Origin of the sequence: Blattabacterium sp. (Cryptocercus punctulatus) str. Cpu, from assembly GCF_000236405.1 — a bacterium.
GTDB lineage: Bacteria > Bacteroidota > Bacteroidia > Flavobacteriales > Blattabacteriaceae > Blattabacterium > Blattabacterium punctulatus.
In genome coordinates this window covers 515,685-573,355 of record NC_016621.1, presented here as the reverse complement: position 1 = coordinate 573,355, position 57,671 = coordinate 515,685, and the positions used below count along the sequence as shown (strand labels likewise).

The window sequence follows — 57,671 nt, the reverse complement described above, 5'->3', positions numbered from 1 at the left end:
GCTATGGATTTTTTTTAACAGGATCCTTTTTAGGATTTTTAGTTCTTATTTTATATATTCTTTTAAAATATAATTCTAACAAAAAATATAAGAAAAAAATTAAAATTCATATCAATAAATTAACTATTATTAATGAAATGAGCCTTACTATAGGACTTTTTCTATTAACTATAGGAACTTTTTTAGGATCTATTTGGGCTAATAGTAGTTGGGGCCGTTATTGGAGTTGGGATCCAAAAGAAACTTGGGCATTCATTAGTATAATGATATATGCTTTTGTATTACATATTCGTCTAATACCAGGAATTAAAGGATTATTTTTTTTTAATTTTTCCAGTATATTATCCATAAGTTCTATTATTATGACTTATTTTGGAGTAAATTATTATCTTTCTGGATTACATTCTTATGCTAGAGGAGAACCTATTTCTATTCCTTATTGGATTTATTATAGTTTACTAATTTTAGGTTTTATTTCTCTTTTATCATATTATTCATATTATTCGGAGAATTTTAATGAAAAAATAACGGAAAAAAAATAGATAAGTAATATTCCTAATTTTATATATTTTTTGTATAAAAAAAAAAAAAAATTGAAAAAAAAGGAGGGTACTCTATTTAGAGATGCGTTTGGAAATTTTCATTTCGTAAAACGTTTTTTAATTTTCACCTTTGGTTGTATTTCTTACAATCGTTATAATGGATTTAATCAATTAAAATTAAAAGGTACAGAATATATTAAAGATCTTCCTGATAAAAGAGTTCTTTTTGTATCTAATCATCAAACATATTTTGCAGATGTTTTTGCTATGTTTCATGTTTTTTGTAGTGTAAAAAATGGATTTATAAATACGATAAAAAATCCTATTTACCTTTTAAATCCAAAAATTAATCTATACTATCTAGCTGCTAAAGAAACAATAAATAAAGGAATACTTACAAAATTATTTACTTATTCAGGAGCTATTACTGTAAAAAGAACATGGAGAGAGGGTAAAAAAAAAGTAAACAGATCAGTAGATCTATCTGAAATTACTCGTATGGGAATTGCTTTAAATGATGGATGGTTAATTACTTTTCCTCAAGGAACTACTAAAGAATTTGCTCCTGGACGTAGAGGGATTGTTCATGTTATAAGAAAATTTAATCCTATTGTAGTTCCTATTGTTATAGATGGATTTCAAAAAGCCTATGATAAAAAAGGAATTAAAATTAAAAAAAAAGGAGTTTTACAAAAAATGATTTTTAAAAAACCTATTAAATTGGATTTAAATAACGATACTACAAATATAATTATGGAAAAAATTATGGATTCTATAGAACAATCTCCTAAATATTACAAAAGAACAAAAAATTAAATTATGAAATATCAATATATAAGAGATATTTTCCTTGATTTTTTTCAAAAAAAAAAACACAAAATAATTCCTTCTTTTCCTATTTATTTAAGAGATGATCCTACTCTTTTTTTTATTAATGCTGGCATGAATCCTTTCAAGGATTATTTTTTAGGATATAAAAAACCGGAATTTCAAAGAATCGTTAATATTCAAAGATGTCTTAGAGTTTCAGGTAAACATAACGATTTAGAAAATGTAGGATATGATAATTATCATCATACTATGTTTGAAATGTTAGGAAATTGGTCTTTTGGAGATTATTCTAGAAAAGAAACTATAGAATGGGCTTGGGAATTATTAATCCAAAAATATAACATTCCAAAAAAAAATATTTATATATCCATTTTTATTGGAGATGAAAAAGATGGATTATCCATGGATAAAGAAACATATCAATATTGGAAATCATTAACAAGTAAAAATAATATCCTTTTTTTTGGAAAAAAAGAAAATTTTTGGGAGATGGGTACTACAGGACCTTGTGGTCCTTGTTCTGAAATTCATATTGATTTTCGTAATGAAGAAGAAAAAAATAGATTACCAGGAAAATATCTGATTAATAAAGGACATCCTAAGATGATAGAAATTTGGAATTTAGTTTTTATAGAATTTTTTCGAAAATTAGATGGATCCTTAGATAGATTATCTACAAAACATGTAGATGCAGGGATGGGATTAGAAAGATTATGTATGGTTTTACAGGGAAAATTATCTAGTTATGATACGGATATATTTTTTCCAATCATTAGAGATATAAAAGATTCTTTAGGAAAGATTTATAAAGAAGAATTTTATCAAGATGTATCTATACGGATTATAGCAGATCACTTAAGAGCTCTAGTTGTTTCTATTTACGATGGTCAATTACCATCAAATACTGGATCTGGTTATGTTATAAGAAGAATTTTAAGAAGATCCATTATTTATGCCACCCGATTTTTATATAAAAAAAAGCCTTTTCTTTACCAAATTGTGGAATCTTTAGTAAGAGAAATGAAAATATTTTTTCCTGAATTGGAAAATAGAAAAGAATACATTAAACATGTAATTGAAGAAGAAGAGACCTCTTTTTTTAGAGTAATTGAAAAAGGATATGAACGATTTCATCACTTAATCATAAAAACTAAAGAAAAAAATAAAAAAATTATTGATGGAAAAAGTATTTTTCAATTGTATGATACTTATGGATTCCCCATAAAATTATCTAGAATATTGGCTAAAAAAAATGATTTTTCTATAGATGAAAAATCATTTCAAAAAGAATTATTAAAACAAAAAGAAAAATCTAAAAAAGATAATAATACACTCATTAAAAGTGATTGGATAAAAATTAATAATAATCAATTTAAATACGAAAATGAAAATTTTATAGGATATGATTTTTTAAAATCTGAAATTATGATTTTAAAATATCGAAAGGTAGAAAATCAATCAGTAAAAAAAAGAAAAGATTTTTATTACGAATTAGTTTTTTCCAAAACTCCTTTTTATCCTGAAGGAGGTGGACAATTAGGGGATAATGGTTTTATAAAAAATAAAATAGATAAAATTTTTATTGAAAATACAATAAAAGAAAATTATGTTATTTTACATATTGTTCGAAAACTTCCTTTAAATATTGATTCCTTTTTTCAAGCAATAGTAAATAAAAATAGAAGAATAGAAATTGAAAAAAATCACACAGCTACTCATTTATTACATTTTGCATTAAAAAAAGTTTTTGGGGAACATATTCAACAAAAAGGATCTTCTATTAGAGAAGATTATTTACGTTTTGATTTTTCACATTATAAAAAAATAACTACAGAAGAATTAAATAAAATAGAAAAATTGGTTCAAGAATTAATTTTTTCTAATCTTATTTTAGAAGAAAAAAGATCTTTTCCATTAAAAGAAGCAATAAAAAAAGGTTGTTTAGGAATATTTCATGAAAAATATAAAGAAAAAGTACGTGTAATAACGTTTGGAGATTCTTCTGAATTATGTCTTGGAACACATGTAAAATGTACTGGATTAATTCAAGTTTTTGAAATTTTATCAGAATCTTCTATATCGTATGGAATACGTAGGATAAAGGCTATAACTTCAAAAAAAGCTATTCAATATTTAAAATCTATTCATTTTCAATATAAATCATTAAAAAAAATTCTGAAATATCCAGAATCTCCGATAAAAAGTTTTCTTAGTTTAAAAATAGAAAATAAAAAATTAAAACAAAAAATTGAAAAAAACTATTTACAGAAAATTAAAATTTTAAAAAAAGAGTTTTTATTAAAAGCTATCCAATTACCTTTTATCACATATATATGCGATATTTCTAATGAAAATAGAACATTAAAAATCCACCTTGTTAAGAAAATTGTTTTAGATTTACGAAATGAAGTATCGAATTTATTTATGGTAATAAGTTTTATACAAAATAATAAAATTATTATTTTTATCTCTATTTCTGATTCTGTTATCAAAAATAAAAATATTCATGCTCATAAAATTATCCGTAAAATGTCGGATTATATCCATGGAAAATATTGGGGTAAATCTTTTTTTTCTATGGCAATAGGTCTAAATATAGACGGATTAAGTTTAGTTTTGAAAGAAACGAAAGAATATTTAAAATTTTTAAAAAATGAGGATTAAATTTATTTTTGAGAGATTTTTTTAATTTGTTTAAATTTGATAAATTTTTTTAGATAAAAATTTTCATATGAATGATAATCAATATTCTTTTCTAAACGATATCCATAACATCGAATTTCTTTATAAAAAATATAAAGAAAATCCTAATTCAGTAGAACCTAGTTGGTGTGCTTTTTTTTATGGATTTGATTTTCATGAAACAATGAATAAACTATCTACTAATAATAAAGCTCTAAATGTTCCAGTTATTAATACATCTAATATAGAATTTTTAGTTTATAACTTGATTCAATCTTATCGAAAGATTGGTCATTTATTTACTAAAACAAATCCTATACAAAAAAGGAAAAACCATTTACCATCTTTAGATTTAAAAAATTTTGGATTATCTGAACAAGAACTTGATATTTCGTTTGAAGCAGGGAAATTAATTGGTATTGGAAAAAATACTTTAAAAAACATTATTCAACATCTAAAAAGTATTTATTGTAATTCTATAGGGATAGAATATATGTACATATCGGATACTAAAAAAATAGAATGGATTGAAAATTGGTTTCGAAAAGAAAAATTTGAATTTTCCAAAAAAAAGAAAAAATTTTTTTTAAAAAAATTAAATGAAGCAGTTACTTTTGAAAATTTTATTCATACTAAATTCGTAGGAAAAAAAAGATTTTCTATAGAAGGAAATGAATCTATATTACCTGCATTAGAAGAAATGATAGATTATACTTCCAATAAATATATGACCGAATATTTTATCGTAGGTATGTCTCATAGAGGCCGTTTAAACATTCTTTCTAATTTTTTTAAAAAAAAATATTCTCATATTTTCAGTGAATTTCAAGAAAAAGAATATAAAGAAAAATACTTTTCCGGTGATGTTAAATATCATTTGGGTTTTACAAAAATTAGAAAAACTTACAGTGGTAAATATATAAAAATAAGTCTTGTTCCAAATCCATCTCATTTAGAATCAGTAAATTCTATTGTTGAGGGACTAACTCGTTCTAAAATAGATATTGATTATAATCAAAATAGTAATTCAGAAAAAATAGTTCCCATTCTTATTCATGGAGATGCCTCTTTATCCGGCCAAGGAATTGTATACGAAGTGATACAATTATCTAAATTAAAAGGTTATAAAACAGGAGGTACAATTCACATTGTAATTAATAATCAAATTGGATTTACTACCAATATTACAGAAGGACGTTCTAGCCACTATTGCACAGATATAGCAAAAGTAATTCTTTCTCCAGTATTACATATTAATGCGGATGATATAGAATCTGTTATTCGAGCAATTCATTTTGCGGTAGATTTTAGAATGCATTATCATGAAGATATTTTCATAGATTTACTTGGATATAGAAAATATGGACATAATGAAGGCGATGAACCTCGTTTTACTCAACCTTCTTTATATAAAGTTATTTCCAAACATATAAACTCATATAATTTATATAAAGAAAAATTAGAAAAAGAAGGAGTCATTAATTCAATTGAAATCCAAAAAATGGAAAAAAAATATGAAAAAATTCTCAATATAGGATTTGATGAATCAAAAACTATTAAATGGAATATTCTAAATTCATTTTTAGAAGAAGAATGGAAAAATTTTCCTTCTAAAACTAATGAAATTTTTAAGAAAGTAAATACTCAATTTTCCATTGAAAGACTTATAGATATTTCTAATAAAATTTTTACTCTTCCTACGGATAAAATTTTTTTTAAAAAAACGAAATTTATCTTTCAACAAAGATTAGAAATGATTAAAAAAAAATTAGTAGATTGGAGTATGGCAGAGTTACTATCCTATGGGACACTTTTAGATGAAGGATTTAATATTCGTCTATCAGGAGAAGATGTTATCAGAGGTACTTTTTCTCAAAGACATACCATTGTAAAAACTGAAAATGAAGAGGATATTTTTTTGCTTAATCATATTCGAATAGGACAAGGAAAAATGCAAGTTTACAATTCTCCACTTTCCGAATATGGAGTTTTAGGTTTTGAATATGGATATGCTATGTTATCTCCTTATACTTTAACTTTATGGGAAGCTCAATTTGGTGATTTTGGAAATGGAGGACAAATTATTATAGATCAGTATATCTCCTCTGGAGAGGATAAATGGAAAATTAAAAATGGAATTGTAATGCTACTTCCTCATGGATACGAAGGCCAAGGGCCAGAACATTCATCTGCACGTATTGAACGTTATTTACAACTTTGTGCTAACAATAATTTATTTTTAGTTAACTGTACTACTCCGGCTAATTTTTATCATCTTTTGAGAAGACAAATGAAACTAAGTTTTCGAAAACCACTTGTAATTTTTACTCCTAAAAGTTTACTTCGTCATCCAAAATGTATATCAAAAATGGATGAACTTTCTGAAGGAAAATTTCAAGAAATTTTGGACGATACTTCAGTTATAGATATTAATAAAGTAACAAGATTAATTTTTTGTTCTGGAAAAATATATTATGATTTACTAAAGAAAAAAGAATCTATTAAGGATGAAATAACATCTATAATTCGTATAGAACAAATTTATCCTTTAAAAAATAAAAAAATTATAGAATTATTTAATAAATACAAAAATAAAAAAAAAGTCTTTTGGATACAAGAAGAACCAGAAAATATGGGATTGTGGAGTTTTATTTTTAGAAAAATAGGAAATAGTCTTTCATTTAATTTAATAGCACCATCGGAAAATTCTAGTACATCTACAGGATCTTATATAGATTTTTTAAACATTCAAAATAAAATATTAGAAAAGGCATTTCTATAATTTTAAAATTATAAAATAATACTTAAAATTTAAATTATCTATGATAATAAAAGTAAAGACACCTTCACCAGGAGAATCAATTACAGAATTAGAAGTTACCTCATGGCTAGTTAAAGATGGAGATTATGTATCCAAAAATCAGTTAATAGCTGAATTAGATTCAGATAAAGCAACTTTAGAAGTTTCTGCAGAGGAAAATGGTATAATTACCTTGATTGGAAAAAAAGGAAAAAAAATAAAAGTTGGGGATATTCTCTGTACTATAGATACTTCTAAAAAAAAAGAAACTTATGAGAAAAAATATAAACAACTATATCCTGAAAAAAAAATAGATAAGATTAATAAAAATAAAAAAAAGGAAATAATTTCTGATAATAAAAACTGGCCTTCTCCAGCATCAAAAAAAATATTGAAAGAAAAAAATATTCCTATAGAATCTATTAAAGGAACGGGAAAAAATGGAAGAATTACAAAAAAAGATTGTATTGATACTAATACTAATGATGATATAAATTACCATTCTTTTATAGAAAAAAAACCTACTCCAATATATCGTTCAACAAGAGTGACTCCTCTTTCTTCTCTTAGAAGAAAACTATCTGAAAGATTGGTTTCTGTAAAAAATAAAACGGCCATGCTAACTACTTTTAATGAAGTTAATATGCAGGAAGTTTTTTTAATAAGAAAAAAATACAAAAGTATTTTTAAGGAAAAACATGGAGTTAATTTAGGATTTATGTCTTTTTTTACTATTTCTTGTATTAGAGGAATACATATATACCCAGATATTAATGCCATAATAAATGGAGAACAAAAAATTAATTTTGAATATTGTGATATTAGTATTGCTATATCAGGACCAAAAGGATTGATGGTACCTGTAATTAGAAATGCAGAACATTTATCTTTTCGTGGTATAGAACAAGAAATTAGTAGATTATCTACACGTGTTCGAAATGGAAAAATATCTATAGATGAAATGGAAGGAGGAACTTTTACTATTACTAATGGTGGTATATTTGGATCTATGCTCTCTACTCCAATAATAAATCCACCACAAAGCGCTATTTTAGGAATGCATAAAATAGTAGAAAGGCCAGTAGTTATTAATAAATCTATCGAAATCCGTCCAATAATGTATTTATCTTTATCTTATGATCATAGAATAATTGATGGGAAGGAAGCTGTTGGATTTTTAGTATCTGTCAAAGAATCAATAGAAAATCCAATAAAATTTTTAATGGGAAAAAATGAAAAAAATATTCCTAAAATATTGGAGTTATAATTATTATAATAAAAACAATATTTTTTCTATGAAAAAAAAGTTTCAGATAGAAGAATTTATAAAATTATTAGATATAATTTTATTCAAAATAATAAAGGATAATTGATTGGTTTAATATAAATAATTATGGTTTTTATATATTTATTTTAAATAATTTTTTCTAATATAAGGATTTTGTTTATCTCCTAGATTCATTTTTTTCATTTGTATTTTTATTATTTGAATTTGATCATGCAATAATCCTCTTATATCCATTTTTTTTGCTTCTGACAACAATAGTTCAGCTTTTTTTTTATTTCCTATTGATAAAGAATATATTGCTAAGTTTAATTTAGCTATTGCTATATTTTGCTTAAATTTTAATCCAAAATCTATAGCTTTTTGCATATAATTTTCCGATTTATGAATATTGGATTCTGAATATAAAATTCCAAGAAGAAAATAATAATAGCCCATTTGATTTTTTGTCAATTGTAATTTTGGATTTTTTATACAGTCTAATGACTTCTTTAATCCTTTCATATTTTTTTTTTTTATTTTAAAAAAGGCTAATAATAAAAATTCATTCCTGAAATAAAAAAAAATAGGAAATAAGCCAAAAATAATTAGTATAATTCCCAATAAATAATTTTTATTCCAAAAAAAATAAATAGATCCTATAAAAATAAATAAGGAGAAAAGTATTTTCGTGGATTTTTGCATCAAATTTTTATTAAAAAGATTGATTTTTTTTTATCCAATTAATGATATCTTGATAATTATAACTGTTTAAAGAATGGCCAGAATCGTATTCTTTATATTGTAAAGAAAGTATTTTTTTATTTTTAAGAAAATTAATTCCTTTTTTTACTAAATTTATAGGACAAATAGTATCATATTTTCCATGAGAAATAAAAAATTTTAAATCTATATAAGAAGAATTCATATTTTTTGGTAAAAGTTTTTTTTCTAAATATCCACTTAAAGCAATAACTTTTTTTACTTTTTCAGGTTTTTTGAAAGCAATACCATAACTAAGAATAGCTCCTTGGCTAAATCCACATAACCATACTTGACTTTGATTTAATTTATATTCTTTAATAGCTTCATCTATAAAAAAAGATATTTTTTCAATAGTTTTTTTAGCCTGGTCAATATTAATAAATCGATCTTTATTAGAAAAATCGATATCATACCATGAATATTTATCTGAACCAAAAGAATAACATCCTTGAATACTAATTATAAAAAAATTTTCTGGAATATCTTTTTGAAAAGAAAAAAGATCATTTTCATTACTTCCATATCCATGAATCATTAAAAAAAGAGGAGCTGGATATTTATTCAATATTCTTGGTTTTTTGATAATATGTTTAATAGAAAGTTTATTTAAAAGCATTTTTTTTAATTTATTACTATTCCATTTTCTATTTTTAATTTTTCATCTGCCATATCTGCTAATTTTAGATTATGTGTTACAATTAAAAAAGTTTGTTTAAATTCTTCTTTTAGAGAAAAAAAAAAATTGTGTAATTTATTAGCATTTTTTATATCCAAGTTTCCTGAAGGTTCATCCGCAAAAATTATTTTCGGATCATTAATTAATGCTCTTGCAATACATATCCTTTGTTTTTGACCTCCAGATAATTCTTCAGGTTTTGAGTTCTCATATTGAGAAATATTCAATTTATTCAATAATTTTTTTGCTTTTTTTTTACATTTTTTTTGATTCCTTATTTTTATCAAAATTGGCAAAAAAACATTTTCTAATGCTGTAAATTCAGGAAAAAGTTGGGGGGTTTGAAATATAAATCCAATTTTTTCATTTCTAATAATGGATAATTTTTTTTCCGTAATAGACAATACGTTTTCTCCATCTATTTTTAAAACCGTTTTTTTATTTTTTTTAAAAGTAGGATTTTCTAAAGTTCCCAGGATATGTAATAAAGTACTTTTTCCAGATCCAGATTCACCTAATATACATACTATATTTCCGGTTTTAACTCTAAGATTTACTCCTTTCAAAATTTCTCTTTTTCCAAATAATTTATAAATATTTTTAGATTGAACCATAAAGTTTTATGTAAATTTAATCATATTATTATTAATAAACTATACAAAACTTTTCAAAAAAAAACTAATTTTAGTTTAAATTTACTTTTAAAAAATATTCTAAATGAATTTACATGAATTTCAAGGAAAAGAAATATTAAATTCTTTTTCAGTTCATGTCCCGTATGGGATTATTGCTACTTCTCCAGAAGAAGCTGTAAAAGCTGCAAAAATTGTTTTTAAAAAAACTAATAAAAAATCTTTAGTTATTAAAGCACAAGTACATGCAGGAGGACGTGGAAAAGGTGGAGGAATAAAAATTGTACGTTCTTTGGAAGAAGTGTATAAAAAATCCAAAGAAATTTTAGGAAATTATTTAATCACTCCACAAACTTCAAAAAAAGGTAAATTAGTTCATAAAGTTTTAATTTCTGAAGATGTTTATTTCTCTACTCATCTTCCTAAAGAATATTATTTATCAATAATGCTAAATCGTGATTTAGAAAAAAATGTAATTATTTATTCTAAAGAAGGAGGAATGGATATTGAATATATATCAAAAAAATATCCAGATAAAATATATATAGAAGAAATAGATCCATCATGGGGATTACATCTATTTCAAACTAGAAAAATTGGATTTAATTTAGGAATACAAAACTTAAGTTCTTTTTTAATTTCTCTTTACAATGCTTATTTATCTTGTGATGCTACATTGTTAGAAATAAATCCTTTAATTTATACTGTTGATAATAAAATTATAGCAGTAGACACAAAAATAATTATAGATGATAATGCCTTATTTCGTCAAAAAAAATATGCTAATTTATTTGATAGAGAAGAAAAGAATTCTATGGAAATAGAAGCGTTTGAATATAAATTGAATTTTCTAAAATTAGAAGGTAATGTAGGTTGTATGGTAAATGGAGCTGGATTAGCTATGGCTACGATGGATATGATAAAATCTTGTGGAGGGGATCCAGCTAATTTTCTAGATATAGGAGGAGATGCTGATAAAAAACGTGTAGAAAAAGCCTTTCTTCTTATATGGAAAGATCCATCGGTACAAGTTATATTAATAAATATTTTTGGAGGAATTGTTCGTTGTGATACTGTTGCAGAAGGAATTATTAATTCCTATCATCATATTGATCATGATATTAAAATACCCGTTGTAGTTCGTTTACAAGGAACAAATGAAATAATAGCTAAAAAAAAACTTGATACTAGTAAATTACCAATTTATTCTACTTATACTTTAAAAGAAGCTTCTGATAAAATTAAAGAAATTTTATCGGATTAGTAAATTATAATAATGGATAATAAGGTTTTTTCATATAAAACTGTATTAACTAGAAAATATAGGCCTATAAAATGGAATGATCTCATTGGTCAAAATGAAGTTATAATCATTTTAAAAAATGCCATAAAAAATAGTTTTTTATCTCAAGTTTTATTATTTTTTGGACCCAAAGGAGTTGGAAAAAATACCTGTGCGAAAATTTTATCCAATGAATTAAATTCTTTTTCAGAAGGAGGATACTTGAATGTTTTTGAAATTAGTGGAATTTTTAATCATCCAATAGAATTTATTTTTGAAAAAATAAGAAAAATTTTTGTATATCCAAAAAAAGGAAAGTATAAAATACTTATCATAAATGATATTCATTTATTTTCTCAAGAATCTTTGAACTTACTTTTAAAAAGTATTGAAAAACTTCCTTCACATGTATTATTAATTTTCTGTTGTTCAGAAAATAATGAAATTATTGATTCCATTATTTTACATAGTCAAGTTTATAACTTTAAACAAATTTCTTTAAAAGAAATTTATTTTTTTTTGAAAAAAATTTCGGAAAAAGAATGTATTCAAATAGAAAAGGAAGCTTTATTTCTCATTTCTCAATATGGAAATGGTTCAATTAGTAAAGCTCTTTCTACTTTTGATCGACTTACTTTTTATGAAAAAAAAAAAATTTCTAAACAATTAGTAATGGAAAAACTAGGTATTTTGGATATAGATTACTATTTTAATATGATTGATTATCTATTAAATGAAAAAATATCTAAAATATTAATATTATTAAATCAAATTTTCAAAAATGGAGTATCAGTCACCATTTTTATAAGTGGATTAACCAATCATTTTAGAAATTTATTATTATCTAAAAATACTGATACCATATTTCTTTTAAAATATAAAAATAAAACTATTATACAATCTTATATAAAACAATCAAAAAAATTATCTTCTTCTTTTTTAATTAAAGCTTTAATGATTTGTCATAATATGGAAAAGGAATCGATTTTGAGTAAAAATTCTAGATTAATAATAGAAATCTATTTAATACAATTAGTTAATGGTTTTTATTTTTATAAATGGAATTTCAATCGGTATACTTCTGAATTAAAAAATAAAAAAATTCAATTTTTAAAAGAAAATTGGAAAATTTTTATACAAAAAATTTCCGAAAAAATAAATCCAATTTATTTAAATTTATTAAAAAATAAAATACAATTCCAAATTTTTGAAAGTAGAATAATTTTAATAATTCCTTCAAAATTAGAAAATAGGGAGTTTTTTTTAATCCAAGCATATTTTATAAAATATTTACGGAAAAAATTAAATAACCCTCATTTAAAATTTAAAACTTTAACAAAAAAATTAAACAATTTTCCAAAAGAACAATATAATTTTCTATCTAAAAAAAATAAATATGTAGATAAATTGATAGAAAAATTAAATTTAAAATTTTCATCTTCTATACCAAAAATACCAATATAATAATGAAAAAAACAAAAAAAATATAATTTATCTTCCTCGAAACATTTTTATTTATGAATCATTATAGATTTTTTTTTTATTCTACTTATTATTTAGATGAAAATATTGAAAATGATATTTCCTCTTCTTATTATGGAGGATTTGGAGGAATTAGAACGGGATCTGGTTATTACAACAACAATAACAATAATAGAGGAACTTCTTCTATAAAAATAAATACTCCAATATTGGATAATTTTGGAATTGATCTAAATTCTATTGCTATTAATGGTAAATTAGATCCAGTAGTAGGAAGAGAAAAGGAAATTGAACGAGTATCTCAAATATTGAGCAGGAGAAAAAAAAATAATCCTCTACTTATAGGAGAACCCGGTGTAGGAAAATCTTCTATTGCCGAGGGCTTAGCTTTACGTATTGTACAAAAAAAAATTTCCAGAGTATTATATAATAAAAGAGTAGTTGTTTTAGACTTAGCAATTTTAGTTTCTGGAACTAAATATAGAGGTCAATTTGAAGAAAGAATGAAAACTATTATAAATGAGTCAGAAAAAGATACAAATTTAATTCTTTTTATAGATGAAATTCATACAATGATTGGAGCAGGAGGAACAACTGGTTCATTAGATGCTTCTAATATATTTAAACCAGCTTTAGCTAGAGGATCTATTCAATGTATTGGAGCAACTACATTAAATGAATATAGACAATATATAGAAAAAGATGGAGCATTAGAACGTAGATTTCAAAAAATTATAGTACCACCTTCTTCTGAAGAAGAAACTATTGAAATTTTAAAAAAAATAAAAGAAAAATATGAAAATCATCATAATGTAATTTATACAGAAGAATCTATAAAAGCTTGTGTAAATTTAACTGTACGATATATTGTAGATCGTTATTTACCAGATAAAGCTATTGATGCACTTGATGAAGCTGGATCTCGTGTCCATATTAAAAATATTAAAGTTCCCCAAGAAATAATTTTTTTGGAAAAGGAATTGGAAAATATTCGGAAAAAAAAATTGAAAGTAGTTAAGTGCCAAAAATATGAAGAAGCAGCGCATTTACGTGATATGGAAAAACGTATAGAAAAACAATTGATAAAAGCACAACAATCATGGGAAAATTTATCCAAAGAAAATAAAGAAATAGTTTCTGAAGAAAACGTAGAAGAAGTAGTTTCCATGATGAGTGGAGTTCCAGTAAATAGGATAGCTCAAGCGGAAATGAAAAAATTGAATAAAATGACAAGTATTCTAAAAGAAAAAATAATAGGACAAGATGAAGCTATAGAAAAAATAGTGAAAGCAGTTAAAAGAAATAGAACAGGATTAAAAGATCCTAATTGCCCTATAGGATCTTTTATTTTTTTTGGAAAAACAGGTGTTGGAAAAACTTATTTGGCAAAAATATTTGCAAAAGAACTTTTTGATTCAGAGGAATCATTAGTACGTATCGATATGAGTGAATATATGGAAAAATTTTCTATTTCTAGATTAATAGGAGCTCCTCCTGGTTATGTAGGATACGAAGAAGGAGGGCAGTTAACAGAAATTATTCGTCGTAAACCTTATTCTGTTATTTTATTAGATGAAATAGAAAAAGCTCATCATGAAGTATTTAATGTTTTATTACAAATACTTGATTATGGATGTATAACTGATAGTTTTGGAAGAAAAGTAAATTTTAAAAATTCTGTAATTATTTTTACCTCAAATACGGATACTCAAAAATTAAGAGAATTTGGTCAAGAAATAGGTTTTTATACTAAATCAAAAAAATCAAATGATTATAAAAATATTTTAGAAAAAACTTTGAAACGTATTTTTTCTACAGAATTTATAAATAGAATAGATGATATTATCATTTTTAATACTCTTAACCAAGAAGATATATATAAAATAACTCATATAGAATTAGAAAAAATAAGTATTCATATGTCTTATTTAGGATATAAATTAATTTTATTTCCAGAAGTAAAAGATTTTATTCAGAAAAAGGGATTTAACCAAGAATATGGAGTCCGTTCATTAAAAAGAATAATAGAAAAATTTATAAAAAATCCTATATCGGAATGTATTATTAGTGAAACCTTAAAAAAAGGAGATCAAATAACACTTCAAATGAACGATAAAATGAATGAGATTAACATCTCTATTCAAAAGCAATAAAATAACTTAATTCAATATTAAAAACAAAAAAAAATAAAAATTATCATAGATACCTTAGATTTTATTTATCCTAATCCAATCAGTTCATTATATTATATTAATGAATTTACTTTACTTTTAGCTATACTTTTAACTTCCAGGAGTAAGGAAGAAAAAGTTAACGAATTGACAAAACATTTTTTTAAAAAAATTAAAAATCCTCAAGATATTATTCAACTTACTATAAATGGGATTAAAAATTCAATAAAAAATATTGGACTTTATAATAAAAAATCTAGTAATATTTATAATTTATCGAATATTTTAATAAATAAATATCATGGAATTATTCCAAATAATATTTTAGAATTAGAATCTTTACCTGGAATTGGTCATAAAAGTGCTTCTGTTTTCTTATTTCATAGATCAAAAATACCGGTTTTTCCTGTAGATACCCATATTCATAGAATGATGTTCAGATGGAAATTAAGTAACGGAAAAAATGTAAAACAAACGGAACAAGATGCTAAACGGATATTTTCAAAAAAAAAATGGAAAAAATTACATCTTCAAATTATTTTTTATGGAAAAAAATATTCTCCATCTAGAAAATGGAATCCTAAAAAAGATATTATTTATCAAAAATTAGTCCATAATCATCTTTTATAAAAATAAGATAAAATCAAAAAGGTAAATCATCAAAATCATCAGAAGATAAAGATGGAGATATAGTAGATGTTTTTTTTGAAGATCCTAAAGACCGTTGGATCTCCTCAATTTTCCATCCTTGTATAGAATTAAAATATTTTATAATTCCTTCTGGGTTAGTCCATTCTCTTCCACGAATATTAATAAAAACTTTTATTTTATCTTTTAGTCTTATAGAATTCAATAATTCCACTTTATCTTGAATAAATTCCAGTAATATGTTTTGAGGATATGGCTCTTCTGTAGTGATCACCATTTCCCTTTTTTGAAATCCACTATCAAATTTTTGAATATCAAATAATTTTTTTACTATTCCTATTATTTCCATGGAATTTTATAATTTTATCATTTATTTTTTTTACTATTTTTACTCTCATTTTTCTTTTTTATAGATTCTCCAATTTGATTAGATATATTGAATGAAGTTATCATATTATTCAACATATCATTAGCTGCACCTGGAGAATTAGGTAATAAAATTAAATTTGTATTTGAACTTTCGCCCATAGATTGAAGAGTATCATAATGTTGCGTTACTACAATTAAAGCAGATGCTTCTTGTGAATTAATTCCAACATTATTTAACACTTCAACAGATTCTAAAATTCCTCTGGCAATTTCTCTACGTTGATCCGCTGTTCCTTTTCCCTGTAATTTTTTACTTTCAGCTTCTGCTTTAGCTTTAGCTACAATTTGTATTCTTTCAGATTCGGCTTTATATTCCGCAGCAACTTTTTCTCTCTCAGCAGTATTAATACGATTCATGGCTTGTTTTACCTGATCATCAGGATCTAAATCTGTAACTAATGCTTTAATAATAGAATATCCATAATCTAACATAGATTCTTCTAATTCTCTTTTTACAGCAATAGCAATATAATCTTTTCGTTCAAAAACATCATCTAAACGCATTTTTGGTACCTCTGCTCTTACTACATCAAAAATATAGGATGTAATTTGTGTATTAGAATTATCTAATTTATAAAAAGCTTCATATACTTTATTTTCGATAACTTTAAATTGTACAGAAATTTTTACTTTCACAAAAACATTATCTTTAGTTTTTGTATCTACCAAAATATCTAATTGTTGAATTTTTAACGTAAGTTTTCCAACTATATTATCTATAATAGGAATTTTAAAATGAAGTCCAGCCTGACGGATATTATGAAATTTTCCAAGTCTTTCAATAACAGATGCAGTTTCCTGATGAACTATAAAAATAAAACTAGAAAAAAAAGATAAAATCAAAAGAATTAATAATCCATAAAATAGTAAACTAAAAAGGCTCATATTTATCTTAATATTAAAATTTATAACATTCCAAGTTCTAAACGAGCTTCTTCACTCATAAATCCTCTATCCCAAGGTGGCTCAAACGTCAAAATTACATTTACATTATTAATTTCTTTAATAGATTGAATTTTTTCTTTTACTTCTATAGGTAAAATATCGGCTACTGGACAATTAGACGTTGTTAGAGTCATCAAAATTTTCACTTCTTTTTTTCTAGAAATTTGAATATCATAAATAAGACCAAGTTCATAAATATCTACTGGTATTTCTGGGTCATATATCTTTTTTAATACAGAAATAATACGATTTTCTAAAGATAAATCTTCATTCATTATTTCATTCATTTTAATATTTTTCCAAATTTATCAAAAAAACGAATAGGATAACCAAATTTTTTAAGATTAGGTAAAATATCATTAATTTTTCCAATAATTAAAATTCTTCCAGTTTTTACAGAAAAAAATTTTTTACATGAAGAATGTATATTATATATAGTTACAGACTGTATATTTTTCAAATAATTTTTGTAAAAATTACTTGGAAGATTATTTTTTAATTCACTAATAAAAAGATCACTAATTCTATTAGGATCTTCTAAATTCATGATAAATTGACCACATATTTCTTCTTTTTTAATTTTTAATTCTTCCAAAGAAACTTTATTTTTTGTTATTTCTATAATTTCTTTTAAAATATCTTCTATAGCCTTATCAGTAACTCCATTTCTTACTTGAGTATAAATGGAAAAATAACCTATATTTTTATCCGGTTTTAAAATAGAATAAGCTCCATATGTATAAGCTTTTTTTTCTCTAAGATTTAAAAATAAACGACTTTGAGGTCCTCCTCCTAGAATTCCATTTGCTAAAATAGAAGAAAAATATACAGGATCATTTTTTTTTAACAAAATAGGACCTCCAAAACAAATTGTAGATTGGGTAAGAGTTGGAATATCAACTAAATCTATTTCTAGATTCGTAGATTTTATCAGTTCGGCTCTATTTTTTTTTTCATGAAACAAAGATCCTTTTTTCCATTTATGGAAATAACGTTTACATAATTTTTTTGCTTCTTTTGGATAAATATCTCCTATAAAAGAAAGATAGGAAATATTCGGAATATAATATTTATGATACAATTTTTGTAAATCGTTAAGAGTGATATTTTTTATAGTATCGTAAGTTTCATATTCTCCATAAGGATGATTTTTTCCAAAATATAAAACATTTCGTACACGTTGTAAAATTGCATTTGGATCTTTTTCTGATAGATTGATATCTATAATTTTTTGTTTAATTATTTTCTCTAATTCTTTAGAATTATCAAATTTACTATTCAACAAAATATCACTCATAATAGAAATTGATTTTTCCAAATTTTTTTTTAAAGTAGAAATAGATATACCTGAGAAAGAAGTATATAAAGTTGTTCCTATATAATCAATAACTTCATCTAATTTTTCTTTAGAATAATTTTTGGTTCCAGAACGAAGCATTTTTCCAAAAATTTTTTTGATACCAGCTTTATCTTTTTCTAAGAAGGGTTTATAATCTAATTCTAATCCAATTCTAACTAAAGGAAGTTTATGATTTTCTACAATTAAAACTTTTAATCCATTTTTCATTTTAAAAAAAACTGGTTTTTTAATATTAATGAATATCTTCTTTTTTAAAGATTTAGGTGGTAAATTTCGATCAAATTTTTGAGAAAACATATTAGTTTGAAAAAAAAGGTTAATTATTATGATAAAAATAATATTTTTTAAAAAATTAACTAATTGGAACATTATATAAACGTACTCTACAATTTTTATTTAAATATTTATTAGCAACAATCTTAATATCTTCTACAGATATTTTACGATATTTTTCTATATCTGTATTAATTAAATTTGTATTTTTATAATATAAAAAATAGTGGGATAAATTTGATGCTATTCCACTCATAGAATAATTATCAAAAAGAAATTTTTTTTCAAAAAAATTTTTTTGTTTATTTAATTCATACTGTGTAATCCCTTTTTTTTTCAAATTTTCTATTTCCTCATCTATAACTTTAGTTAATTGATCTAAAGTTATTTTTGGATTGATTAATCCATATATAATAAAAATACCATAATCTTCCATAGAATCTAAAAAAGATCCAGCATAAGAAGCTAATTGTTTTTTATTGATTACATTTTTCATTATACGTGAACTTTCTCCAGAAGAAAGAACATGATCTATAATTTTTAATACGTAAGTATCTTTATCAATCATTTTTGGCAATCTATATGATAAAAAAACTCCAGGAACTTTAGTATTTTTATCTACATATGTAAAAAAAATCTCTTTTTTAATGGGCTCTTCTTCTATTTTTTTCATATTAAAATCTATTTTTCCTTTAGGAATAGAAGAAAAATATCTATGAACAAGATTCCTTGCTTCATTCATTTCAAAATCCCCAGTAACAACCAACGTAGCATTATTTGGAACATAATAAGTTTCATAAAATTTTTTGTAATCTTTTTTTGTTGCCGTATTTAAATCTTTTTCAAAACCAATAATAGGATATTTATAGGGGTGTTTTTTAAATAATAAAGAAGGTATAATTTCGGAAATAGCTTTAGCATATGGTTGATTTTCGATTTGCATTTTTTTTTCTTCTTTTACTACTTCTCTTTGAATATTAATACTTTCCTCATCTATTTTTGCATGAAGCATCCTTTCAGATTCCAACCATAAAGCTAATGGTAAACGATCTGAGGGTAGAATTTCGTAATAACAAGTTTCATCATGATTGGTATAAGCATTATTTTTTCCACCATTAGAAGCTATATATTTAAAAAAATCTCCTTTTTTAATATTTTTAGATCCCTCAAACATAAGATGTTCAAAAAAATGAGCAAATCCAGATTTTCCAGGAAATTCATTTTTAGTCCCTACATGATATAAAACTGAAACAGAAACCAATGGATTTGTATTATCTTGGTGGAAGATTATATGTAGTCCATTTATCAGTGTTTCTTCAAAAAATCTAATTTTCGTAGCTTCGTGATTTGCTTTCAAAGGATTAGAATTGAACATTATTATTATGATTAGTAATATTAAAAAATAAAATTTATTCATGTTCTGTTCTTATGAATAAAAAATAAAAAATTTATTCTTTTTTTTAAAAAAGGAATTTACGAATTTTTTTCTTTTATTCTATTTTTGTTGATTAAAAATGTTATGAATTGATTCATCAATTATGAAAAATTTTTTATTTTCTATTTTTTTTTCATTTTCTACTTTTATATTTATAATTGAAGCAAAAAATATAGAAGGAGATTTCGAAAATGGGAAAAAAATTTTTAAACAAAATTGCACATCCTGTCATTCCTTAGATTTAGAAAAAAAAATGATAGGACCAGCTTTATATGGTGTAACAGAAAAAAGAAATAGAGAATGGCTACATAAATGGATAATTGACAACAAATCATTAAGGAATAGTGGAGATATAGATGCTATTTCTATTTATAAAGAATATGGGAACGTAGAAATGAACTCATTTAATCAATTATCTGAACAACAAATAGACGATATATTATACTTTATTAAAAAATCAAAAAAACAAGAAAATCAACAAAAAAAAGAAAATCAACAAGAATTTTATAATAATCTAGAACTAGAAAAAAATCAATTTCTAATAAAAATTATTTTTTTTGGTCTTTTTATTTTCTCTATAATTTTACTTTGGATTCTATATAAAATTTATATTTTAACTCATTTACTAAGTAATGATTTTCTTTTTACAAAAAAAAATAAAAAAAATTTTTGGATATTAACCTATTTATTTTTATATAGATTTTTAGGAGATAAAAAAAAAAATTGGTATTTTCTTTCTTCGTTTATAGGATTTTTTTTTATATTAGGAATATATGGAATATGGACTTTTTTAATGCAAATAGATGTTAATAAAGGATATAAACCTGACCAACCCATTTACTTTTCTCATAAAATTCATTCTGGAATAAATGGAATTGATTGTCAATATTGTCATAACTCCGCAAAATATAGCAAAGTATCTGGTATCCCTTCGGCTAATATTTGTATGAATTGTCATATTACTATCAACGAATATAAAGGAGATTATATAGAAAAAGGAAAAAGTAGAGAAGAATACAATAAAGAAATACAAAAAATATATCATTCAGTAGGTTGGGATCCAGAAGTAAGAAAATATTCTAAAAAGACTCATCCAATTCAATGGATACGTATACACAATATGCCTGATTTTGTATATTTCGATCATTCTCAACATATAATTACCGGGGAAAAAATGATAAAAAAATCAAAAAAAGTAGATTTATCATGTAATGCATGTCATGGAAAAGTTCAAAATATGGATCAAGTAGAAATGGCCAATAATTTTACGATGGAATGGTGTATTTCATGTCATAAAAAAACAGAAATAGATACTGAAAATCAATATTATAAAGAATATTTTCCCGATTTTATAAAACAAAAAAAAGAAAAAAAAATAACAGTAGATATGATTGGTGGGTTAGAATGTGCTAAATGTCATTATTGAAAAAACTTACTACTGATATTATAATTCATTTTCTATTAAAATAAATATTTATTCATGATGGAATCAAATAATAAAAAAAAAAGTATGGGTTCTTCTCATTTTGAAAAAAATACTTTAGTTCAAGTATTTGTCAAAAAAAATAAAACGTCCAGACGAGATTTTCTTAAATGGATAGGATTTAGTACAGCTTCAGTAACTTTAGCAGCATGTAAAGGACCAGTTATAAAATCTATACCATACATTGTAAAACCAGATAGTATAACTCCTGGAATTCCAACTTATTATGCTTCTACGATGATGGATTCTTTTGATATTGGAAGTGTATTGGTAAAAACAAGAGAAGGACGTCCCATAAAAATAGAACCTAATTTAACTTCAAAATATTTCAATACAACATCAGTTAGAATACAATCTTCTTTATTATCTCTTTATGATGAAGAAAGGTTAAAAAATCCTTTTATTAATGGAAATAAATGTTCTTGGAAGGTAATCGATAATTATGTAATAACCCATTTAAAAAAAATATCCAAAATAAAAAAGGATATTGTGATTTTTTCCTCTTCTTATCCAAGTTATTCTACAAAAAAATTAATTCAGGATTTTACAAATACATATCCTACTACTAAATGGATTACTTATGATGCTATTTCTTATTCTGTAGCTTTAGATGCTTCAGAAAAAATATTTGGAATTCGGGGGTTCCCACTTTTTGATTTATCAAAAACGGAATTAATAGTATCTTTTGATGCAGATTTTTTGGGAGATTGGAGTCCAGAAAATCTGGCAAAATCTTATGTAAATAATAAAATTCCAAAAAAATCTATGTTGAAACATATTCAGATAGAAAGTAATATGACTTTATCTGGAGCAAATGCAGATATTCGGATTTCAAGAAAACCTTCCGAAATTAATAAAATATTATTTAAAATTTATCAAAAAATATTTTTGGAAAAAAAAATCAATGAAAATGAAGATGAGGAAATTAATAAAATAGCATATTTAATTTTAGAAAAAGGATCAAAAAGTGTGATTTTTGCAGATGGAAATCTAGAATCTTATATTCTATCTTTTTTAATAAATCAAAAAATTAAAAGTAACGCTTTACAAAAGAATAAATTTATTTTATCAAAAGAAAGTAATGATAAAAAATTACAAAAATTCATAATAGATTTAGAAAAAGAAAAAATTGGAGCTATTTTAATTCATAATACTAATCCAATTTATAGTCTTCCATTTTCTAGTAAAATAAAAAAATTTTTTAAAAAAATTCCAATTACTATTTCTTTTTCTATGAAAAGAGATGAAACTAATGAAACTATGAATGTATTAGCTCCTATTCCTCATTGGCTTGAAAGTTGGGGTGATACTCATCCTTTAACTGGTTTTTATACTCTGATTCAGCCTACTATTCAATCTCTGTTTAATACAAGACAATTTCAAGAATCTTTGATAATTTGGGGTAAAATTCCAGAAAAAAATTATTACGAATATTTAAAAAAAATTTGGGAAAAAAAAATAATTCCACAATCTAATGTTTCTTCTTTTAATGAAGCTTTATTTCATGGAGTAGTTGAAAAAAAAGAAAATATAAAAACTAATAAACTTACATATGATTATCAAAAAAAAATCCACGAATATGGAGTAAAGTTAATCAATAATGAAAAAAAAGGGAAAAAAAATTTAGAACTTAGATTATACACAAAAATAAGCATAGGAGATGGGAATCAACATGATAATCCTTGGATACAAGAGTTTCCAGATCCTATTACAAGAACTACTTGGGAAAACTATCTAACTATATCCTCATATGATGCAAAAAAAATAGGACTAAAAAATTGGTATACTGGAAATGGATCTATGAATGGAAATTGTGTTAATTTAATCAAAAACCATAAAATTTTAATTAAAAATATTCCTGTATATATCCAACCGGGACAAGGTATAGGTTCAATAGGATTATCTTTTGGATACGGACAAAAAATAGGAAAACTATCTAAAATATGCCAAGGAAAAAATGCCTACAAAGTCTATGAAAATTTTAGTTTAATACAAAAAAATATACAGATAAAAAAAGTAAATAAAATACATAAATTTGCTTGTTTTCAAGTCCAAAACACAACAGTAGGAAGAAATTTAGTTAAAGAAACAGATTTAGAAACTTTTTTAAAAAAATCTAAAAAAATTTGGAATGAAGAAGAGAAAATCCTTACTCATAAAGGAATGTTACCTCCAGAAAAAATTTCTCTTTGGGAAGATAAAAATAATAAAAAAGAAAAAAATGGACATCATTTTAATTTATCGATAGATTTAAATGCTTGTATTGGTTGTGGAGCTTGTGTTATTGCATGTCATACTGAAAATAACGTTCCTGTTGTTGGAAAAGAAGAAATAAGAAAATCTAGAGATATGCATTGGTTAAGAATTGACAGATATTATTCAAAAAAAATAAATTCATCAAAAAATGATAAGGATTTTTTTAAAAATCCAAAAGTTTCTTTTCAACCTATAATGTGTCAGCATTGTGAATATGCACCTTGTGAAACAGTTTGTCCAGTTGGAGCTACCTCTCATGGAATGCAAGGTCAAAATATGATGATTTATAATCGTTGTGTAGGAACACGTTATTGTGCCAATAATTGTCCTTATAAAGTAAGACGATTTAATTGGTTTAATTATGTTAATAATCAAAAATTTAATTATAATATGAATAATAGTTTGGGAAAAATGGTTCTCAATCCAGATGTAGTTGTTCGAACTAGAGGAGTTATGGAAAAATGTTCTTTATGTATACAAAAAACCCAATATGTTATAGGAGTAGCAAAAAAAGAAAATAGAAAAATAAAAAATGAAGAATTTGAAACTGCTTGTAGTATTTCTTGTCCAACAAATGCCATTGTTTTTGGAGATATCAATGAAAAAAATAGTAAAATTTTAAAAAAAATCCGAGATAAAAGAAATTATAAACTTCTTGATTTTCTTGGTATACGACCAAATGTATCTTATCAATTAAAAGTTAAAAATTTGAAATAGATCAAAAAAAAATTATGCTAACTAATCATGAATCCACTTCTATACGAAAACCATTAATTATTGGAAATAAAACATTTCAAAATATTACTGAAGATATATTGAATCCTATAGAAAGAAAAGTTGGAACATTATGGTGGATTTCTTTTTTTATTTCAATTTTAGCTTTTTTTTGGGGATTAGGATGTATTTTTTACACTTTAAATACAGGAATAGGAGTATGGGGATTAAATAGAACCATTAATTGGGCTTGGGATATTACCAATTTTGTTTGGTGGGTAGGTATTGGTCATGCAGGAACTTTAATTTCCGCAGTTTTGTTATTATTTCGTCAAAAATGGCGTTTATCTATTAATAGATCAGCTGAAGCTATGACAATATTTGCGGTAATCCAAGCTGGATTATTTCCTATTATTCATATGGGAAGACCATGGAATGCACATTGGGTATTACCTATTCCTAATCAATTTGGAAGTTTATGGCCTAATTTTAACTCTCCACTTTTATGGGATGTATTTGCTATTAGTACTTATTTTTCCGTTTCTACTGTTTTTTGGTTTATGGGATTAATTCCTGATTTTGCAATGATACGAGATAGAGTAAAAAATCCTATAAAAAAAAAAATCTACGGTATTCTGAGTTTTGGATGGGGAGGAAGATCAAAAGATTGGAAAAGATTTGAAGAAATTTCTTTAGTTTTAGCAGGTCTTTGCACTCCATTAGTTTTTTCTGTACATACCATTGTTTCTTTTGATTTTTCTACCTCTGTAATTAAGGGATGGCATAGTACTATTTTTCCTCCTTATTTTGTGGCAGGAGCTATATTTTCTGGTTTTGCTATGGTTCAAACTTTATTAGGTGTAGCGAGAAAAGTCCTATCTCTAGAAAATTATATTACAAGAAATCATATTGAATATATGAATATGATTATTTTATTAACAGGTGGAATAGTTACATTAGCATATATATCTGAATTCATTTTAGCATGGTATTCTAATAATCCCTTTGAAAAATTTATTTATTTTTCTGTAAAAGCTGCAACTGGACCATTTTGGTGGGCTTTTTGGATTTTAATTATTTGTAACGTTTTAATTCCACAATTTTTATGGATAAAATCAATACGTAGAAGTTTTTTTTGGTCTTATATAATAGCTATCATCATAAATATTGGAATGTGGTTTGAAAGATTTGATATCATTGTTTTAAATCTTAGTCATGATTATCTACCTTCATCATGGACAGGTTTTATTCCTACATTTGTTGATGTAGGAATTTTTATAGGAACTATTGGGTTCTTTTTTGTTCTTTATTTACTATATATACGTGTATTTCCAGTTATATCACAGTCAGAATTAAAAACAATATTAAAATCTTCTAAAACAAGTATAAATATTACAAAAAAATAAAAATGAATCAATCCGAATTTAATATTCATGCATTATATGATAATGATGATTTAATGATCAATAGTATAAAAATTCTTATAAAAAAAAAGATAACTATATATGAAGTATATACTCCATTTCCAGTTCATAATTTAGATAAATTACTTGAATTAAAAAAAACTAATTTATCCTTTTTATCCTTTTTATATGGATTTTTTGGATTTTTTTTGGCAAGTATACTTACTTGGTATACCATGATTTATGATTGGCCTCAGAATATTGGAGGAAAACCTGCTTTTTCTTGGGTTAGAAACCTACCTGCTTTTATTCCTGTAATATTTGAATTTTCAATTTTTTTTTCTGCACATTTTATGTGTATTACTTATCTTATCCAATGTAAATTATTTCCAGGATCTTATCCAAAAAATCCAGATCCAAGAACTACTGATAATCTATTTTTAATAGAAATTAATACAAAAAATAATGTTAAAAAATTATTGAATTTATTAAAAAAAAATGGAGCTATGGAAGTAAACGTAAAAAGAATAGTTTAAAAATTGATTATAAAAAAATTATGAATCATAAATATTTTTATATTGTTTTACTTTTTTTATTTAATGTAGGATTAAATTCCTGTTGGTTTGATAAATCAAAGCCCAATAGAGTATATATGCCAGATATGTATTATTCGGATGCTTATGAACCTTATTCAGAACCATATCCTAATTATAAAAAAAATGTTAAAAAAATAAAAATTCCTCTTTTTTTAAAAGAAAAAACTTCCTCTCTTTTACCAGTAAAAGGAACTATTCCCAAAAATTCTTATGAATTTATTTTTTACAAAAGAAAAAATAAGAATAAATCCAAAAACAACATAAAAAATGGAGAAAAATTATATAAAATAAATTGTTCTATATGTCATGGAGATAGTGGAGATGGACAAGGAATTTTAGTCAAAAATGAAAAAATATTCGGTATTCCTAATTATAAAGATAGAGATCTGACTATTGAAAGTGTTTATAATGTTATTACTTATGGAAAAAATAATATGAATTCTTATGCTTCTCAATTAAATGAAAGGGATAGATGGCAATTATCAGAATATGTAATGTATCTAAAAAAAATAAATAGATAAAATACAATTAAAATACAATGTATCAATTTTCTAAAAAATTAAAAAAAATAATTTTTTTTCTAATGACATTAGGATGTTTTCTTATTTTTTTTGATAAAATTCCTGTTTTAAATAGAATAAATTTTAATCAAAAAAAATATTTTTTTTTAAAAAATGTTTCATATCAAAAAGATGAAAAAAAAGAAAATCAACCTTGGCTAGGGTTATATATAGCTATTTTTTATTTTACTACTATTTCTCTAGGATCTTTATTATTTTTAGGAATACAATATGTATCAAAATCTGGATGGTCGATCATAATTCATCCTATTATAGAAGAATTAGCTTCTTTTATTCCATATGGATGTTTTTTTATTTTAATATTTTTTTTATTAAATTTTATGGGTATTATTCATATTTTTCATTGGATGGATATTAATCAATTTTATTCTACTTCATTATTAAAGTATGATAAAGTTATTTCAAGTAAAAAAGCTTTTTTAAATATCCCCTTTTTCTTAATCAGAAGTTTAATTTATATAATAGGTTGGAATTTTTTTTATTTTAAATTAAAAAAAACATCTCATATTTTGAATCTAACAAGATCTTGGAAAGATTATAAAAAATTAAAATTTTTTTCTATTATGTTTATAATATTTTTTTCTATAACATCTATTTTTATGGGATGGGATTGGATTATGTCTTTAAATCCTCACTGGTTTAGTACTTTATTTAGTTGGTATATTTTAAGCTCTTATATGGTTACCGGTATTGGATCTATTACTATTCTTTCTATTTATTTAAAAAAAATAGGATGTTTACCATTATTTAATGAAAATCATTTGCATGATTTAAGTAAATATCTTTTTTCTAGTAGTTTATTGTGGACCTATTTTTGGTTTTCACAATTTTTACTTTATTGGTACGGAAATATTCCAGAAGAAGTTATTCACTTTTTGAAAAGAGAGGAACTATATGGAAATATCCATTTTTGGATGATTATTCTAAATTTTTTGGTTCCTTTTTTTGGTTTGATGAGTAGTAAAAACAAAATTAATACAAAAATAGTACTTATAGTTTCTTCTTTATTACTCGTTGGCCATTATATAGATATATACAATTTAATAGCTCCAGAAATAATTTTAAATAAACATTTATATCCACAATTTGGATTACATGAAATAGGGTCTTTATTACTAATAGGTAATATTTTTATTTATATATTATTTTTCAATATAAATAGAAAAAATCTCAATTTTATTGGAAATCCTTTTTTTCAAGAAAGTAAAAAATATAAATATCCTTATATGTAAAAAAATAAAGATATTTAATTAAAATAAAAAAAATAGTTTTATTATTTTTAATTTTTTTGAAAAAAAATTTTAAAAATTATATAAAAATCCTTTTATACCATTATTACAACTAGTAAAAATAAATTAATCATTTAAAATAGATTTTTTATATTTAAAATGGAATATTTTTAAGTATTTTAATCAGGATTTGTTAATTTATCTTTTAAAAAATTCATTATAGATTTATTAGATCCAAAAATTGTCAATATATCTCCTTTTTGTAAAATAGTATCCCCAGTAACCAATCCTATCACTTTTTTTTTAGATTTTTCATTGAAAGAAATAGAATTTTTAATTTCTCGTATGACAGTAATTAAGGAAACAGAATATTTTTGTGTTAGTTTAAGACTTTTAACTGATTTTCCACTAAAGGAATATGGAGAAAAAACTTCTGCAATAGAATGTTTATTATCTACTCTAAAATAATCTAAAGCATAATTAAAAGATATTTGTTTTGTCAATCGATAAGCGGCATCTTGTTCTGGGTGAATTACATCATTGATTCCCATAGCCTCTAATATAGTATCATGTATTGTTGATAAAGATCTACTGACTATTCTAAGATTTTTATATTTTTTTAATATCGCCGTTGTTACTATTGATGACCCTTCATTTTCTCCAATAGCAACAATTCCTAAATTAGCTTGTTGTATAGGCAATACTTTATAAGCTAATTCATTATTAGCATCCATACAAACTACATTAGCTATACGATCTTTTAATAAGTCAACTTTTTCCATTTTGTGATCTACTCCAAAAACTTCATGTCCGTTATCTGTTAAATTAAGTGCTAAAGATCTTCCAAAATTTCCTAACCCAATAATTATAATTTTCATATTTTTTTAATTGATTAGAATATTTCCTTGAGGATATTGATAATAATAAGAAGAATTTATTCTATTTCTTTTTAATAATCCTATCATAATATTAAAAACGCCTATTCTTCCTAATAACATCAAAGTAATTAAAACTAACTTACTACCATTGGATAAATTAGGAGTAATTCCTAAAGATAATCCTACTGTTGAAAAAGCCGAAAAAGCTTCAAAAGAAATGGATAAAATATCTTTTTTTGGATCTAAAAAAAGAATAATAAAAATACTTATATATATGATAATGAGAGATAATATTATAATGGCAAAAGCAAGTCTAACAGATTTTGAAGAAATTTCTTTTTTTTGAATTTCTAATCTATCTTTTCCTATAGATAAAGAGATAATATTCATTAATGCTAATGCAAAAGTACTTGTCTTAATTCCTCCACCTGTAGAAGCAGGAGATGCACCAATCCACATCAAAAAAATAGTAAATAAGATAGTTAAGGGTGTCCATTTTTCCATATTTAATACTTGAAATCCAGCTGTTCTAGATGTAGCAGAAGAAAAAAATGAAATAATCCACTTTCCAAAAATAGAAGAATGTTCAGAAAGTGAATAATGATATTCGCTTATATAATAAAAAATAGTTCCAAAAAAAAGTAAAGAAAAAGTTGTAAATAAAACAATTTTTGTATTTAAAGTAAAAATATGTACAGGACATCTAAAATATTCATCTTTAAAAATTTTGTAAAAATATTTTTTTAACGTTAACCATATATATGTAAAAAAATTAAATAAAATATTAAAACCTATTCCTCCCAATATTAATAAACATGCAATAATAAATTGGAATAAATAATTAAATCTTACAGATTCTGAATAAAAACCTCTATTAAGAGTAGAAAAACCTCCATTACAAAAAGCAGATATAGAATGAAAAATAGAAAAAAATAAAGGACTATCATATTCTATAATACTCCTTTCGTTCTTAATAGACAAATAGATTAATAAAGTTCCTACTATTTCTACTATTAAAGTAAGTAAAACTACTTTTACAGCTAAAAAAAGAACGTTATTTGTAGTCTTTGTATTCAAAAAATTGCTTATATAGACACCCTCTCTAAAAGAAAAACCATCCCTAAAAAAATAACTAAAAAAAGAAGTTACGGTTAAAATCCCCAATCCTCCAAGTTCTATCAAAGTTAGAATAATAATTTTTCCTAAATAAGTAAAATCTTTAGAAGTATCTAATACCCCTAATCCAGTAACACATACAGCACTAGTAGAAGTAAATAATGCATCTATAAATGATATTTTTTTAACGGTTGATGATGGTAACATTAGAAATAATGATCCTAAAAAAGATAAAAACACAAAACTAGTAATAAAAATAAAAATAGGATTATTAATTTTTACGTATATTTTTCGCATAAAATAGGTAATGCGAATTAATATATATATAGTTAAACTCGTTAATAAAACCCCTCTTACATCTGTAATTGTTTCGTGACTAAAAAAAAAAAATTTTCCCATAGAAAATAGTATAGAGGGAATAAAAACGAAAAAAGATAAGAATATCATAGATTGATATCCTTTATCTAATTTTTTTTCAAAAAGGATAAAAAAATGAAAAAAACTTAATATTAACATCATTACAATAAGTATTACTACATTAATAAAAGTATTTATAGAAGTTTTCCATCCTAAAGAAATAATTATATATAAAAATATAATTGGAGTTAAAAACGGTAATAATTTTCGGAAATTAATTTGGATCATAATTTATTATGAAATATTTTTTCCCTTGATTTTTTTCAATAAAATTTCCATCTAACCTTATTCTAATATTTTCTTACGAACATTCTATTACGATAAAATTATTATGATATCCTATTTTTGTTTTTGTATTTGATTCATACTATTTATATTGAACAATATTCCTGTAAAATAAGTAATTTTATTTTTAATAAATAATTACATGATCCCCTATTATGATTTACATATATATATATTATAAAATACTCAAAATTAATATTTTACATTTTTTTAAATAATATAATTTCGTTAATTTATCATTCAATTTAATATTTGAAAATTTAATTTCTATAAATTATGTAATATACCTCAACGTTCCAATCCTATTTTTTTAAAATAGCTTTTTTTACAATAATTTTAACGGAGTTTTTTTAATTTTGTATTTATATTTATAATTTACAAAATTATGATGTGGATAAAAATTTTTATAAAAAATCTCTTTTAAGACTTACAGTATCTGTAATAGCATGTATATTTGAATCTTAAAAAAAAAAATTATTGAATTTTTTTGTAATATACTACTATTTATTTTAATAAATAAGAAAAACTAATCTATTTTAAATAAACTGAAAGAACTAAATCAATTACTCTTGAAAGCATAACCTGAATAATTTTTTTTAGTAAAAATACCTGATTTTTTTAATTTATGAATAGGAATATTTTGAATTAAATATCCTTCATATTTTATAAAAAAATAAACGATAATAATAACCTTTTTTTGAATAAAAATTTTGATTTTTCTAGCTTAATAAACTTATATTGGACTATGTTTTGTTCCAATTTTAATAATCCTATTCAAAAAAATATATATTTTTACTTAATAATATATAAATAGAAAAAAAATAGATTTTATTTATTATAAATAAAATGGAATAAAATTTTCAATTTTATTGAACTTTTTATTACAAAATTTTACATAAGAAAGAAAAGACATATCTATGGCAGAGGGATAAATATGAGAAAAAAAATGAAAATAATCTGTCAATAAACTTTTTTCTTTTTCTTGAAAATTTACATTACCAAAAAAATATACTTTTTGATTTTTTGTGATAAATCTGAAATATTGATCATTGATATTTTTTATAGAGATAGGTGCTATCCGATTTTTAGATTTATTAAATAAGGAAGTATAAAAAAAATCGGATTTTGCATGTATCATAGGTAATAAAAATCCATCTTTAATATCTATTTTTTGACTCATAATTGTTAATGAATCTAATGATAATAAAGGAATCCCTAATGAAAAACACAAACCTTTAGCGGCAGATATTCCTATTCTTAGTGAAGTATAAGAACCAGGACCTTTACTAACACAAATTGATTTTAAATCATTTATATCAATTTTAGAAATTTTTATAGCATATTGTATAAATGTATGTAATTTTTCTGAATGAAGATATTTTTCCGAACATTCTTCTATAGATGTAATACATATTCCATTTTTGGAAATACTTACCGAACAATTTTTTGTAGAAGTTTCTAAATTAAGAATTAAGGACATTTTTTTAAAATTTTTTTTATGAAAAATATAAAAATCATTTAAAATGATAAATGCAAAAAAAATAATTGAATATATTATATATTGGCTTATAAAATATATAAAAAAATCTAAATCCAATGGATTTATTATTGGTATATCCGGGGGGATAGATTCATCTGTAACATCCATTTTAGTTGCTATGACTAAGTATCCAACTTTAATATTAGAAATGCCAATACTAGATAAAAATAAAAATTTATTATCTCAAAAACATGCAAATTTTTTAAAATCTAAATTTTTAAATGTCCATCATATAAAAAAAGATTTATCTTCTTTATATTTATCTTTTATTCATACAGTAAACGATCCTTTTAAAAAAAAAAATTTGCTTGCTTTAGCAAATATAAAATCTCGTATTCGTATGATAACTTTATACTATTATGCTAATATAAATAATTATTTAGTAGTTGGAACTGGAAATAAAATAGAAGATTTCGGAGTTGGATTTTTTACAAAATATGGAGATGGTGGAGTGGATCTCCATCCTATAGCAGATTTAACAAAAAGTGAAATACGTTTTTTAGCTAAAAAATTAAAAATTATTAATTGTATACAAAAAGCAAAACCTACGGATGGATTATGGGAAGATCAAAGATCTGATGAAGATCAACTAAAAGCCACTTATGAAGAATTGGAATGGGCAATGAAAATTACAGAAGAAAAAAAAAATTTTTTCAATTATGATATTTTTAAGGAAAGTGAAAAAAATATCCTTAAAAAATATCAAACTTTACATCAAAAAAACATGCATAAAGTAATTCCTATTCCTATTTGTAGGATACCTTTTAATTTTAAAAAAAATTGAATAAATATGAAAAATATAAAAATTAGAATAATTATTTTTTAAAAAAAAAGACATATTCCTTTTTGTACCTTTGTTTATCATGGATTAATTAAGTTAATTAATGATGGAAGAGAAACATCAAAAATTTTTTAAAAAAAAATAAAGAAAACTATTTCTTCTTTATTAGAAGATCATGAAACCCCATTACGTAATGATGCCTTTTTTATTAGTGACGAAGAAAAAATTTCTAAAATAGAAAAATATTTTTTCCATATTATGGAAATATTAGGATTGAATATGAATGATGATAGTTTACGTAGTACCCCTAAAAGAGTAGCAAAAATGTTTATAACAGAAATATTTAGTGGTCTTAATCCCAAGACTTTTCCTAAAGTATCTACATTTGAAAATAAATACAGGTATAACCAAATGTTAATAGAAAAAAATATTACAATATATTCTATATGCGAGCATCATTTTTTACCTATTGTTGGAAAAGCTCACGTTGGTTATATTTCTAATGGGAAAGTGATAGGTCTTTCTAAAATTAATAGAATAGTGAATTATTATTCAAAAAGACCACAAGTTCAAGAACGTTTAACTATACAAATCGTAAAATCTTTACAAAAAATCTTAAATACAAAAAATGTTGCTTGTATTATAGAAGCAAAACATTTATGCGTAAATTCTCGTGGAATTCAAGATATCAATACCAAAACTATTACTACTAAATTATTAGGAATATTTAAAAAAAACCCGGAAATTCGAAAAGAATTTTTCCATTACATTGGAATTCCATAGAAGGAATATAAAAATATATGAAAATAGAAGAAAAAAAAAATATACGAAATCATATACGAATATATAATTCTTTAACTAGAAAAAAAGAATTATTTCAACCTATTCATAAAGAATATGTGGGAATTTATGTTTGTGGTCCTACAGTTTATAATCATCTACATTTAGGAAATTGTCGGACTTTTATTGTATTTGATTTAATTTTTCGTTATTTAAAACATTTAGGCTATAAAGTTCGTTATGTAAGAAATATCACGGATGTAGGACATTTAGAAGATGTAGGACATTTAGAAAAGGAAAAATATAACGGAGAGGATAAAATTTTAAAAAAATCTCGTATAGAAGGCCTTGAACCTATGGAAATTGTCCAAAAATATACTATTTCTTTTCATTCTACCTTAAATCTTTTCAATACTTTACCTCCAAGTATTGAACCTACTGCAACTGGTCATATTATAGAACAAATTGATATAATTCAAAAATTGATTCAAAAAAAATTAGCGTATGAAAAAAATGGATCTATTTATTTTGATATGAAAAAGTATAGAAAATCTTATTCTTATGGAATATTAAGTCATAATAGAATAGATAAACTATTTAGTAAACAAAAAAAATTTTTAAAAGAAAAACATTGTTTTCAAGATTTTTCTCTTTGGAAGAAAGCAAAAAAAAATCATATTATGAATTGGAATTCTCCATGGGGTAAAGGATTTCCAGGTTGGCATATAGAATGTACTACTATGAGTACAAAATATTTAGGAGAAATTTTTGATATTCATGGTGGAGGGATTGATCTAAAATTTCCACATCATGAATGTGAATTAGCACAGGCGATAGGTGTTTATAATAATAAACTTGCAAATTATTGGATGCATACAAATATGTTAACATTAAATGATAAAAAAATGAGTAAATCAACTGGCCATTACTTAGAATTAAAAGATTTGATTTCCAAATGTCGTAAAAAAACTTTTCATCCAACCATTATTCGATTTTTTATTTTACAATCTCATTATCGTAGTATTTTAAATTTTTCTAACAAAGGACTTATAGATGCAGAAAAAGGATATTATAGGTTAATGAATGGGATCCAAAAATTAAATTTTTTTTCTTCTAAAAAAAAAAAAACGAATAGTTTTATATTTGATGTTTCTCAATGGATAAGAAACTGTTATGAAGCAATAAATGATGATTTTAATACTCCATTGTTAATTTCTTATTTATTTAAAGTATCTCATATCATTAATTCTGCTTTTATCAATGATAATGATATAGAAACTATTCATTTATTGAAAAAATATATGAATTATTTTATTTTTGATATTCTTGGTATTCAAATTATTGAAAAAAATTTTTTGGAAAAATCTTCTAAAAAATTAAAAATAATTACTGAAAAATTAATAAAAATTAGAACAGAAGAAAGAAAAAAGAAAAATTGGATTCTTTCAGATAAAATTCGAAATGAATTATATGATATAGGAATTTTATTACATGATGATAAAATTTTTTAATTTAATCTATATTTTCATTTTTTAAATTGATTTTAATTCATAATTTAATAGAAAACAAATTTAGTTTTTTTTAATAAAAAAACTAAATTTGTTTTCTATTCGTCTATTGAATGAATGGGGTTAAACAAATTAGTAATATATTATTTATTATTCCTTATTTTTTTGGTTTTATTCATGTGAATATTTTCGCAAAAGAAAAAAAAAATATTGATGTAGCTAAGACAATTATTGAACATATCAGTGATTCCCATGAATGGAATATTATTGGGGATAAAAATTTTTCTTTACCTATATTTTTATGGAATAATGGATTAGAATTTTTTTTTTCTTCTCAATTTTCTCATGGAAAAGTAGTAAAAGGAAAATATGGAAATTATAAAATGTTTAAAGAAAAAATATATAAAACCGATTCTATTGGAAATTTATATATGGATTCAAAAGGTTATCCAAAAAATGATAAACCATTAGATTTTTCTATTACAAAAAATGTAGTATCTATTTTTATTTCCTTTATTTTATTATGTTTCATTTTTATAAAAATGAGGAAAAATTACGAAAATTATCAAATAAAATGGAGTTTAGGAATTTTTTTGGAATTTTTAATACTATTTATTCGTGATGAGATTGTTATCCCAAATATTGGGGAAAAAAAATATAAAATTTATTTTCCTTTTTTATTAACTATATTTTTTTTTATATTGATTAACAATTTAATAGGAATGCTACCAGGATTTCCAAATGTTACCGGAAATATAAGTATTACGTTATTTTTATCTATAATTACTTTTATAATAACCTATATGAGGGCTAATAAAAGTTATTGGAAACATATTTTATGGATGCCCAATGTTCCAATAGGAATAAAATTATTATTAGCTCCAATAGAATTGGTAGGGATTTTAATTCGTCCATTAACTTTATGTATTCGTTTATTTGCTAATATTACTGCTGGACATATTGTCATTTTAAGTTTTATTTGTCTTATTTTTATTTTTAAAAGTTTTTTAATTACTAGTTTTTCCATTATTTTTGGTTTTTTTATCTCCCTGTTAGAAATTATGGTTGCTTTTTTGCAAGCTTTTATTTTTACAACTTTATCTGCTTTGCTCATAGGAACAACCGTAAAGAATTATAAATGTAAAATGAAATAACATTATATTATGGATATAGATTTAACATATTCCGGTTTAGCTGCTTTAGGAGCTGGAATTGCAGTGATAGGAGCTAGTTTAGGAATTGGTAAAATTGGAAGTTCAGCTATGGATTCTATTGCTAGACAACCTGAAGCTTCAGAAAAAATACAAAATGCAATGATTATTGCTTCAGCTCTTATTGAAGGTGCTGCCCTTTTTGGAATAGTAACTGCTTTATTAGCTGTGTTTAAATAGATTTTTATAATGGATTTGATAACTCCTTCTATTGGATTAATTGTTTGGCAAACAATAATATTTGTAATATTGATATTGTTTCTTTCTAAATATGCTTGGAAACCAATAATAAAATTTATTGATCAAAGAGAAGAAAAAATTCGAATTTCTATAGAAAAAGCTAATCAAATTCAAAAAGAATTGGATTTTATAGAAAATAAAAAAAATAAAATTTTAAAAGAAACTCGTATAAAAAGAGATATGATTTTGAAAGAAGCTATTCAAATGAAAGAAAATATTAAATATAAAGCAATAGAAGAAGGTTTTTTAGAGAAAAAAAAAATATTAACAGAAACAAAAAAAATTATACACATAGAAAAAAAAGCTGCTATTCATGATTTGAAAAATCAAATAGGAAATATTTCCATAAAAATTGCTGAAAAAATATTAAAAAAAGAATTGGATCAAAATCAAAAAATGGAAAAACAAGAGAAATTTATAAAAGAATGGCTAAATAAATTAAACTAATAAACATTTTAAAATGTTTTCGAAAATAAGAATAACTAAACATTATGCTATGGTACTTTTTGAAAGTTCTATGAAAACCCATAACATGGATTCTATTTATCAAAAAATAAAAAAAATATCTTTCTTATTATCTAAAAATGTAGAGTTAAATAAGTTTTTTCATTCTTTTTTATTAAATTCAGAAAAAAAAATACAAATTTTAGAGAAAATTTTCTATTCTTTCGATATTTTTATTTTTCATTTTATAAAAATTTTAATTATACGTAATAGAGAATATCTTATAAAAAAAATTTTTTTAGAATATCAAAAAATATATAAAGAAAAAAAAGGATTATTAAAATGTATTATTACTTCTTTTTTTCCTTTAAGTATAGATATTCAAAAAATGATAATACATAAAATTATTTCTTCAGAAAAATTAAAAAATAAAAAATATCACATTATTAATAAAATTGATAAATCTCTTATTGGGGGATTTTTATTTCAAATAGGATATAAAGAATGGGATTTAAGTGTGAAGAATCAATTATTAAGTATTAAAAATATATTCAAAGATTCAATATAAAGTATTTATTTTTATGTACGATTTAAAATATTCTGAAATATCATCCATTCTTAAAAAACAATTATCTGATTTTCAATATGAATCAAAATTATCTGAATATGGAATTGTAGTTCAAATAGGTGATGGAATCGCTCGAGCTTTTGGTCTAAATTCGGCATTTTGTGGAGAATTAGTAGAATTCCATACTGGAATAAAAGGAATTGTATTGAATTTAGAAGAAGACTATGTGAGCATAGTATTGCTTAATCATTCAAAAGATATAAAAGAGGGGGATATGATTAAACGTACAGGGAAAACTTGTTCTATAAAAGTTGGAAAAGGGATGCTAGGACGTGTAATAGATATACTAGGAAATCCTATAGATGGAAAAGGGGAAATAATAGGACCACTATTTGAAATGCCATTAGAAAGAAAAGCACCAGGTGTTATTTATAGAGAACCTGTAAAAGAACCTCTTCAAACCGGAATAAAATTTATAGATAGTATGATACCTATAGGAAGAGGACAAAGAGAATTGATTATTGGAGATAGACAAACTGGAAAAACAACTATTGCTATTGATACTATTATTAATCAAAAAGAATTTTTTGAAACGGATAAACCAGTTTATTGTATTTATGTAGCTATATGCCAAAAAGGATCTACAATAGCTAGAATAGCAAAAATTCTAGAAAAAAAAGGTGCTATGAATTATACTGTTATAATAGCAGCTAAAGCATCAGATCCTGCATCCATACAAGTTTTTGCCCCTTTTTCTGGAACTTCTATTGGAGAATATTTTCGTGATACAGGTCATTCTTCTTTAGTAGTTTATGATGATTTATCCAAACAAGCTGTTTCTTATAGAGAAATATCTTTATTATTGCGACGTTCTCCTGGTAGAGAAGCATATCCAGGAGATGTTTTTTATTTACATTCTCGTTTATTAGAACGTTCTGCTAAAATTATACAAGATCAAAAAATTGCTAAACAAATGAATGATATTCCAGAATCCATTAAAAAATATGTAAAGGGGGGAGGATCTTTAACTGCCCTTCCTATTATTGAAACTCAATCTGGAGATGTATCTTCATATATTCCAACCAATGTTATTTCTATAACAGATGGACAGATTTTTTTAGAAAAAAATCTATTTCATTCTGGAGTCCGTCCAGCTATTAATGAAAGTATTTCCGTTTCCCGAGTAGGAGGATCTGCTCAAATTAAATCTATGAGAAAAATATCTGGAACCCTCAAAATAGATCAAGCTCAATTTCGAGAATTAGAATCTTTTTCTCAGTTTGGATCTGAGTTAGATCCTACAACTATGAATATTATACAAAAAGGAAAAAGAAATATAGAAATATTAAAACAGGCACCTCATAATCCATATAATATTTCCGATCAAATTGCTATTATTTATGCTGGAACTAAAAATTTTTTAAAAAATATTCCTATTGAAAAAATTTCATCTTTTGAAAAAGAATATCTTTTTTATTTAAATGAGAAACACAAAAATTTATTAGATTCTTTAAAAAATGGTTTATTTGATGAAACATCAGCATCTATATTAGAAAATGTAGCACTGGAATTAAGTGAAAAATATCTATCTTCTTAATTATGTCTAATCCAAAAGAAATAAAAAATAGAATTTTATCTATAGCTTCTATTATAAAAACTACAGAAGCTATGAAAATGATTTCTATCGTAAAATTACGAAAATCTAAAGAATCTCTTATTCATTTCAAAAAATATTCAAAATATATAGAACAATTATTTCAAAATATTTTATATTCATTCCATGAAAATACAAAAATTTTAAAAAAAAATAATTATTTTTTTTCATCTAAAAAAAAATTATTTATCGTAATTACTTCTAATCGTGGATTATGTGGGTCATTTAATTCCTTAATTTTTGATAAAATTAATAAAATAATTCAAAAAAAAGATAATTCAGTAAAAAATGAAGATATTTTTTTTTCTATTGGAAAGAAAGGTTTTAATTTTTTTTTTTATCAAAAAAATATACTTTATATGAATATAAAAAAAAAATTTTTAAAATTAATTTTTCTTGATATATATTTTTTTGTAAAAAAAATTATTGAAGATTTTTTATCTCAAAAAATTTCTTCTATTTACTTGATATATAATTATCTAAAAAATACTTTATTTCAAGAAGTAATTGTTGAAAAAATTCTTCCAATTTCTCTTCCTACTTTTAGTAATCAAAAATTATCAGAATATGAATATTCTATTTTAGAACCATCTAATATGGTAATTTTAAATTATATGATTCCAAAACTTATTAGCGTAAAAATATTTAAAAGTTTGTTAGAATCATCTACTTCAGAACATACTTCACGTATGATATCTATGCATAAAGCTACAGAAAATGCTAATGATATTAAAAGAAATCTTATGTTGAATTATAACAAAGAAAGACAAACTAATATTACTAAAGAAATACTTGAAATCATTAGTGGATGGGAAGCTTTAATATAAAAAATAAAAAAGTAAAAATCTATATAAATGAATGAAATTTCATTATAATTATATTTGTTAATAATATTTAATAAAATAAAACAAAACGATTTTTATATGAATAAAAATATGTTAACAGGAATTCAAAGTACGGGAATTCCTCATTTAGGAAATATTTTAGGAGTGATCATTCCATCTATAAATATAGCTAATAATTCTAAATATTCTTCGTACATATTTATAGCAGATTTACATTCACTGATAGAAATGAAAAATCTAGAAACTATCCGTAATAATACCTATCAAATTACGGCAGCATGGTTAGCTTTTGGATTAAATACAGAAAAAAATCTACTTTATAGACAATCTGATGTTTCAGAAGTTACTGAACTAGCTTGGTATTTAAATTGTTTTTTTCCCTATCAAAGACTTACATTAGCTCATTCATTCAAAAAAAAAATGAAAAATAATGAAAAAATTAATGTAGGAGTATTTTCATATCCTATTTTAATGGCAGCTGATATATTACTCTATAATGCCGAAATAATTCCTGTAGGAAAAGATCAATTACAACATATAGAAATAGCACGTTACATAGCTAATCGTTTTAATAAAAAAATAGGAAAAAAAATATTTATATTACCTAAAGCATTTCTTAAAAAAGAAACTATGTTAATTCCTGGTATAGATGGAAAAAAAATGAGTAAATCAAAAAAAAATTGGATTGATATATTTTCTTCAGACGAAATATTAAAAAAACAAATTATGAGTATTCATACAGATAATAAGTCTTTAAATGAAAAAAAAAATCCAGATAAAAATTATATAATGTACTTGTATAAATTATTAGCTCCTATAGATAGAGTAGAAGAAATGAGAAAAAAATATATAATGGGGGGATATGGATATTTAGAGGCTAAAATAGCCTTATATGAATGTATAATAAAAAAATTTTCAGTTGAAAGAAAAAATTTTTTTTCTTTAATAAAAAAGAAATATTTATTAGATCGTATTCTTGATTTAGGGGCTAAAAAAGCTAAAAATATTGCTTTTAAAAGATTGAATAATATTCGGAAAATCTTAAAATTTAATCCTTCATGAAAATTATATTGGATTTTTATAACCTGTCATAATGACATAATTATAAAATATGGCAAAAAATTTGCTTCTAAAGCATAGAATTACTATATAAATATTTTTTATTTTATGAATATAAATCAAAAAAAATTTGAAAAAAAGGAAGAAATTAACGATAATCCATTAAAGGAAGAAATTAACGATAATCCATTAAAGGAAAAAATTAACGATAATCCATTAAAGGAAAAAATTAACGATAATCCATTAAAGGAAGAAATTAACGATAATCCATTAAAGGAAAAAATTAACGATAATCCATTAAAGGAAAAAATTAACGATAATCTATTAAAGGAAAAAATTAACGATAATCTATTAAAGGAAAAAATTAACGATAATCTATTAAAGGAAAAAATTAACGATAATCTATTAAAGGAAAAAATTAACGATAATCTATTAAAGGAAATAGAAATTATAAAAGAAAAATTAGAAAAAGAAAAAGATAAATTTTTACGTATTTTTGCAGAATTTGAAAATTATAAAAAACGTATTAAAAAAGAAAGTTTAGATCTATTTAGAACTGTTCATCAACAAATTATTCTAGATTTAATTCCAATTTTAGATGATTTTGAACGAGGTCTTAAAGAGCTTAAAAAGTCAAAAAATGAACTTATAATTCAAGGAATTTATTTAATACAGGTAAAATTTATCAAAATTTTAAAACAAAAAGGATTGAATAAAATTAAAATCAAAAAAGGAGATGATTTTAATACCGATTTTCATGAAGCAATTACACAAATACCAGTTTTAACAGAAAATTTAAAAGGAAAAGTAATAGAAATTATAGAATCTGGATATATTCTACAGGAAAAAGTTATACGACATGCTAAAGTCATTACCGGAAAATAATAAACTTTTATCTTCATAATGAAAAAAGATTATTACGAAGTATTAAATATTTCTAGAAATGCTACTTCAGAAGAAATTAAAAAAGCTTATCGAAAATTAGCAATTAAATATCATCCAGATAAAAATCCGGATAATAAAAAAAATGCAGAAGAAAAATTTAAAAAAGCTGCGGAAGCTTATGAAATATTAGGAAATCCAGAAAAAAAACAACGTTATGATAAATTTGGACATTCCGGTATAAAAGGTAGTAGCTCTGGTAGATCAGGAATGAATATGGAAGATATTTTTACAAATTTTGGAGATATTTTTGCTGATGCATTTGGTGAAGGATTTTCTAATTTTGGATTTGGAAAATCTACAAAATACCAAACTATTAAGGGAAGTGATCTTAGAATAAGAGTAAAACTTACATTAGAAGAAATAGCTAATGGAATAGAAAAAAAAGTTAAAGTAAAAAGACTTAAAGTAGCTCAAGGAGTAAAATTTAAAAATTGTACTTCTTGTAAGGGAACAGGTCAAATAACACATATAGCTAATACTATTTTAGGAAGAATGCAAACAACGTCTCAATGTAATATCTGTTCTGGAACTGGAAAAAATATTGAAAAAATTCCATATGGAGCAAATAAACATGGATTGATTAGAGAAGAAGAATTAGTTAATATCCAAATACCAGCAGGTCTTACAGAAGGGATTCAATTAAAAGTTTCTGAAAAAGGAAATGAAGCTCCATTTAATGGAATTCCAGGAGATTTAATTGTATTAATTGAAGAAATATCTCATCCTAAATTAAAAAGAGAAGGGAATAATCTTCATTATGATTTATACATATCATTTCCAGATGCTATATTAGGATCTTCAAAAGAAGTTCCTACTATTAATGGAAAGGCTCGTATTAAAATAGATCCTGGAACACAATCAGGAAAAACTCTTAGATTAAAAAATAAGGGGTTACCTAATATTGAAGGATATGGATATGGAAGTCTTTTTATTCATGTAAATGTTTGGACTCCTAAAAAAATTAATGAAGAACAAAGAAATTTTTTCGAAAAAATGAGAAAAAATGAAAATTTTTTTCCTCATCCTGGAAATTCAGAAAAATCTTTTTTTGATCGTGTTAGAGAAATGTTTTCATAAAATAAAATATTTTATATATAATTATTAATTTATTTTTTATCAAAGATTCCTTTTTCTTATGAAAAAAGTAGTAGTAGGTCTTTCAGGAGGTGTAGATTCTAGTGTTGCAGCTTTACTTCTTAAAAAAAAAGGTTATGAAGTAATCGGTTTATTTATGAATAATTGGGATAATTCTAATATCAATACCAATAAATGTTCTTGGGTGGAAGATAGTATTTATGCTATGTTAGTTTCTCAAAAATTGAGAATACCTTTCCAAGTAGTGGAAATGAAAAAAGAATACAAAAAATACATTATAAATTATATGTTTAACGGATATAGATATGGAACAACTCCTAATCCAGATATATTATGTAACCGAGAAATTAAATTTAATATTTTTTTAAAAAAAGCCATAGATTTAGGAGCCGATTTTATTGCTACAGGTCATTATGTTAATAAACAAATAATTATAAAAAATAATAAAATTATCTATCGTCTTTTTATTGGAAAAGATTCTAATAAAGATCAATCATATTTTTTATGTCAATTATCGCAATATCAATTAAAAAAATCTTTATTTCCATTAGGTCCATTTACAAAAAATCAAGTACGAAAAATAGCAGAAAAAAATAAATTGTGTAATGCATATAAAAAAGATTCTCAAGGATTATGTTTTGTTGGAAAAATTAATTTATCCAAATTTCTTCAACAAGAAATACTTCCTAAAAAAGGAGAAATCATTAATATTAATTCAAAATCCTCAATATATAATAAAAAAAAATTTTTTTTGTTCAAAATAGAAGAATTATTTTTTTTATCTAAAAAAAAAAAATATAAAAAATCGGATGGTAAATTGATTGGATATCATCAAGGAGCACCCTTTTTTACAAAAGGTCAACGTAAAGGTATTTCTTTAGGAGGATATAAAAAAGCACTTTTTGTTATTGAAAAAGATATTAAAAAAAATATTATTTATACAGGAATGGGAAGAAATCATCCTGGTCTATATAAAAAATCTTTATTTATTAAAGAAAAAAATATTCATTGGATAAGAGATGATCTTGCACTTTTAGATGGAAATAAAATGGAGGTGTTTTGTAGAATTCGTTATAGACAACCATTGCAAAAAGCATTTTTATACAAAATAAAAAACGGAATGTTTATAGAATTTGAAAGAATGCAATGTGCTATAAATGAAGGACAATTTGCAGCTTGGTATATAGATAATGAATTAATAGGATCTGGAGTCATTTCATGAAATAAAATTTATTATATAATATTTATTAGTAAAGTAAATAAAAATTAATTCATTATAAAATTAAATTTTTTATAAAAAAAATGAAACTATTATAGTTTTATATAGATTTTTTTTTCTAAAAGTATATTTTAAAAAAATTATTGCTTGTTTTTAAGTAAGGAATGAATTTTTTTTTGTGTAAAAAATAATAATTCAGAAAAAAAAGTTATTAAAATAAATTATTATAAATCATAAAATTGAATATAGAAAAATTATTTTTATTCAAAAAATAAGGTAATAGAAAATTTAAGATTTATAAGATATAATATACCTATATAAGTATAATGAATAGATAAAATAGTTTTGATTGAAAATAAATAAATATTTGATATCTATCTAAAATAGATGCATAAAATAATATTATTTAACTTTTATTTTTAAAAAAGTTAGAATAATAAATAAAAAACGTATTATTTTATTTTGAAATTTTTACTATAAATACAATACTTTGTACCCACGACTGGATTCGAACCAGCATATCCATTATTAGAGGATACCACCCCCTCAAAGTGGCGTGTTTACCAATTTCACCACGTGGGTTTTATAATTTTTTTATTTATAATAAATAAAATAATAATTATAATATACTGGTCATATTTTTTTTACTATTTCATACATATACTATTCACTATAATATTCAATTTTATTCTATAAAATAATTATTTTTTTTTCATTTTATTTTATAATTATAAATATAATTTATTTTAATTAATAAAATAAAATTTCAGTACTAAAGTTAATCTATCTTTGAATCATTAATTTTATATATAAAAATTTTAAAAAATATGAATATAGCCATAATAGGATATGGAAAAATGGGTAAATCTATAGAAAAAATAGCAAAAATTAGAAATCATCAAATTTCTTTTTTTTCTAATAAAAGTCCTTGTAATATTTCATTAAAAAATGTAGATGTAGCCGTAGAATTTAGTTGTCCTGATTCAGCATTTAATAATATCAAGATTTGTATAGAAAATAATATTCCTGTAGTGTGTGGAACTACAGGATGGTTAGAAAAATTTCATCTTGTTAAAGATATATGTAAAAAAAAAAATGGAACTTTTTTATATTCTTCCAATTTTAGTATAGGAATGAATATTTTTTATGAAATTAATGATAAATTATCAAAATTTTTATTTCCATATTCTATAAATTATGAAATAAAAATTGAAGAAATTCATCATAAAGAAAAAATGGATCGACCTAGTGGTACTGCTCTTGTTTTAGCAAAAAATATTATTAATAATAAAATGAAAAAAACCTGGATTTTAGATAAAAAAAAAACAAAAAATCAAATATTAATTATTTCAAAAAGATTGGATAATGAAATAGGAATACATAGAGTTTTGTATCAATCTAAAATAGAAAATATAGAAATTAAACATCAAGCTCATAATAGAGAAGGATTTGCTACAGGGGCTCTTATTGCAGCAGAATGGATAAAAGATAAAAAGGGTATTTTTTCTATGAAAGAAGTTTTAGGTATATAAAAATTTTATATAAAATATATTTTTATGTTTCAATATTTTCTTTTCAGTAGTATTTTTTTATGTTTTGAACATTTTATTCATGTTTTAGGAACATGGAGACTTTATAAAAAATTAGGAATCGATTATTATAGATTGATTATACCTATCTACAATATTATTCTCCTTTTAAAAATTTATAAAAGATCTATTTGGTGGTTATTTTTATTATTTATTCCACTAACAAGTATTTTTTTATTTGGAATTTTATGGATAGACTTACTTAAAAATTTTGGAAAAAATTCAAAAAAAAATATTATTTTATTTTTTTTAACTCTAGGAGGATATATATTTTATATAAATTACTCTAAAAATATTGAACTATCAAAAATAAAAAAATCAAAAAGTGATATAGAATCTAATATTTTATTTGCTATGATTTTTTCTTTTCTTATACATACTTATATACTTCAACCTTTTGTGATCCCTACTTCTTCTATGGAAGGAACTTTACTTGTAGGTGATTTTATATTAGTAAGTAAAATTCATTATGGATTACGTATGCCAATAACTCCAATATCTATTCCATTTACTCATAACACTATTTTTGGAAAATGGAAATCTTATATTTCTATTTTTAAATGGCCTTATTTACGTTTTTCTCCAATACAACCAATTCGAAGAAACGATATTGTTGTTTTTAATTATCCTAAAGATTCTAATCATAAAATTATAGATCGAAAAGAAAATTATATTAAACGTTGTGTTGGATTACCAGGTGATATAATTTATATAAAAAATGGAGATTTATTTATAAACTATCAAAAAGAAAAATCTTACAAAAAAAATATTTTAGAAAAACAACATATTTACCTTATTAAAACGAAAAATATACCATTAAATATAGAATTTATTAAAGAAAATATGAATATTGAAGAAGTTGAAATGATATTAGAAAAAAATGACGAATATTTTTATCAAATAATGTTGACAGAAAAAAAAGCAATTCAAATTAAAAATTTATTTGATAACATAATTTTTATAAAAAAATATATTTTACCAATTTATTTTCAAGAAAATTCTATATTTCCAAATAATTTTGGTTGGAATAGAGATTTTTTTGGTCCATTATTGATTCCAAAAAAAGGAGATTTAATTAAATTAAATTCAAATAATATTAACATTTATTATGATATTATTGTTTCAGAAGGAAATAATATTGAAAAAAAATATTTTTATTTTTTTATTAATAATAAAAAAAATAATTTTTATAAAATAAAAAAAAATTATTATTTCATGATGGGGGATAATAGACATAATTCTTCGGATTCTCGTTATTGGGGTTTTGTACCAGAAGATCATATAGTTGGAAAACCTATATTTATATGGATGAGTATTGACTGGGATAGAGAAAATCCTTTAAATTTTTTTAATTGGAAATTTCGTTGGAATCGTACTATGACTACGATATATGGACAAAATTCTTATTTATCCTTTTTTTTTATATTTTCATTTATATATTTTTTCTATCTTTTATTCTATTTTTTTTTCTATAAAAAATAGTTGATAATTTATTAAAATATGTTTTTTCATTTTCTTTTTTTTAGAAAAAAATTTCCTATAGAATAACCAGAAATAATCCCCCCAATATGAGCAAAATGTGCAACACCAGGAGAAAAGTTAAAAATAGCAGAAATAAAACTTCCAAAAATAAAAATCAAAAGAGCTTTTCGTACAGCAATTGGAAATGGGAAAGGTAAAATAAATATTTTATGTTCTGGAAAATATCTAGCAAAAGCACCTACTATTCCACTAACGGCTCCAGAAGCACCCATCATAGGAGAATATATGGAACTATAAAGATTAATTCGTTGTTCTTGATTTAAATAATCAAAAATTTTTTTTGCTTGTGAAAAATCCAATGTATGAACGAAATAATAAAGGATACTAGTATTAAATCCTAATTGTAATAAAGAAGCTAAAATACCAGATAAAAAATATACTATTAAAAATTTTTTTATTCCTAATAAAGTTTCCATTTGTCCTCCAAACATGAATAAGGCCAACATGTTAAAAATTATGTGCAAAAAAAGACGTTTAGAATGTACAAACATATGAGTAAAAATCTGATATAATTCAAATCGATCATCTAGAGGATGATATAAAGAAAGTAGGTATTCTATTTTATATTGTGAAAAAATAAAGGTAGCTGTATATACAAGTATATTAATACTAATCAAGTGTTTTACAGCATCTGAATTGAAATTTGATGTATAAAAATTCACTTACAAAATTGTTTTTTTAAAAAAATTTTTATTAAAAATAAAAAATATCGGATCTCCTGAATACGTATAATTTATATTTTTACAAGAAAAAAAATCTCTAATTAAACATTCCATTTTATTAGAATGTAATTCCGTTCCGGATTTTACAGCTGCAGATTTAGATATAGATTGAATAAGTATTTTTTTATTATTTTTTGCTCCATTAATAAAATTATATGTTAAAATATTTTTAAAAATTTCAACTAATATGTTTTGATGAATATTCTCAGGAATAGAATATAAATATACAGATTGATTCCAAAAGTATAAATGAAATCCCATTTCAATTAATTCATATTGAATATTTTTCAATAAAATAAATTCATTATTTAAAAGTTTAATTTCAATTGGAAAAAGAAATTTTTGGCTTATTAATTTTTTTTTTCTTTTCTTAAAAAAAAATTCAAATAATATGTTTTGATGAGCTCTATGTTGATCTACTAATATTATATTTTCATTATTCCATAAAAAAATTATATATTTTCCGTTTATTTGAAAAGTTTTTATTTTTTTTTCATGAAATATGTAATTGGATAATTTTTTCGTAAGATTAATATCAATAAAATAATTAGATTTTTTCATTTTATGAAACCAATTATCTAATTGAGTTACTTTTTCTTTATAAGAAAATTCCTCAAAAAAAGAATCATAATGATTCATAAAAATGAATGATTCTTTTTTTGAGGAATTAAAGTTTAATAATAAATCTGAATTATTTAATTCCTCTTTTTTTACTTTATATTGACAACATAAAATATTTTTAATTTCTTCTTGAATCATATTACAAATCAAATTTTCTTCTTCCAATTTTACTTCTTTTTTTGTAGGATGAATATTCCAATTGACTAAAATTGGATCTATGTAAATAAAAATGAAATAAGAAACTGTTTTTAAATTTTTTAAAATACCTTCATAAGAATGAATAATTTTTTTATGTAAAAGGATATTATTTATACAACGTTGGTTCACAAATAAAAAATGATCTCCTTTTTTTATTGAAGAATTTGGTTTACTAATAAATCCCTCTATAATAATTTTATTTTTTTTGATTAAAATAGGGAGTAATTTTTGATTTTTAATAAAAATTTCTTCTATTCTTTCTTTTAAAGAAGCTTTTTTAAAAAAGTAAATAATTTTATCATTATGATAAAAACGATAAATAATATCTCTATGTGCTAAAATAATTTTATAAAATTCATTAATAATATGTTTAAATTCTATTTTAGAAGATTTTAAAAATATTCTTCTTGCAGGAAATTTATAGAAAATATTTTTTACTGAAATTCTTGTTCCTTTAAGCATGTTAATAGGAATTTGTTCTTTAATTTTTCCTTCTTCTACAAGAATGTGAATACCAATTGGACTTTTTTTATTTTTAGTTTGTATTTCCAATTGAGAAACGAAAGCAATGGAAGCTAAAGCTTCTCCACGAAATCCTTTTGTATTAATCTTAAAAATATCTTCATTGGTTTTTATTTTAGAAGTAGTATATCTTTGATAACTATTCCTAGCATCATTATAACTCATTCCTTCTCCATTATCTATTAATTGAATTAATGTTTTTCCTGAATCTTTTATAAATATATCAATACTTTTTGATTTTGCATCTATAGAATTTTCTAAAAGTTCTTTTAATACAGAAGAAGGACGTTGTATAACTTCGCCAGCTGCAATTTGATTGATTACTTTTTTAGGTAAAAATTGAATAATATCCTTCATAAAGGAACTATTTTATTCAATAGAATTTTTAAAAAAGGCCATATATAATGCAGTTTTTGCACATTCTATTCCTTTATTTCCAATTTTTCCACCTGATCGATCAAAAGATTGCTTTTTATTTTTATCAGTAAGAACACAAAATATAACAGGAACATCATATTTAATATTTATATCTTTGATACCTTGTGAAATAGATTGACAAAGATAATCAAAATGATGAGTTTTTCCTTTTATAAGGGATCCTATCACAATAATTGAATCAAAATTATAACAAAGAGCTATTTTTTTAGCAGAATAAATAAGTTCATAACTTCCAGGTACTTCCCATGTTTTTATTTTTTCTTTTAAAATACCTGATTGAATTAAAGTTTCATAAGCTCCTTTATACAATTTTTTTGTTACATCTTGATTCCATTGTGCAACAATAATGGCAAATTTTAATTTTTTATTTTTTATTTTATTTTTATCTATTTGATATGAAGGAGATATTTTCATAATCAATAATTATTATAATTTATTTTCAATAAACATGATATATTTATCTACATTATCCTTATATAAAAAAAAGGATATTTTTTTTCTATTTTTTTTAGAAAAAATTTAGAATCCCTATATTTTTTAATGGAAAAGGTTAATAATGCTGCTTTATAATAATAAAGAGGTGTAGTAATTTCGTTTTCTCTTATATTAGCAGCTTTGATATAATTTTTTAAAGCTTCATTATTATTTTTAATTTGTGTAAAAGCATCTCCTATTATTCCATATTTTATAGAAGATAAAAATTCATCTTTTGCATAAAAATTATTCATCATTTTTATAGATTCCTTATAATTTCCTAATTTATAATAGCATATTCCTGCATAAAATTTAGATATATTACCTGCTTTAGTTGAAGGGTATTTAGTAACAATTCCATAAAATCCAAGATAAGGTATTTTAAGTTTTTTTGTATTTAATGCTTTATTTATAGATCCTTCTGAAAGATATTTTTGAGCATAAATTAATTCTGTTAAAGCTTTTTTTTCTAATGGAAATAAAAAAAATTTTTTATATAAAAAAAATGTTACTCCTATTATTAAAATAATACTACAAAAAAGGATTATTACTTTTTTTTTCATAGATTAATCTATCTTAAAAAAAAGAAAATAAATTATATCGTTCATTGATTGTCTTATTATTATATAAATTTAATTCTATTTATCGTAATAAATAAAATCATTTTAATTTTTTTTTCTTATTACTTCTATACTTTTTATTCTTTTGTTATCTATTCTTCTTATAAGAAAAGAATAATTTAAAAAATTAATTTTTTGTTTTTTTTTTGGAAATTCTTTATTGATTTCCATAATAAAACCACCTAGAGTATCTGCATCACCTTTTTTTTTTTCAAAAAAAATTTCTTCTTTTATTTTCATAATACGGTAAAAATCAATTAAAGAAGTTTTTCCATCAAATAAGTAATTATTGTGATTTAATTTAGAATAAGATAAGTTTTCTTCATCAAATTCATCAATAATATCTCCTACTATTTCTTCAATAACATCTTCAAGAGTAACTATCCCACAAGTTCCTCCATATTCATCAACAACAATTGCTAAATGTATTTTTATTTTTTTAAAATCATTTAAAAGATCATCTATCTTTTTATTTTCTGGAACAAAAAATGGAGTATGAATTAATTGAGTCCATTTAAATTTTTTTTCATGAATAAATGGAAGAAGATCTTTAGCAAAAAGTACTCCTTCAATATCATCAATACTATCTTTATAAATTGGAATTCTAGAATATCCTTGATAACAAACTAATTCTAAAGTATTAGAAAATAATGTATTTTTATTTAAAGCAAACATATCTATTCTTGGAGTCATAATTTGATGTGTTTCCGTATTTCCAAAATCAACAATTCTTTTCAAAAATTGACATTCTTTAATATTTTTTTGATTTGAAGATGTAATTTTTAAAGCTTTTGAAAGTTGATCTACGGATATTTTATTTTTTTTTTTCATTATTTTTTCTATAAATCTATAAACTATAATCATAATTTTACTGATAGGATCCAATATTTTACTAAGGTTAATTATTGTTTGGGACATTAAAATAGCAAAATGAAAATTATTTTTTTTAGCATATATTTTTGGAATTATTTCTCCAAATAAAAGTAAAATAAAAGTTAAAAGAATTACTTCTAATAGAAAGTTTATAGGAATTTTATAAAAAAAACTATTTTTAAAAAAATATTTTGTTATTAAGGATGAACTTAATATAACTATTCCAATATTAGAAAAATTATTAGATATCAGTATAGTAGCTAAAAGTTTTTTTTTATTTTTTAGTATTTTTAATACTTTATATCCTCTATAAGGATTTTTTTTTATTTCCTTATCAATAGTTTTTTTTTCAAGACAAAAAAAAGCAGTTTCTGATCCAGATATAAGAGCAGAAAATAATAGTAAGATTATTATTAATAAAAAATAAAGAACTATTTGAATATATAAAGTACTTTTTAAAAAAAATTTCGTCAAAGATTCTCTTTCCAAGATATTGAATTTTTTAAGTTTTAGAAAAGAAAATAATGATGATGAATAAAAAATTGAATTTTTCTTTAATCAAAGATAAAAAAAACTAAATTATTTTTTTATTTTTAAAAAATAAAATAATAGGATTAGGAAAAGGGTAATTACAAATTTTTTTATATGAAATACCAAAAAAATTATTTAAATTTTTTTTTATTTGAATAGATTGTATCATTTTACAATTCAAAAATTGAATAAATAAAATTTGATTAGTTATTTTATGTTTTATTTGATAAATGATATTTTTAGAAAATATTTTATATTTTTTCCAAATTTTATTCCGTATTTCTAAAAGGGTAAGCACTTTTTCTGATTCTATTAAAGGAAACTCATAAAGGCCTTTCCATATATCTTTATTGAATCTTTTTTTAATAAAAAATTTTTTACTATTATTACATATAAAAATATAATAAAAAAATCTATTTTTTATAGATTTTTTTATTATATTTTTAACAGGTAATTCATATATAGTTCCATTTTTAAATGAAAAACAATCAATTTTTATAGGGCATAAAAAACATTTAACCTTTTTTGGAGTACATAAAGTAGAACCTAAATCCATGATAGCTTGATTGAAAATACCAGGATTTTTCTTATCCATCATTTTTAAAATTAAAGTTCGGAATATTTTTTTCGTCAATATTGATGTAATATTATTATATATTCCTAAATATCTAGAAAATAATCTATAAAAATTACCATCTATAGCTGGAACAACTTCATTAAAACATATAGAAGCTATTGCCGCTCCCGTATATGGTCCTATCCCTTTATATTTAATAAGCTCTTTGTATTTTTTAGGAAAAAATCCAATAGATTTTTCTCTTAATTTTTTTGCAAAAAAATGTAAATTTATAGCTCTTTTATAATACCCTAATCCTTCCCAAACTTTTAATACTTCTTTTTCTTCAGCTTGAGCAAGTTTTTCTATATTTGGAAATTTTTGTATAAAATCCAAATAATATTTTATAGTTTGAGAAACTTTTGTTTGTTGTAACATAAACTCTGAAACCAATATATAATATGGATTTTTATTTTCTCTCCAAGGAAGTTTTCTATGATTATTTTTATACCAATTTATTATTTTTTTAGAAAAATCCATATATAATTTAATTTTAGAGCAATTTTATAAAAAATTGGTATATTTAAGAAATCGAATTTTGGATATTATTAGAAGGATTTAACATGACAAAAGCAGATATAATAACAGAAATCATATCAGAAACTGGATTTGAACGGATTGATACAAAAAAGATTATAGAAACTTTTATGAAAAAAATAAAAGAAAGCCTTACATCTGGAGAAAATGTTTATTTAAGAGGATTTGGATCATTTATTATTAAATATAGAGCTGAAAAATTAGGACGTCATATATCCAAGGATATATCTATTGTAATTCCTGAGCATAATATACCAGCATTTAAACCTGCAAAAGCATTTACTGAATTAGTAAAGAAAAACGTTTCTATTATTATTAAAAAAAATAATATGTCTAAAGATAAATCAATAACGATTTAAAATTATTATGCCAAACGGAAAAAAAAGAAAAAGACGAAAAATAGCTACCCATAAAAGAAAAAAAAGAAATAGAAAAAATAGACATAAGAAAAAAAATAAAAATTTGATCATCTTTATCAAAAGTTAATCTATTATAATTTCTAAATTTTTTTTTCTTGTTTTTGTGTATGAATAAAGAATTAGTTATAAATGCAGAAGAACAAGAAGTTAAGATAGCCCTTTTAGAAAAAGGAAAGTTATTGGAACTTCATCAAGAAAATTACAATAATAAAATTTCTGTAGGGGATATATACTTAGGAATAGTTAAAAAAATTTCATATGGATTAAATGCTGCTATTATTGATATAGGTTATTCAAAAAGTGCTTTTTTACATTATGATGATCTTGGATTTCAAATCGAAAAAATGTTAGATTTAATTACCATAAATCAAAAAAAATTTTTTAAACAATACTTTTTTTTAAATAAAAAAGAGGATAAAAGTTCTATAGAAAAAATATTATATCCTGGACAAAATATTTTAGTTCAAATATCAAAAGAACCTATTTCGAATAAAGGACCAAAATTAACGGCAAAAATTTGTATTCCTGGAAGAAATTTAGTATTAATTCCTTTTTCGGAAAAAGTGACTATTTCTCATAAAATAAAAAATATAAAAGAAAAAAATAGATTGATTTTATACATGCAAAAAATAAAACCAAAAAAAATTGGTATAATCATTCGTACAGTCGCATGTTTTAAAATTGAACAAATTTTAAAAAATGAACTTTTTATTTTGATAAAAAAATGGAAAAAAATATTAAATAATTTAATAAAATTACCTCCAATTAAAGTTTTAAGTGAAAATAATAAAACTTATTGTTTATTAAGAGATACATTTAATGATGATTTTAAATCAATTTATTGTAATAATAGTTTTCTTTGTAAAGAAATTAGTTCTTATTTATCTTTTATTGCTCCAGAAAAAACAAGTATTATTAAATATTATAAAGGTAATATCCCCATATTTGAAAAATATGGAATTGAAAAACAAATACAAATTTTTTTAGGTAAAAATGTTCCTCTAGGAAATGGGGCATATCTTGTGATTGAACATACTGAAGCATTACATGTTATAGATGTTAATAGTGGAATGATTAATCATATTAAAAAAAATTGTACGGAATCAGAAAGAATTAATCATATATTGAAAGTAAATCTTTTAGCTGCAACAGAAATTGCTAGACAAATTAGATTGAGAAATATGGGAGGAATCATTGTTGTAGATTTTATAGATATGTATGACCCTAATCAAAAAAAAAAATTGTATGAACATTTAAAAGAAAAAATGAAAAACGATAAAGCTAAACACCAAATATTACCTCCAAATGAATTTGGATTAGTTCAATTCACTCGTCATAGAGTAAGACCAGAATTAAAATATAATGAAAAATATCAAAAATTAAAATCTCCTGTAATTTATATCCATAATCTAGAATTTATCTTAGAAAAAATTATGAATAATAAAATAGAAAAGGGAATACAATTACATATACATTCTTTTGTCGCAGCTTATCTTAAAAAAGGATTTCCCTCAATTCAACAAAAATGGTTATTTAAATATAAAAAATGGATTAAAATTATTCCTAAAAATTCATTTAAATATACGGAATATAAAATTTTAAATAAAAATAATGAAATTATATCCTCTTCATTTATTTAATAATAAAAAATTGCTATTAAATTTATAATGTGGGCGTGGTGAAATTGGTAGACACGTCAGACTTAGGATCTGATGCCATTAGGTATAAGGGTTCGAATCCCTTCGCCCGCACATTATAATATATAATAAAATTATTATATATTTCTTTTTTTATATCCTATATAAATTTGTCTAGGTCTTCCTATAGGTTCTTGATTTAATCTCATTTCTTTCCAATGTGCCATCCATCCAGGTAATCTACCTAAAGCAAACATAACCGTGAACATATCTTTTGGAATTCCTATAGCTTGATAAATAATTCCTGAATAAAAATCTATATTTGGATATAATTTTTTTTCTATAAAATATGGATCTTGAATAGCAATTTTTTCAAGTTCCTTTGCTAATTCTAAAATTGGATCATGAATTCCTAATTCACAAATAATTTTTTCGGCTATTTTTTTAATTATTTTAGCTCTAGGATCAAAATTTTTATAAATTCTATGGCCGAATCCCATCAATCGAAACGGATCTTTTTTATCTTTTGCTTTATCTACCCATTTATTTATATTTCCACCACTTTTAAGAATATTTTCTAACATTTCTATAACTTCCTGATTAGCTCCTCCATGTAATCTACCCCAAAGAGCGCTAATTCCAGAGGATATAGATGAAAATAATCCAACATATGCAGAACCTAATAAACGTACAGTAGTAGTAGAACAATTTTGTTCATGATCTGCATGTAATATTAAAAGTTTATCTAAAGCATCTGTAATAATTGGATTAATTTGATAATATTTTTTTGGAATAGAAAAAAACATTTTTAAAAGATTAGAAGTATAATATAAATCCTTATCGGCATAAGATGGAGGAAGACCTACTTTTTTTCTATAAGTTAAAGCTGCTAATACAGGTAGTTTTGCTAAAAGATGTAAAAACATATCTTCCTCTTTTATATTAATATAATCTGTAAATGCAGTAAGAATACACGTTAAAGATGATAATATTCCCATAGGATGATAAGAAACTGGAAACTTATCCAGTATTTGATAAATTTTATGATTAATGGAATTGAATTCTTTTATTTTTTCAGAAAAAAAATTTAATTGTTCAGTATTAGGTAGTTCGCCATTTAATAGAAGATAACTAGTTTCTATAAATGAACATTTTTTAATAATTTGTTCAACTGGATAACCTCTATATAATAGAATTCCTTTTTCACCATCTATAAAACTAATAGAACTTTTAACAATTCCTGTATTTTTAAATCCTGGATCAAATGT

Annotated in this window: 50 protein-coding genes and 2 tRNA genes (2 of these 52 cut by a window edge); 33 read left to right on the top strand and 19 right to left on the bottom strand. The window is 23.0% G+C overall.

All coding sequences use genetic code 11. The features are described from left to right. The 5 genes from ccsA to odhB all read left to right on the top strand — a co-directional run. Positions 1 to 542 carry the 3' end of a cytochrome c biogenesis protein gene (ccsA, locus tag BLBCPU_RS02770; RefSeq protein ID WP_014246483.1) on the top strand. The gene continues 2,632 nt to the left of window position 1, outside the view, so 542 of the gene's 3,174 nt are visible here — the last part of the coding sequence; the start codon falls outside the window, past its left edge; its stop codon occupies positions 540 to 542. A 51-nt stretch (positions 543 to 593) separates the two neighbouring features. After that, positions 594 to 1,358 (top strand): 1-acyl-sn-glycerol-3-phosphate acyltransferase, encoded by a 765-nt coding sequence (locus BLBCPU_RS02765; protein ID WP_041178647.1) that lies wholly within the window; start codon positions 594 to 596, stop codon positions 1,356 to 1,358. Between the two features lie 3 nt (positions 1,359 to 1,361). Then, positions 1,362 to 4,037, top strand: coding sequence for an alanine--tRNA ligase (gene alaS, locus BLBCPU_RS02760; RefSeq protein WP_014246481.1), 2,676 nt, complete (start codon positions 1,362 to 1,364; stop codon positions 4,035 to 4,037). 67 nt (positions 4,038 to 4,104) lie between these two features. Further along, positions 4,105 to 6,837, top strand: coding sequence for a 2-oxoglutarate dehydrogenase E1 component (locus tag BLBCPU_RS02755; RefSeq protein ID WP_014246480.1), 2,733 nt, complete (start codon positions 4,105 to 4,107; stop codon positions 6,835 to 6,837). A 40-nt stretch (positions 6,838 to 6,877) separates the two neighbouring features. Then, a complete protein-coding gene (gene odhB, locus BLBCPU_RS02750) occupies positions 6,878 to 8,122 on the top strand; it encodes a 2-oxoglutarate dehydrogenase complex dihydrolipoyllysine-residue succinyltransferase (RefSeq protein ID WP_014246479.1) in 1,245 nt (414 codons plus the stop codon). 141 nt (positions 8,123 to 8,263) lie between these two features. On the opposite strand, the gene BLBCPU_RS02745 is transcribed toward odhB, so the two are convergent. The 3 genes from BLBCPU_RS02745 to BLBCPU_RS02735 form a co-directional block, all read right to left on the bottom strand. Continuing rightward, positions 8,264 to 8,644 carry a hypothetical protein gene (locus BLBCPU_RS02745; protein ID WP_254044398.1) on the bottom strand — a complete coding sequence of 127 codons (381 nt, stop codon included), beginning with the start codon at positions 8,642 to 8,644 and terminating at the stop codon, positions 8,264 to 8,266. A 190-nt stretch (positions 8,645 to 8,834) separates the two neighbouring features. Then, a complete protein-coding gene (locus BLBCPU_RS02740) occupies positions 8,835 to 9,500 on the bottom strand; it encodes an alpha/beta hydrolase (protein WP_014246477.1) in 666 nt (221 codons plus the stop codon). A 5-nt stretch (positions 9,501 to 9,505) separates the two neighbouring features. Beyond that, positions 9,506 to 10,174, bottom strand: a complete 669-nt coding sequence (locus BLBCPU_RS02735) for an ABC transporter ATP-binding protein (protein WP_014246476.1) — start codon at positions 10,172 to 10,174, stop codon at positions 9,506 to 9,508. 103 nt (positions 10,175 to 10,277) lie between these two features. Here BLBCPU_RS02735 and sucC point away from each other — a divergent pair, with 103 nt between their 5' ends. Genes sucC through nth form a run of 4 tightly spaced genes read left to right on the top strand, consistent with a single transcriptional unit; the run spans position 10,278 to position 15,757 of the window. Further along, positions 10,278 to 11,456: an ADP-forming succinate--CoA ligase subunit beta gene (sucC, locus tag BLBCPU_RS02730; protein ID WP_014246475.1), complete on the top strand. Its 1,179-nt coding sequence runs from the start codon at positions 10,278 to 10,280 to the stop codon at positions 11,454 to 11,456. A gap of 12 nt (positions 11,457 to 11,468) precedes the next feature. Next, positions 11,469 to 12,938, top strand: a complete 1,470-nt coding sequence (locus BLBCPU_RS02725; RefSeq protein ID WP_014246474.1) for an AAA family ATPase — start codon at positions 11,469 to 11,471, stop codon at positions 12,936 to 12,938. 53 nt (positions 12,939 to 12,991) lie between these two features. Continuing rightward, positions 12,992 to 15,109: an ATP-dependent Clp protease ATP-binding subunit gene (locus BLBCPU_RS02720; protein WP_014246473.1), complete on the top strand. Its 2,118-nt coding sequence runs from the start codon at positions 12,992 to 12,994 to the stop codon at positions 15,107 to 15,109. A 33-nt stretch (positions 15,110 to 15,142) separates the two neighbouring features. Then, entirely contained in the window at positions 15,143 to 15,757 is a 615-nt protein-coding gene (gene nth / locus BLBCPU_RS02715; protein ID WP_041178615.1) for an endonuclease III, read from the top strand. 13 nt (positions 15,758 to 15,770) lie between these two features. Here nth and BLBCPU_RS02710 read toward each other — a convergent pair whose 3' ends face one another. The 5 genes from BLBCPU_RS02710 to BLBCPU_RS02690 are packed head-to-tail and all read right to left on the bottom strand — an operon-like array spanning position 15,771 to position 20,157. Then, positions 15,771 to 16,124, bottom strand: coding sequence for a DUF3127 domain-containing protein (locus tag BLBCPU_RS02710; protein ID WP_014246471.1), 354 nt, complete (start codon positions 16,122 to 16,124; stop codon positions 15,771 to 15,773). 17 nt (positions 16,125 to 16,141) lie between these two features. Further along, on the bottom strand, positions 16,142 to 17,089 hold the full coding sequence (locus tag BLBCPU_RS02705; RefSeq protein ID WP_014246470.1) for an SPFH domain-containing protein: 948 nt from the start codon (positions 17,087 to 17,089) through the stop codon (positions 16,142 to 16,144). A gap of 20 nt (positions 17,090 to 17,109) precedes the next feature. Then, positions 17,110 to 17,436 carry an iron-sulfur cluster assembly protein gene (locus BLBCPU_RS02700; protein ID WP_014246469.1) on the bottom strand — a complete coding sequence of 109 codons (327 nt, stop codon included), beginning with the start codon at positions 17,434 to 17,436 and terminating at the stop codon, positions 17,110 to 17,112. Next, a complete protein-coding gene (locus BLBCPU_RS02695) occupies positions 17,433 to 18,878 on the bottom strand; it encodes a pitrilysin family protein (RefSeq protein WP_014246468.1) in 1,446 nt (481 codons plus the stop codon). The genes BLBCPU_RS02700 and BLBCPU_RS02695 overlap by 4 nt, the downstream gene beginning before the upstream one ends. Then, positions 18,862 to 20,157, bottom strand: a complete 1,296-nt coding sequence (locus BLBCPU_RS02690; RefSeq protein WP_014246467.1) for a pitrilysin family protein — start codon at positions 20,155 to 20,157, stop codon at positions 18,862 to 18,864. Before BLBCPU_RS02690 ends, BLBCPU_RS02695 begins: the two co-directional genes overlap by 17 nt. Positions 20,158 to 20,320: 163 nt before the next feature. Between BLBCPU_RS02690 and BLBCPU_RS02685 the strand changes: the two genes are divergently transcribed. The 6 genes from BLBCPU_RS02685 to BLBCPU_RS02660 all read left to right on the top strand — a co-directional run bounded on the left by BLBCPU_RS02685 (position 20,321) and on the right by BLBCPU_RS02660 (position 28,482). Further along, positions 20,321 to 21,643 carry a c-type cytochrome gene (locus BLBCPU_RS02685; RefSeq protein ID WP_014246466.1) on the top strand — a complete coding sequence of 441 codons (1,323 nt, stop codon included), beginning with the start codon at positions 20,321 to 20,323 and terminating at the stop codon, positions 21,641 to 21,643. Between the two features lie 54 nt (positions 21,644 to 21,697). Next, positions 21,698 to 24,673 carry a 4Fe-4S dicluster domain-containing protein gene (locus tag BLBCPU_RS02680; protein WP_014246465.1) on the top strand — a complete coding sequence of 992 codons (2,976 nt, stop codon included), beginning with the start codon at positions 21,698 to 21,700 and terminating at the stop codon, positions 24,671 to 24,673. 14 nt (positions 24,674 to 24,687) lie between these two features. Next, complete coding sequence (gene nrfD / locus BLBCPU_RS02675; protein ID WP_014246464.1) at positions 24,688 to 26,076, top strand: NrfD/PsrC family molybdoenzyme membrane anchor subunit; 1,389 nt, start codon at positions 24,688 to 24,690, stop codon at positions 26,074 to 26,076. A 2-nt stretch (positions 26,077 to 26,078) separates the two neighbouring features. Continuing rightward, positions 26,079 to 26,609, top strand: coding sequence for a DUF3341 domain-containing protein (locus BLBCPU_RS02670; protein WP_014246463.1), 531 nt, complete (start codon positions 26,079 to 26,081; stop codon positions 26,607 to 26,609). A gap of 20 nt (positions 26,610 to 26,629) precedes the next feature. Continuing rightward, on the top strand, positions 26,630 to 27,190 hold the full coding sequence (locus BLBCPU_RS02665) for a cytochrome c (protein WP_014246462.1): 561 nt from the start codon (positions 26,630 to 26,632) through the stop codon (positions 27,188 to 27,190). Between the two features lie 62 nt (positions 27,191 to 27,252). Next, the gene (locus BLBCPU_RS02660; RefSeq protein ID WP_254044397.1) at positions 27,253 to 28,482 is read left to right on the top strand and encodes a hypothetical protein; all 1,230 of its coding nucleotides are present in this window, start codon (positions 27,253 to 27,255) and stop codon (positions 28,480 to 28,482) included. A gap of 176 nt (positions 28,483 to 28,658) precedes the next feature. Here the strand turns inward: BLBCPU_RS02660 and BLBCPU_RS02655 are convergent, their stop codons facing one another. The 3 genes from BLBCPU_RS02655 to tsaB all read right to left on the bottom strand — a co-directional run bounded on the left by BLBCPU_RS02655 (position 28,659) and on the right by tsaB (position 32,655). Continuing rightward, on the bottom strand, positions 28,659 to 29,357 hold the full coding sequence (locus BLBCPU_RS02655; protein ID WP_014246460.1) for a TrkA family potassium uptake protein: 699 nt from the start codon (positions 29,355 to 29,357) through the stop codon (positions 28,659 to 28,661). 6 nt (positions 29,358 to 29,363) lie between these two features. Beyond that, positions 29,364 to 31,118 (bottom strand): TrkH family potassium uptake protein, encoded by a 1,755-nt coding sequence (locus tag BLBCPU_RS02650; protein WP_014246459.1) that lies wholly within the window; start codon positions 31,116 to 31,118, stop codon positions 29,364 to 29,366. An 892-nt stretch (positions 31,119 to 32,010) separates the two neighbouring features. Then, on the bottom strand, positions 32,011 to 32,655 hold the full coding sequence (tsaB, locus tag BLBCPU_RS02645; protein ID WP_014246458.1) for a tRNA (adenosine(37)-N6)-threonylcarbamoyltransferase complex dimerization subunit type 1 TsaB: 645 nt from the start codon (positions 32,653 to 32,655) through the stop codon (positions 32,011 to 32,013). 43 nt (positions 32,656 to 32,698) lie between these two features. Between tsaB and nadE the strand changes: the two genes are divergently transcribed. From nadE to mnmA, 13 genes are all read left to right on the top strand, one after another. Next, entirely contained in the window at positions 32,699 to 33,499 is an 801-nt protein-coding gene (gene nadE, locus BLBCPU_RS02640) for an NAD(+) synthase (RefSeq protein ID WP_014246457.1), read from the top strand. Positions 33,500 to 33,637: 138 nt separating this feature from the next. Continuing rightward, positions 33,638 to 34,279: a GTP cyclohydrolase I FolE gene (folE, locus tag BLBCPU_RS02635; RefSeq protein ID WP_050798156.1), complete on the top strand. Its 642-nt coding sequence runs from the start codon at positions 33,638 to 33,640 to the stop codon at positions 34,277 to 34,279. 17 nt (positions 34,280 to 34,296) lie between these two features. Beyond that, complete coding sequence (gene cysS / locus BLBCPU_RS02630) at positions 34,297 to 35,787, top strand: cysteine--tRNA ligase (RefSeq protein WP_014246455.1); 1,491 nt, start codon at positions 34,297 to 34,299, stop codon at positions 35,785 to 35,787. A gap of 110 nt (positions 35,788 to 35,897) precedes the next feature. Further along, the gene (gene atpB, locus BLBCPU_RS02625) at positions 35,898 to 36,938 is read left to right on the top strand and encodes a F0F1 ATP synthase subunit A (protein WP_014246454.1); all 1,041 of its coding nucleotides are present in this window, start codon (positions 35,898 to 35,900) and stop codon (positions 36,936 to 36,938) included. Positions 36,939 to 36,947: 9 nt separating this feature from the next. After that, the gene (gene atpE, locus BLBCPU_RS02620; RefSeq protein ID WP_014246453.1) at positions 36,948 to 37,175 is read left to right on the top strand and encodes an ATP synthase F0 subunit C; all 228 of its coding nucleotides are present in this window, start codon (positions 36,948 to 36,950) and stop codon (positions 37,173 to 37,175) included. A gap of 9 nt (positions 37,176 to 37,184) precedes the next feature. Then, positions 37,185 to 37,682, top strand: a complete 498-nt coding sequence (gene atpF, locus BLBCPU_RS02615; protein ID WP_014246452.1) for a F0F1 ATP synthase subunit B — start codon at positions 37,185 to 37,187, stop codon at positions 37,680 to 37,682. Between the two features lie 13 nt (positions 37,683 to 37,695). After that, a complete protein-coding gene (atpH, locus tag BLBCPU_RS02610; RefSeq protein ID WP_014246451.1) occupies positions 37,696 to 38,247 on the top strand; it encodes an ATP synthase F1 subunit delta in 552 nt (183 codons plus the stop codon). A 13-nt stretch (positions 38,248 to 38,260) separates the two neighbouring features. Then, entirely contained in the window at positions 38,261 to 39,844 is a 1,584-nt protein-coding gene (gene atpA / locus BLBCPU_RS02605; protein WP_014246450.1) for a F0F1 ATP synthase subunit alpha, read from the top strand. Between the two features lie 2 nt (positions 39,845 to 39,846). Then, positions 39,847 to 40,728, top strand: coding sequence for an ATP synthase F1 subunit gamma (atpG, locus tag BLBCPU_RS02600; RefSeq protein ID WP_014246449.1), 882 nt, complete (start codon positions 39,847 to 39,849; stop codon positions 40,726 to 40,728). Between the two features lie 96 nt (positions 40,729 to 40,824). Continuing rightward, on the top strand, positions 40,825 to 41,808 hold the full coding sequence (gene trpS, locus BLBCPU_RS02595; protein ID WP_014246448.1) for a tryptophan--tRNA ligase: 984 nt from the start codon (positions 40,825 to 40,827) through the stop codon (positions 41,806 to 41,808). Between the two features lie 387 nt (positions 41,809 to 42,195). Beyond that, the gene (locus tag BLBCPU_RS03085; protein ID WP_371136972.1) at positions 42,196 to 42,690 is read left to right on the top strand and encodes a nucleotide exchange factor GrpE; all 495 of its coding nucleotides are present in this window, start codon (positions 42,196 to 42,198) and stop codon (positions 42,688 to 42,690) included. A 15-nt stretch (positions 42,691 to 42,705) separates the two neighbouring features. Then, positions 42,706 to 43,827, top strand: coding sequence for a DnaJ C-terminal domain-containing protein (locus BLBCPU_RS02585; protein WP_041178613.1), 1,122 nt, complete (start codon positions 42,706 to 42,708; stop codon positions 43,825 to 43,827). 58 nt (positions 43,828 to 43,885) lie between these two features. Continuing rightward, on the top strand, positions 43,886 to 45,067 hold the full coding sequence (gene mnmA, locus BLBCPU_RS02580; RefSeq protein WP_014246445.1) for a tRNA 2-thiouridine(34) synthase MnmA: 1,182 nt from the start codon (positions 43,886 to 43,888) through the stop codon (positions 45,065 to 45,067). Positions 45,068 to 45,557: 490 nt separating this feature from the next. Here the strand turns inward: mnmA and BLBCPU_RS02575 are convergent. Then, positions 45,558 to 45,646: transfer RNA gene (locus BLBCPU_RS02575), tRNA-OTHER, on the bottom strand. Positions 45,647 to 45,891: 245 nt separating this feature from the next. Between BLBCPU_RS02575 and dapB the strand changes: the two genes are divergently transcribed. Both dapB and lepB read left to right on the top strand, forming a co-directional pair. Beyond that, positions 45,892 to 46,596: a 4-hydroxy-tetrahydrodipicolinate reductase gene (dapB, locus tag BLBCPU_RS02570; protein WP_014246444.1), complete on the top strand. Its 705-nt coding sequence runs from the start codon at positions 45,892 to 45,894 to the stop codon at positions 46,594 to 46,596. A gap of 24 nt (positions 46,597 to 46,620) precedes the next feature. After that, entirely contained in the window at positions 46,621 to 48,135 is a 1,515-nt protein-coding gene (gene lepB, locus BLBCPU_RS02565; RefSeq protein ID WP_014246443.1) for a signal peptidase I, read from the top strand. Between the two features lie 26 nt (positions 48,136 to 48,161). Here lepB and BLBCPU_RS02560 read toward each other — a convergent pair whose 3' ends face one another. The 6 genes from BLBCPU_RS02560 to mutY all read right to left on the bottom strand — a co-directional run bounded on the left by BLBCPU_RS02560 (position 48,162) and on the right by mutY (position 54,290). Next, on the bottom strand, positions 48,162 to 48,857 hold the full coding sequence (locus BLBCPU_RS02560; protein ID WP_014246442.1) for a rhomboid family intramembrane serine protease: 696 nt from the start codon (positions 48,855 to 48,857) through the stop codon (positions 48,162 to 48,164). Beyond that, positions 48,858 to 50,615, bottom strand: coding sequence for a DNA mismatch repair endonuclease MutL (gene mutL, locus BLBCPU_RS02555; protein WP_014246441.1), 1,758 nt, complete (start codon positions 50,613 to 50,615; stop codon positions 48,858 to 48,860). A gap of 12 nt (positions 50,616 to 50,627) precedes the next feature. After that, positions 50,628 to 51,110, bottom strand: a complete 483-nt coding sequence (gene ribH / locus BLBCPU_RS02550; RefSeq protein ID WP_014246440.1) for a 6,7-dimethyl-8-ribityllumazine synthase — start codon at positions 51,108 to 51,110, stop codon at positions 50,628 to 50,630. A gap of 47 nt (positions 51,111 to 51,157) precedes the next feature. Continuing rightward, the gene (locus BLBCPU_RS02545) at positions 51,158 to 51,733 is read right to left on the bottom strand and encodes a tol-pal system YbgF family protein (RefSeq protein ID WP_014246439.1); all 576 of its coding nucleotides are present in this window, start codon (positions 51,731 to 51,733) and stop codon (positions 51,158 to 51,160) included. A 102-nt stretch (positions 51,734 to 51,835) separates the two neighbouring features. Then, a complete protein-coding gene (gldE, locus tag BLBCPU_RS02540; protein WP_014246438.1) occupies positions 51,836 to 53,152 on the bottom strand; it encodes a gliding motility-associated protein GldE in 1,317 nt (438 codons plus the stop codon). An 85-nt stretch (positions 53,153 to 53,237) separates the two neighbouring features. Beyond that, positions 53,238 to 54,290, bottom strand: a complete 1,053-nt coding sequence (gene mutY / locus BLBCPU_RS02535) for an A/G-specific adenine glycosylase (RefSeq protein WP_014246437.1) — start codon at positions 54,288 to 54,290, stop codon at positions 53,238 to 53,240. Positions 54,291 to 54,373: 83 nt separating this feature from the next. Between mutY and BLBCPU_RS02530 the strand changes: the two genes are divergently transcribed. The 3 genes from BLBCPU_RS02530 (at position 54,374) to BLBCPU_RS02520 (ending at position 56,517) form a co-directional block, all read left to right on the top strand. Then, positions 54,374 to 54,706, top strand: coding sequence for an HU family DNA-binding protein (locus BLBCPU_RS02530; RefSeq protein ID WP_014246436.1), 333 nt, complete (start codon positions 54,374 to 54,376; stop codon positions 54,704 to 54,706). A 167-nt stretch (positions 54,707 to 54,873) separates the two neighbouring features. Continuing rightward, positions 54,874 to 56,406 carry an Rne/Rng family ribonuclease gene (locus BLBCPU_RS02525; RefSeq protein ID WP_014246434.1) on the top strand — a complete coding sequence of 511 codons (1,533 nt, stop codon included), beginning with the start codon at positions 54,874 to 54,876 and terminating at the stop codon, positions 56,404 to 56,406. Positions 56,407 to 56,435: 29 nt separating this feature from the next. Continuing rightward, positions 56,436 to 56,517, top strand: a tRNA-Leu gene (locus BLBCPU_RS02520). A gap of 23 nt (positions 56,518 to 56,540) precedes the next feature. On the opposite strand, the gene BLBCPU_RS02515 is transcribed toward BLBCPU_RS02520, so the two are convergent. Then, positions 56,541 to 57,671 carry the 3' portion of a citrate synthase gene (locus BLBCPU_RS02515; RefSeq protein ID WP_014246433.1) on the bottom strand. Its footprint extends 123 nt past the window's final position, so 1,131 of the gene's 1,254 nt are visible here — the last part of the coding sequence; its start codon lies beyond the right edge, outside the window; its stop codon occupies positions 56,541 to 56,543.

Excerpts from the sequence above, each read along its gene's own strand:
- BLBCPU_RS02530 (WP_014246436.1), top strand. The coding sequence starts at position 54,374 with ATGACAAAAGCAGATATAATAACAGAAATCATATCAGAAACTGGATTT.
- alaS (WP_014246481.1), top strand. The coding sequence starts at position 1,362 with ATGAAATATCAATATATAAGAGATATTTTCCTTGATTTTTTTCAAAAA.
- BLBCPU_RS02685 (WP_014246466.1), top strand. The coding sequence starts at position 20,321 with ATGAAAAATTTTTTATTTTCTATTTTTTTTTCATTTTCTACTTTTATA.
- BLBCPU_RS02525 (WP_014246434.1), top strand. The coding sequence starts at position 54,874 with ATGAATAAAGAATTAGTTATAAATGCAGAAGAACAAGAAGTTAAGATA.
- BLBCPU_RS02745 (WP_254044398.1), bottom strand. The coding sequence starts at position 8,644 with ATGAAAGGATTAAAGAAGTCATTAGACTGTATAAAAAATCCAAAATTA.
- atpG (WP_014246449.1), top strand. The coding sequence starts at position 39,847 with ATGTCTAATCCAAAAGAAATAAAAAATAGAATTTTATCTATAGCTTCT.
- lepB (WP_014246443.1), top strand. The coding sequence starts at position 46,621 with ATGTTTCAATATTTTCTTTTCAGTAGTATTTTTTTATGTTTTGAACAT.
- BLBCPU_RS02710 (WP_014246471.1), bottom strand. The coding sequence starts at position 16,124 with ATGGAAATAATAGGAATAGTAAAAAAATTATTTGATATTCAAAAATTT.
- ribH (WP_014246440.1), bottom strand. The coding sequence starts at position 51,110 with ATGAAAATATCTCCTTCATATCAAATAGATAAAAATAAAATAAAAAAT.
- cysS (WP_014246455.1), top strand. The coding sequence starts at position 34,297 with ATGAAAATAGAAGAAAAAAAAAATATACGAAATCATATACGAATATAT.
- nadE (WP_014246457.1), top strand. The coding sequence starts at position 32,699 with ATGATAAATGCAAAAAAAATAATTGAATATATTATATATTGGCTTATA.
- atpA (WP_014246450.1), top strand. The coding sequence starts at position 38,261 with ATGTACGATTTAAAATATTCTGAAATATCATCCATTCTTAAAAAACAA.
- BLBCPU_RS02665 (WP_014246462.1), top strand. The coding sequence starts at position 26,630 with ATGAATCATAAATATTTTTATATTGTTTTACTTTTTTTATTTAATGTA.
- atpH (WP_014246451.1), top strand. The coding sequence starts at position 37,696 with ATGTTTTCGAAAATAAGAATAACTAAACATTATGCTATGGTACTTTTT.
- odhB (WP_014246479.1), top strand. The coding sequence starts at position 6,878 with ATGATAATAAAAGTAAAGACACCTTCACCAGGAGAATCAATTACAGAA.
- atpB (WP_014246454.1), top strand. The coding sequence starts at position 35,898 with ATGAATGGGGTTAAACAAATTAGTAATATATTATTTATTATTCCTTAT.
- BLBCPU_RS02725 (WP_014246474.1), top strand. The coding sequence starts at position 11,469 with ATGGATAATAAGGTTTTTTCATATAAAACTGTATTAACTAGAAAATAT.
- dapB (WP_014246444.1), top strand. The coding sequence starts at position 45,892 with ATGAATATAGCCATAATAGGATATGGAAAAATGGGTAAATCTATAGAA.
- atpF (WP_014246452.1), top strand. The coding sequence starts at position 37,185 with ATGGATTTGATAACTCCTTCTATTGGATTAATTGTTTGGCAAACAATA.
- trpS (WP_014246448.1), top strand. The coding sequence starts at position 40,825 with ATGAATAAAAATATGTTAACAGGAATTCAAAGTACGGGAATTCCTCAT.
- BLBCPU_RS02660 (WP_254044397.1), top strand. The coding sequence starts at position 27,253 with ATGACATTAGGATGTTTTCTTATTTTTTTTGATAAAATTCCTGTTTTA.
- BLBCPU_RS02690 (WP_014246467.1), bottom strand. The coding sequence starts at position 20,157 with ATGTTCAATTCTAATCCTTTGAAAGCAAATCACGAAGCTACGAAAATT.
- mutY (WP_014246437.1), bottom strand. The coding sequence starts at position 54,290 with ATGGATTTTTCTAAAAAAATAATAAATTGGTATAAAAATAATCATAGA.
- BLBCPU_RS02545 (WP_014246439.1), bottom strand. The coding sequence starts at position 51,733 with ATGAAAAAAAAAGTAATAATCCTTTTTTGTAGTATTATTTTAATAATA.
- BLBCPU_RS02695 (WP_014246468.1), bottom strand. The coding sequence starts at position 18,878 with ATGTTCCAATTAGTTAATTTTTTAAAAAATATTATTTTTATCATAATA.
- BLBCPU_RS02655 (WP_014246460.1), bottom strand. The coding sequence starts at position 29,357 with ATGAAAATTATAATTATTGGGTTAGGAAATTTTGGAAGATCTTTAGCA.
- BLBCPU_RS02650 (WP_014246459.1), bottom strand. The coding sequence starts at position 31,118 with ATGATCCAAATTAATTTCCGAAAATTATTACCGTTTTTAACTCCAATT.
- nrfD (WP_014246464.1), top strand. The coding sequence starts at position 24,688 with ATGCTAACTAATCATGAATCCACTTCTATACGAAAACCATTAATTATT.
- atpE (WP_014246453.1), top strand. The coding sequence starts at position 36,948 with ATGGATATAGATTTAACATATTCCGGTTTAGCTGCTTTAGGAGCTGGA.
- BLBCPU_RS02670 (WP_014246463.1), top strand. The coding sequence starts at position 26,079 with ATGAATCAATCCGAATTTAATATTCATGCATTATATGATAATGATGAT.
- mutL (WP_014246441.1), bottom strand. The coding sequence starts at position 50,615 with ATGAAGGATATTATTCAATTTTTACCTAAAAAAGTAATCAATCAAATT.
- BLBCPU_RS02700 (WP_014246469.1), bottom strand. The coding sequence starts at position 17,436 with ATGAATGAAATAATGAATGAAGATTTATCTTTAGAAAATCGTATTATT.
- BLBCPU_RS02720 (WP_014246473.1), top strand. The coding sequence starts at position 12,992 with ATGAATCATTATAGATTTTTTTTTTATTCTACTTATTATTTAGATGAA.
- sucC (WP_014246475.1), top strand. The coding sequence starts at position 10,278 with ATGAATTTACATGAATTTCAAGGAAAAGAAATATTAAATTCTTTTTCA.
- BLBCPU_RS02740 (WP_014246477.1), bottom strand. The coding sequence starts at position 9,500 with ATGCTTTTAAATAAACTTTCTATTAAACATATTATCAAAAAACCAAGA.
- BLBCPU_RS02735 (WP_014246476.1), bottom strand. The coding sequence starts at position 10,174 with ATGGTTCAATCTAAAAATATTTATAAATTATTTGGAAAAAGAGAAATT.
- BLBCPU_RS02755 (WP_014246480.1), top strand. The coding sequence starts at position 4,105 with ATGAATGATAATCAATATTCTTTTCTAAACGATATCCATAACATCGAA.
- BLBCPU_RS02680 (WP_014246465.1), top strand. The coding sequence starts at position 21,698 with ATGATGGAATCAAATAATAAAAAAAAAAGTATGGGTTCTTCTCATTTT.
- BLBCPU_RS02705 (WP_014246470.1), bottom strand. The coding sequence starts at position 17,089 with ATGAGCCTTTTTAGTTTACTATTTTATGGATTATTAATTCTTTTGATT.
- mnmA (WP_014246445.1), top strand. The coding sequence starts at position 43,886 with ATGAAAAAAGTAGTAGTAGGTCTTTCAGGAGGTGTAGATTCTAGTGTT.
- tsaB (WP_014246458.1), bottom strand. The coding sequence starts at position 32,655 with ATGTCCTTAATTCTTAATTTAGAAACTTCTACAAAAAATTGTTCGGTA.